This is a genomic window from Planctomycetota bacterium (assembly GCA_035384565.1).
Lineage (GTDB): Bacteria > Planctomycetota > PUPC01 > DSUN01 > DSUN01 > DAOOIT01.
The window spans coordinates 1-57671 of the sequence record DAOOIT010000008.1 but is presented as its reverse complement, the minus strand read 5'-3'; the positions used below and the strand labels follow the sequence as shown (position 1 = coordinate 57671).

General features: G+C 69.0%; 39 protein-coding genes (1 of these 39 running past the window's edge). 21 read left to right on the top strand and 18 right to left on the bottom strand.

Annotation, left to right across the window (positions count from 1 at the left end; translation table 11 throughout):
• Positions 1 to 191, top strand: partial view of a bifunctional diaminohydroxyphosphoribosylaminopyrimidine deaminase/5-amino-6-(5-phosphoribosylamino)uracil reductase RibD gene (ribD, locus tag PLE19_04700; protein ID HPD14222.1) — the final stretch only. 877 nt of this gene lie to the left of the window's left edge; 191 of the gene's 1068 nt are visible here — the last part of the coding sequence; its start codon lies off the left edge, out of view; it ends in the stop codon at positions 189 to 191.
• A 7-nt stretch (positions 192 to 198) separates the two neighbouring features.
• Here ribD and PLE19_04695 read toward each other — a convergent pair whose 3' ends face one another.
• Positions 199 to 930: a hypothetical protein gene (locus tag PLE19_04695; protein HPD14221.1), complete on the bottom strand. Its 732-nt coding sequence runs from the start codon at positions 928 to 930 to the stop codon at positions 199 to 201.
• 127 nt (positions 931 to 1057) lie between these two features.
• On the opposite strand from PLE19_04695, the gene xylB reads away from it, so the two are divergent.
• Together xylB and PLE19_04685 are read left to right on the top strand one after the other, a co-directional pair.
• Positions 1058 to 2566, top strand: coding sequence for a xylulokinase (gene xylB, locus PLE19_04690; GenBank protein HPD14220.1), 1509 nt, complete (start codon positions 1058 to 1060; stop codon positions 2564 to 2566).
• Complete coding sequence (locus PLE19_04685; GenBank protein HPD14219.1) at positions 2563 to 4026, top strand: FGGY-family carbohydrate kinase; 1464 nt, start codon at positions 2563 to 2565, stop codon at positions 4024 to 4026. The genes xylB and PLE19_04685 overlap by 4 nt, the downstream gene beginning before the upstream one ends.
• Positions 4027 to 4074: 48 nt before the next feature.
• On the opposite strand, the gene PLE19_04680 is transcribed toward PLE19_04685, so the two are convergent.
• The 5 genes from PLE19_04680 to PLE19_04660 all read right to left on the bottom strand — a co-directional run bounded on the left by PLE19_04680 (position 4075) and on the right by PLE19_04660 (position 11233).
• A complete protein-coding gene (locus tag PLE19_04680; GenBank protein ID HPD14218.1) occupies positions 4075 to 5415 on the bottom strand; it encodes a S41 family peptidase in 1341 nt (446 codons plus the stop codon).
• Between the two features lie 126 nt (positions 5416 to 5541).
• Positions 5542 to 6645, bottom strand: coding sequence for a hypothetical protein (locus PLE19_04675; GenBank protein ID HPD14217.1), 1104 nt, complete (start codon positions 6643 to 6645; stop codon positions 5542 to 5544).
• Positions 6646 to 6741: 96 nt separating this feature from the next.
• Positions 6742 to 7221, bottom strand: a complete 480-nt coding sequence (gene ilvN / locus PLE19_04670) for an acetolactate synthase small subunit (protein ID HPD14216.1) — start codon at positions 7219 to 7221, stop codon at positions 6742 to 6744.
• A 177-nt stretch (positions 7222 to 7398) separates the two neighbouring features.
• Positions 7399 to 10194, bottom strand: coding sequence for a protein kinase (locus PLE19_04665; protein ID HPD14215.1), 2796 nt, complete (start codon positions 10192 to 10194; stop codon positions 7399 to 7401).
• A gap of 109 nt (positions 10195 to 10303) precedes the next feature.
• The gene (locus tag PLE19_04660) at positions 10304 to 11233 is read right to left on the bottom strand and encodes an anti-sigma factor antagonist (GenBank protein ID HPD14214.1); all 930 of its coding nucleotides are present in this window, start codon (positions 11231 to 11233) and stop codon (positions 10304 to 10306) included.
• A gap of 202 nt (positions 11234 to 11435) precedes the next feature.
• Between PLE19_04660 and PLE19_04655 the strand changes: the two genes are divergently transcribed.
• The 5 genes from PLE19_04655 to PLE19_04635 all read left to right on the top strand — a co-directional run bounded on the left by PLE19_04655 (position 11436) and on the right by PLE19_04635 (position 24390).
• Positions 11436 to 13457 (top strand): PQQ-binding-like beta-propeller repeat protein, encoded by a 2022-nt coding sequence (locus PLE19_04655; GenBank protein ID HPD14213.1) that lies wholly within the window; start codon positions 11436 to 11438, stop codon positions 13455 to 13457.
• The gene (locus tag PLE19_04650; protein ID HPD14212.1) at positions 13454 to 15535 is read left to right on the top strand and encodes a beta-galactosidase; all 2082 of its coding nucleotides are present in this window, start codon (positions 13454 to 13456) and stop codon (positions 15533 to 15535) included. Before PLE19_04655 ends, PLE19_04650 begins: the two co-directional genes overlap by 4 nt.
• Positions 15532 to 18177, top strand: coding sequence for a hypothetical protein (locus PLE19_04645; protein HPD14211.1), 2646 nt, complete (start codon positions 15532 to 15534; stop codon positions 18175 to 18177). Before PLE19_04650 ends, PLE19_04645 begins: the two co-directional genes overlap by 4 nt.
• A complete protein-coding gene (locus tag PLE19_04640) occupies positions 18174 to 22010 on the top strand; it encodes a hypothetical protein (protein HPD14210.1) in 3837 nt (1278 codons plus the stop codon). Before PLE19_04645 ends, PLE19_04640 begins: the two co-directional genes overlap by 4 nt.
• A 184-nt stretch (positions 22011 to 22194) precedes the next feature.
• Entirely contained in the window at positions 22195 to 24390 is a 2196-nt protein-coding gene (locus PLE19_04635) for a hypothetical protein (protein HPD14209.1), read from the top strand.
• Here the strand turns inward: PLE19_04635 and PLE19_04630 are convergent.
• Both PLE19_04630 and PLE19_04625 read right to left on the bottom strand, forming a co-directional pair.
• Positions 24380 to 25867, bottom strand: coding sequence for a protein kinase (locus PLE19_04630; GenBank protein ID HPD14208.1), 1488 nt, complete (start codon positions 25865 to 25867; stop codon positions 24380 to 24382). The genes PLE19_04635 and PLE19_04630 overlap by 11 nt on opposite strands.
• A 125-nt stretch (positions 25868 to 25992) precedes the next feature.
• A complete protein-coding gene (locus PLE19_04625) occupies positions 25993 to 27621 on the bottom strand; it encodes a hypothetical protein (GenBank protein HPD14207.1) in 1629 nt (542 codons plus the stop codon).
• A 199-nt stretch (positions 27622 to 27820) separates the two neighbouring features.
• On the opposite strand from PLE19_04625, the gene PLE19_04620 reads away from it, so the two are divergent.
• The 4 genes from PLE19_04620 (at position 27821) to PLE19_04605 (ending at position 34356) form a co-directional block, all read left to right on the top strand.
• Positions 27821 to 28705, top strand: a complete 885-nt coding sequence (locus PLE19_04620) for a Gfo/Idh/MocA family oxidoreductase (GenBank protein HPD14206.1) — start codon at positions 27821 to 27823, stop codon at positions 28703 to 28705.
• 266 nt (positions 28706 to 28971) lie between these two features.
• A complete protein-coding gene (locus PLE19_04615) occupies positions 28972 to 30102 on the top strand; it encodes a reverse transcriptase family protein (protein ID HPD14205.1) in 1131 nt (376 codons plus the stop codon).
• 12 nt (positions 30103 to 30114) lie between these two features.
• Positions 30115 to 33027, top strand: a complete 2913-nt coding sequence (locus PLE19_04610; protein HPD14204.1) for an NPCBM/NEW2 domain-containing protein — start codon at positions 30115 to 30117, stop codon at positions 33025 to 33027.
• 90 nt (positions 33028 to 33117) lie between these two features.
• Positions 33118 to 34356: an endo-1,4-beta-xylanase gene (locus PLE19_04605; GenBank protein ID HPD14203.1), complete on the top strand. Its 1239-nt coding sequence runs from the start codon at positions 33118 to 33120 to the stop codon at positions 34354 to 34356.
• Positions 34357 to 34545: 189 nt separating this feature from the next.
• Here the strand turns inward: PLE19_04605 and PLE19_04600 are convergent, their stop codons facing one another.
• Positions 34546 to 35775 (bottom strand): amidohydrolase family protein, encoded by a 1230-nt coding sequence (locus tag PLE19_04600; GenBank protein ID HPD14202.1) that lies wholly within the window; start codon positions 35773 to 35775, stop codon positions 34546 to 34548.
• Between the two features lie 170 nt (positions 35776 to 35945).
• Here PLE19_04600 and PLE19_04595 point away from each other — a divergent pair, with 170 nt between their 5' ends.
• From PLE19_04595 to PLE19_04575, 5 genes are all read left to right on the top strand, one after another.
• Positions 35946 to 36839, top strand: a complete 894-nt coding sequence (locus PLE19_04595) for an S-adenosyl-l-methionine hydroxide adenosyltransferase family protein (protein HPD14201.1) — start codon at positions 35946 to 35948, stop codon at positions 36837 to 36839.
• A gap of 25 nt (positions 36840 to 36864) precedes the next feature.
• Entirely contained in the window at positions 36865 to 39222 is a 2358-nt protein-coding gene (locus PLE19_04590; protein ID HPD14200.1) for a glycoside hydrolase, read from the top strand.
• An 84-nt stretch (positions 39223 to 39306) separates the two neighbouring features.
• Complete coding sequence (locus PLE19_04585; GenBank protein HPD14199.1) at positions 39307 to 40119, top strand: substrate-binding domain-containing protein; 813 nt, start codon at positions 39307 to 39309, stop codon at positions 40117 to 40119.
• A 14-nt stretch (positions 40120 to 40133) separates the two neighbouring features.
• Entirely contained in the window at positions 40134 to 40853 is a 720-nt protein-coding gene (locus PLE19_04580) for an ABC transporter permease (GenBank protein HPD14198.1), read from the top strand.
• A complete protein-coding gene (locus PLE19_04575; protein ID HPD14197.1) occupies positions 40841 to 41935 on the top strand; it encodes an ABC transporter ATP-binding protein in 1095 nt (364 codons plus the stop codon). Before PLE19_04580 ends, PLE19_04575 begins: the two co-directional genes overlap by 13 nt.
• On the opposite strand, the gene PLE19_04570 is transcribed toward PLE19_04575, so the two are convergent.
• The 3 genes from PLE19_04570 to PLE19_04560 form a co-directional block, all read right to left on the bottom strand.
• Positions 41919 to 43508, bottom strand: a complete 1590-nt coding sequence (locus PLE19_04570) for a ThuA domain-containing protein (GenBank protein HPD14196.1) — start codon at positions 43506 to 43508, stop codon at positions 41919 to 41921. The genes PLE19_04575 and PLE19_04570 overlap by 17 nt on opposite strands.
• Positions 43509 to 43716: 208 nt before the next feature.
• Positions 43717 to 45372 carry a ThuA domain-containing protein gene (locus tag PLE19_04565; GenBank protein ID HPD14195.1) on the bottom strand — a complete coding sequence of 552 codons (1656 nt, stop codon included), beginning with the start codon at positions 45370 to 45372 and terminating at the stop codon, positions 43717 to 43719.
• A gap of 169 nt (positions 45373 to 45541) precedes the next feature.
• On the bottom strand, positions 45542 to 46462 hold the full coding sequence (locus PLE19_04560) for a hypothetical protein (GenBank protein ID HPD14194.1): 921 nt from the start codon (positions 46460 to 46462) through the stop codon (positions 45542 to 45544).
• Positions 46463 to 46638: 176 nt separating this feature from the next.
• On the opposite strand from PLE19_04560, the gene PLE19_04555 reads away from it, so the two are divergent.
• The gene (locus PLE19_04555; GenBank protein ID HPD14193.1) at positions 46639 to 47643 is read left to right on the top strand and encodes an aldo/keto reductase; all 1005 of its coding nucleotides are present in this window, start codon (positions 46639 to 46641) and stop codon (positions 47641 to 47643) included.
• A gap of 152 nt (positions 47644 to 47795) precedes the next feature.
• The gene (locus tag PLE19_04550) at positions 47796 to 48863 is read left to right on the top strand and encodes a zinc-binding dehydrogenase (GenBank protein ID HPD14192.1); all 1068 of its coding nucleotides are present in this window, start codon (positions 47796 to 47798) and stop codon (positions 48861 to 48863) included.
• Here PLE19_04550 and msrB read toward each other — a convergent pair.
• The gene (msrB, locus tag PLE19_04545) at positions 48835 to 49401 is read right to left on the bottom strand and encodes a peptide-methionine (R)-S-oxide reductase MsrB (GenBank protein HPD14191.1); all 567 of its coding nucleotides are present in this window, start codon (positions 49399 to 49401) and stop codon (positions 48835 to 48837) included. The genes PLE19_04550 and msrB overlap by 29 nt on opposite strands.
• Before the next feature lie 170 nt (positions 49402 to 49571).
• On the opposite strand from msrB, the gene PLE19_04540 reads away from it, so the two are divergent.
• Entirely contained in the window at positions 49572 to 50849 is a 1278-nt protein-coding gene (locus PLE19_04540) for a DegT/DnrJ/EryC1/StrS family aminotransferase (protein ID HPD14190.1), read from the top strand.
• Between the two features lie 12 nt (positions 50850 to 50861).
• Positions 50862 to 51899, top strand: a complete 1038-nt coding sequence (locus PLE19_04535; protein HPD14189.1) for a Gfo/Idh/MocA family oxidoreductase — start codon at positions 50862 to 50864, stop codon at positions 51897 to 51899.
• 6 nt (positions 51900 to 51905) lie between these two features.
• Here the strand turns inward: PLE19_04535 and dprA are convergent, their stop codons facing one another.
• From dprA to PLE19_04510, 5 genes are all read right to left on the bottom strand, one after another.
• On the bottom strand, positions 51906 to 53042 hold the full coding sequence (gene dprA, locus PLE19_04530; protein ID HPD14188.1) for a DNA-processing protein DprA: 1137 nt from the start codon (positions 53040 to 53042) through the stop codon (positions 51906 to 51908).
• A 323-nt stretch (positions 53043 to 53365) separates the two neighbouring features.
• The gene (locus tag PLE19_04525) at positions 53366 to 54175 is read right to left on the bottom strand and encodes a hypothetical protein (protein ID HPD14187.1); all 810 of its coding nucleotides are present in this window, start codon (positions 54173 to 54175) and stop codon (positions 53366 to 53368) included.
• Between the two features lie 14 nt (positions 54176 to 54189).
• Positions 54190 to 54978 carry a hypothetical protein gene (locus PLE19_04520; GenBank protein HPD14186.1) on the bottom strand — a complete coding sequence of 263 codons (789 nt, stop codon included), beginning with the start codon at positions 54976 to 54978 and terminating at the stop codon, positions 54190 to 54192.
• 3 nt (positions 54979 to 54981) lie between these two features.
• The gene (locus PLE19_04515) at positions 54982 to 55668 is read right to left on the bottom strand and encodes a TrkA family potassium uptake protein (protein HPD14185.1); all 687 of its coding nucleotides are present in this window, start codon (positions 55666 to 55668) and stop codon (positions 54982 to 54984) included.
• An 18-nt stretch (positions 55669 to 55686) separates the two neighbouring features.
• A complete protein-coding gene (locus tag PLE19_04510) occupies positions 55687 to 57372 on the bottom strand; it encodes a TrkH family potassium uptake protein (protein ID HPD14184.1) in 1686 nt (561 codons plus the stop codon).
• Between the last annotated feature and the right edge of the window lie 299 nt (positions 57373 to 57671).

The following is a 57671-nucleotide window of genomic DNA, read 5'->3' as shown; positions in this document are numbered from 1 at the left end:
GCGCCGCGGCACTCGCCGCCGGCGTGGTAGACAAGGTGCTCGCCTTCGTGGCCCCCAAGGTGATCGGCGGACGCGACGCCCGCACCCCAGTTGAGGGCGACGGCGTGGTCACCGTCGCACAGGCGCTCGAGGCTCGAGACTGGTCTGTGCGGCGTGTGGGCGATGACGCTCTGATCGAAGCCTGGCTCTGAGGGGCCGCTACTTGAGGCCCTTGAGCATCCTGGGGGGGCCGGGGCGGTCGGGCAGTTCCTCGCGCAGGGCCAGACCGAATCTGAAGATCTCCCTTCGGTGCTCCGGGTAGGCCGCGTCCAGTTGGCGGACGGCGGCCTGCACCTCGTCGGGCCGCGCGAAGTCAGCGAGCGCTGCCACGCGCATGAGGCCATAGACGAAGGCATGGTCGGGCCGCGCCTTCTCGGCCGCGGCCGCCGCCTCGAAGAGCATCACGGCATCCTTCGGCCGCCGGTCGAGGAAACAGCGCCGCGCCGCCTCGGCGCACAGCAGCGCCGCCAGGTCCGGATGCCACATCTTCGGCACCAGCCGGTGAAACGTCTCGGCCAACGGGTCCTCGGGCCGCAAGAGCACCCCCTCGCCGAAGCGCTGGAGCAGCAGACGTTTCAGCGGCGCGCCGCGCCGCAAATGGGCCACGTGGATCGCCAGCCCGACGGGATCCCGAAACTCGTCGCGACGAGGGTCCACGAACTGGACCTGCAACACCCTCTCCTCGGCGAATGCCACGTCGCCCTCGCGCTGCCGCAGGCGGAACAGCCCGCCCTCATACCGCAGGTCGTGGCCCGTGAGGAAATCGTCCGCCAGGCGCACGAGGATGTGCAGCCCTGCGAACGGAGCCGGGGACTCGGCTTCCGGCCTTTCGGGGGGCGGCTCCGCGAGCGTCGCGGCCAGCGCCAGAGTCATCAGCCAGGCAACGTGCACGAGCCCGTCTCCGCGGCCACTGTGACCGCAGCGGATTATATTCCGATGGCCCCCGGGCTTCAAGCCGCTTGATCTTTCGCTTGCCTTGCGATAGCGTAACAGCGGCACGAGCCTCAGGAGGCCCCACATGCCCTTTCTCCTCGGCATTGACCTGGGCACGCAGAGCGTCAAGAGCGCCATCCTCGACGACGAGGGACGCGTTCGTTCGGTCGCCCAGGCGGAGTACCCGATCCTCACGCCGCGTGTCGGCTGGGCCGAACAGGAACCGCAGGCCTGGTGGCGCGCCACGTGTCAGACCACGCAGGAGGCCATCGCCCGCGCCGGTGTTGCCGCGGCCGAGATCGCCGGCGTGGGCCTCTCGGGCCAGATGCACGGCACCGTATGCATTGACCGCGAAGGGCTCCCCATCCGCCCCGCGATCATCTGGGCCGACGGGCGCAGCGGCGCCGAAGTGGCGGAACTGGTGGCCGAGCTGGGACGCGAGCGCCTGGCCCGCCTCACGGGCAATCCCATCGCCACGGGCTTCATGGCCGCCACGGTTCGCTGGCTCCACCGTCACGAGCCCGAGACACTCGAGCGCGCGGCCGCCCTGTTGCTGCCCAAGGACTACATTCGCCTGCGCCTCACCCGCCACGTGGGCACCGACGTCACCGACGCCGCCAGCACGCTGCTCTTCGACGTGGCCGGGCGACGCTGGTCGCCCGAGATGGCCCAAGCCGTGGGCGTGAGCCTCGACCTGCTACCGCGCGTGTGCGAGTCACACGAGGTCTGCGGCACCGTGACGCGGCACGCCTCCCGCGACACGGGCATCCCCCTTCACGCGTGCGTGGTGGCGGGTGGGGGCGACCAGCCCGTGAGCGCCGTGGGCAACGGCGTGATCGAGCCGGGCACGCTCCTGGCCACCATCGGCACCGGCGGCCAGCTCTTCACCCCGCTGGCCCAGCCATCCCATGACCCCGAGCTTCGCACCCACACCTTCTGCCACGCGGCCCCGGGGCGTTGGTTCATCATGGGCGCCATGCTCAGCGCCGGGCTGTGCCTGCGGTGGCTGCGCGACCGCGTTTTCGGAGGCCTGGGCCTCGACTATGCGGCGTTCTCCGAGGCAGCCGCCCAGGCGGAGCCGGGGGCCGAAGGGCTGGTCTTCCTGCCGTACCTCCTGGGCGAGCGCACGCCGCACATGGACCCGCACGCCCGGGGCGTGTTCTTCGGGCTGGCGCTCCGCCACGAGCGCAGCCACCTCGTGCGCGCCGTGATGGAGGGCGTGGCCTTCGCCCTGCGCGACTCGCTCGAGATCTTCCGCTCCATCGGAATCTCGGCCCGGCAGATCATCGCGGCCGGCGGCGGCGCGCAGAGCCTCGTGTGGCAGCAAGTCCTGGCCGATGTCCTGGGCGCATCGCTCGCGCCCGTGCAGACGGCCGAGCCCGCGGCCTGCGGCGCCGCCATCCTGGCCGGGCTGGGCACGGGGGTCTTTCCCAGCCTTCAGGAGGCCACGGCCCGGATCGCCCGCGTGGGCCGCATGGTCGGCCCAATCGCCGAGAACGTGGCCCGCTACGACGAACGCTACGCCTTCTTCCGCTCCTTGTATCCGCTGCTGAGGGATGCCTTTCGGCAATCGCCCGTTGGGGGGCCGCCATGACAGGGGAGCTGTTCATCGGACTCGACGTGGGAACTCAGGGGGCGCGGGCCGTGGCCTGCGCCGCCGACGGCCGAGTGGCGGCCGAGGCCAGCGTGCCCTTCGCCCGCAGGCCGCGCGAGCCGAAGCCCGGCTGGCACGAGCAGCAGCCGGAGGACTGGTGGCGCGCCGCCGTCAAGTGCCTACAAGCCGTCTCGGCGCAGGCCAGCGCCGCCGGGTACGGGCGCGACGCCCTCGGGCGCATCGCGGTCAGCTCCACGTCGGGCACCGTGCTGCTGGCCGACGCCGCGGGCAAGCCGCTGCTACCCGCCATCATGTACAGCGACAGCCGGGCCGCCGACGAGGCCCAGGAGATCAACGAGACCGCCAGGGTCTACACCGAGAAGTTCGGCTCGCGCTTCTCGGCCAGCTTTGCGCTGCCCAAGATTCTCTGGCTCGCGCGCCACCGACCGGGCAAGTTCGCCGCAGCGGCCCGAATCTGCCATGCGGCCGATTTTCTGGTGGGCCGCCTGACCGGCCACTACGATGTCAGCGACACCTCGAATGTGCTCAAGACGGGCTACGACGTAGCCGACGGCCGGTGGCCCGCCTTCTTCGCCGACCTGGGGGTGCCGCTGGGCAAGCTGCCCCGTGTGGTGCGGCCCGGGGAGCCGATCGCGCGGCTGACCACCCAGGCCGCCGACAAGACCGGGCTATCGCGCCTGGCCATCGCCGTGGCGGGAGCAACCGATGGCACGGCCGGCTTCCTGGCCTCGGGCGCCTGCGACGTGGGCCAGTGGTGCTCGACCCTGGGCACCACGCTCGTGCTGCGCGGCGTCAGCCGCACCCTGCTGCGCGACCCCCTTGGGCGCGTCTACTCCCACGCACACCCCGAAGGGCATTGGCTGCCGGGCGCGGCCTCGAACGTCGGCGGCGAATGCCTCGAGGCGAGGTTCAAGGGCAGCCGACTCGCCGCTCTCGACGCGAAGGTGAGCGCTCACCTGCCGAACCCGCTCCTCCTCTATCCGCTCGCGCGACGCGGCGAGCGCTTCCCCTTCGTGGACCCCGACGCCCGGGGCTTCGTGCAGGGCAAGGCGCGCAGCAAGGCGGAGCTTTATGCCGCGCATCTCGAGGCCGTGGCCTTCGTCGAGCGATGGGGCTATGACATCCTGGCCGGGCTGGGTGCGCCGGTCTGCGACCCCCTCTTCGCCTCAGGGGGTGCCGTGGCGAGCGGCGTCTGGCTCCAACTCCGTGCCGACGTGCTCGGCCGCCCGTTGCGGGTCGCCGCGGATGCCCATTCGGCCAAGGGGGCGGCCCTTCTCGCGGCAGCCTCGGCGATGGGTTCCCTCAGTGAGGCGGTTCGGCGCATGGTCTGGTTCGAGCGGAGCTTCACGCCGCGGCCGGACTTGCGAGCGTACCTCGATGACAAGTACGGGCGCTTTCGGGCGGCCTGTGCCGCGCAGTATTCGGGGGCGGGCGCGTAGTGCCCGAGGCCGCGGTGCGGGCGTCCAGCCGGCGGGTGACGAGCGGGTCTATGGGGCGGAGGCTGCCGGGACGGGAGGCTCGTGCGGCGCTTCGCCCAGTTGCTCGCGCAGGAGCTTCACGGCGGCGTCGAGTTGCGGGTCTGGTAGCCTGGCTCCCGGCTCGAGGGTCTTGCGAAGTTTCTCGCGCTCGTCGGGAGGCAGGGGCTGGACGACGAGGTCGGGCTCCAGCCCGGTGCCCTCGATAGAGCGCCCCTTGGGGAGGATGTACTTGCCTGTGCTCAGGAGGATACCCGAGCCGTCGCCGAGGGGGAAGCGCTTGCTGACGGCCCCCTTGCCGTAGGTTCTGGTGCCGACGAGTTTCGCACGGCCGCGATCCTGGAGGCAGCCGGCGAGCACTTCGGCGGCGCTGGCGCTGAAGGCGTTCACCAGCACCACGAATGGCAGGTTCTCGGCCGTGCCGCCGGGGGTGGCGTGGTAGGTTCGGTTCTCGTCGGGGTTGCGGTTCTGGGTGGAAACGATGACGCCGTCGGCGAGGAAGAGGTCGGCGATGCGCACGGCCTCGTCGAGGAAGCCGCCGTCGTTGTTGCGCAGGTCGAAGACGAAGCCGCGTGCGCCCTTGGCGCGCAGGCCGGCCAGGCCGTCGGCCACCCTTTCGCTCGCGCCGTCGGGGAAGTCGCCCAGGCTCAGGTAGCCGATGGCGGGCTCGAGGAGGCGCGACTCGATGACCGGCCGCGTGACCTCGCCTCGCACCATCGTGACCTCGAACTCCTCGCCGTTCTTGGCCTTGGGCGCGTCCTTGAGGTCGGGCAGCTTGCGCGGCCTGCGGATGCCGAGGGTGACCTTGCTGCCCCTCTCCCCGCGGAGGATGTTGGAGGTGCGGTTGAGGTTCTTGACGGTGCTGAAGTCGCGCTTGACCGGCTCCCGGAGGCCGTTGGGGTCGTGCTCGATGGCGTAAAGGATGATGTCGCCCGCGCGCAGGCCGGCCCGGGCGGCGGGCGAGTCGTCGAAGACCTGGTTGATGACGAGCCTCTCGTCCTTTGTCAGACCGATGACAACGCCGAGGCCGGCATACTTGTCGGTCTCGTTCTCCTGAAGCCGGCGATGCACGGGCGGCGAGAGATAGGCGCTGTGGCGGTCCCGGAGGCCCTCGATCATTCCTTCGACGGCGCTGTGGACGAGCTCGGAGGCTGGGCGCGGCTCGACGTACTCCTCCAGGCATACGTCCAGCGCCCGGCCGAAGACGGCCAGGGCGCGATAGCGCCCCGAGACCCACGAACGGATCGGGCCCTGGAATGCATGGAGCGCGATCAGGAGGAGCAGCACGACGGTGAGGAAGGGCAGATGCTGCGGGGGGGGAGGGGAGGCAGGCGTCTTGCTTGGCTCGGCCATCGCGGCGAATCCCCTCGAACTCACGGAGCCACCAGGGCCTGGGCGGCGGGTACAGGAGAACTTGCGATGCAGCGCACCGTCCAGTCTTCGACCTGCGATCGGGCATCCGCAACCGGGAGCCCCTGCTCAACTCGCCAGCAGGGTGAGGAGCAGGTTCGCGCTCTGCCCTTTCTTGTCCTTCTCGATGATCTCCTCGAAGCCGTCGAGGGGCGTGAGGGATTCGAGGACGACGATGGCTTCGGCCCTGGTGATGCGGACCTCGGCATCGGTGCCGAGAAGCTTGCGCAGTGCGACCTGGACCGTGGCCTTGGCGAGCTGGGCTTCGAGCCTCTCGGCGGCCTTGGCATCGCGCGCGGCCAGGCGGATGGTGAGCTCGATGTTCCTGCCGGCGGCCGTCGCGGCGAAGAAGGCGGCCTGAAGCCCTTCGCCGGCCTCGGCGAGGAGGTCCTTGAGCTTCGAGGCGACGATCTTGGCCCCCGGCTTTTCGAGGCGGTAGAGGAAGGCTCGGCGCGCCAGCGCGGGCGAGAAGGCGGCGGCGAAGGCCGGGTCGTCGAGCGCCCGTCCCCGCACGCCGGCGCGGCCCTTCAGGAACCGCCGCACGCCCCACCGGTCGCCGAAGCAGACCACGCTCGAGCCGGCGGCGGCGAAGGCATAGTCCACGCCCTCCTGGTTGCAGAAGGCGTAGGTGTGGCCCTCGACCTCGGCCTGCTGGATGAGCAGGCGCACGGGGGCCTGGCGGTTGCGGTTGATCTCCTTCTCTCGCGCCTCGATGGCTTCCTCAAAGGAGTCGCGGAGGCGCTCGGGCCGGAAGCGCCCCAGGAGGATCGTGCTGTCGTCGGTGTCTATGATGGTAGCCACGTCGCGCTGGAGGCTGATGCCCAGCTTCTCCTCCTTGCTTTCGATGGCGGCCAGCAGGGGGTGGCTGGCCGCGGCGAGCATCTGGTAGAGCGGGCTGTTGAGGAAGCGGCGAACGTCCACCACCTGGGCGAGGGTCTGGCCCTTGGGCACGAGTTCGAGCGGGGCGCGCTGGGGCGACACCAGGAGGATGACCAGCACGATGAGCACCACGAGCGCGCCGCCCGCCCAGAGCGCGAGCTTCTGGTGGCGGGGGCTGAGCCCTGCCGCGGCGGGCCGCGCCTGTGGCCTTGGGGGGGACTGGAGCGGCGGCGGGCCGGCCTCGGCCTCGCTGGCGAAGTGCGCCGTGCGCTGTCGCTGCCCCGGAATGGCCACCAACGGCCCGGATCTGTGGCGGCATCTGCCCGGAGAAAGCATCCTCGCCTCCTGTGAGGTCCCCGCCTCACTCTCGCTGCGCGGCCGCGGTGGCGGTCAGCGAACGCCGCGAGCCAGGGCCACGCGCCCCGTACGGCAGAGCTCCTTGATGCCGAACGGCCGCACGAGGGCGACGAAAGCTTCGATCTTCTTCTCGGGGCCGGAGAGCTCGACCATGAGTTCCGTCGGGCTCACGTCCACCACCCTGCCGCGGAAGAGCGTGACCAGCTCGATGATCTCGCCGCGGCGGCCCGACGGGGCGTTGATCTTGATCAGCATCAGGTCGCGCTCGACGTAGTCGCGCCCGGAGAAGTCCTGCACCTTGAGCACGGTGATGACCTTGCGGAGCTGCTTGACGACCTGTTCGAGAATCTGCTCGTCACCTTCGACGACGATGGTCATGCGCGAGACGGCGGGGTCCTCGGTCTCCCCCACGGTCAGGCTGTCAATGTTGAAGCCGCGTCCGGCGAACAGGCCGGAAATATGTGCCAGCACGCCCGTCTCGTTCTGCACGAGCGCCGAGATGATGTGTTTCACGCTGAGCGTCTCCGTGGTGCAACTCGCCGCCTGCGCAGGGCCAAGGACCCAGCGCCTCGCTGGCGCAGGCCGGCTGTTGCGCGCCTGGCTCTGCACCATCACTATCCTAGCGCGAAGCCCTCCCCCTGTCAAAACACGTGAGAGGCTGCGTGTCCGCAGGCGCACGCCGTGCGCGCGTCACGGGGCCGGGGCGGTCGTGGGCAACGTGAGGTCGGGCGGGGGCAGGGTCCCCTTGCCTCCGCAGTCGGGGCAGGTGATGTTCTTGGCGCCTTTGCAGCGGGCGCAGGGCGTGGTGGTGGCGAGGGTGCCCGTCCCCTTGCACTTGGAGCATTCGAGGTGGCCGTCGCCCTTGCATTTCGAGCACCTGACCCGCCCGTTTCCGCCGCACTCGTTGCAGGGCAGGCCAAGGGGCCCTCTGCCCGTGCCATTGCAATTTGCGCATCGCAAGAAGCCGGTTCCGTGGCAGAAGCCGCACCGGCCGCCGCCCTTGCCGCCGCATTGATCGCAGTCCTGGCGTTCCACGCGGGCGATGCCCTTGCCGTCGCAGTCGGGGCAGGAGATGCTCTTGGCGCCTTTGCAGGTCGCGCAGTCCCTGGGCGAGAAACGGTCGAGGAGAGCGGTCTCGCGGGCCACGTCGGCGCCGCCGGCGCGCGCGGCGGCGAGACGTTTGCGGGCGCCCTCATAGTCGCGCTCGGCGAGGAGGAAGAGGGCAAGCTTGGCCTCCGTCTGCGCACCCGCGGCGCCGTAGCCTCGCAGGGCGAACTCGAGGACGTCGGCAGGACGAAGGTCGCTGAGGCGGCGGGCGATGGTGAGGCGCTCACTGACCTTCATGACGAGCTTCTCCTCGTCCGCTTCCACGACATCGCCGCCGATGCCTCCGAGGCGGATCTTCTCCCCTGGCTTGAGCTTGCGGAGGCCGATGCCTGCGGTGGTCCAGACCTCGGTGACGGTGCGGACCAGGTGCTGTAGGTCCTTGACCTCTTCGCGCACCGAGGCCAGCGCCGGGTTGACGGCGGCAGCATCCACCTGGGTGCGGGCTTCGCGGAACTGGTGGGCCGCCAACTGGTCGAGGATGGTTCTGGCCTCTTTCACATAGGTTGCCCTGGCCGCGCGCCGGGCCTCGACCAGACGCTTGCTGTGCACCTCGTCAATCGCGGTGAGGGCCTCCTTGGCTCGGGAGGCGATCTGGAGCACCACGCAGGAGGCGAAGGCGCCGTAGAGGGCCTTGGCCTCGTCGAGCTGGCCCTTCTCGATCAGGTCTTTGCCCTGGGCGTCGCGGGCGTCGAAGAGGGCGAGGGCGCGCTCGCGCCACTGGGCCTGGAGCTCGAGGAGCCGCGCGGCTGCGGCGCGGGTGCGCAGGGAGGCGGGGAAGGCGTCCAGCAGGGCGAGGGCCTCGTTGATCTTGCCCTCCTCCAGCAGGGCGGTGCCGCGGGGGATGCGGTCCTGGAGGTCGGCAGAGGCGGCCTTGTCCGCCTGCTCCTGCACGCGCTGGAGGCGTGTCTCGGTCTGCTCCAGGAGGTCCAGGCCCTCGCGCGGCAGCTCGGCGCGCCGCGCGGGCGGAAACTCGTCGAGGATGTTCTGAAGCTTTGAGGCCAGCCCGAGGAGGTCGCGCGGGTTCTGCTCTTCGAACTTGCCGGCGAGTTCGACCGCCCGGAGGAGGTCGCGCAGGAGCCGGTCCGCCGCCGCGCGCCGGCTCGTGTCCACGGCAGGCGTCCCGGTGGCCGGCGGCGGGGACACCACGAGGCTGCTGTTGCTCTCCTGTGCGCTGCCCTGGCCGCCGGGGGGCCTGCGGCGCTGCGAGCGCAGGACGACGAAGGCGAGTGCGATGAGGACGAGCAAGACTCCGGCCACGGCCATGTGGGTGGCGGTGTGCGAGGCGTGCCGCCTGGGCGCCACGTGTTTGTGGGCGATCGGCTTGGGCGCCGGGGGACGCGGTGCCGCGGCCGCGCTTTCGAGGGCCGCGACGACCTCGGCCGGCGTGGCGTAACGCTGGGCGGGGTTCTTGGCGGTCATCTTCTCGACCACGCGTGCCGTGGCGGCGGAGACGTCGGGCCGCAAGCTGCGGATGGGGGGCAGCGGCTCGGCCACGACGGCGGCGGCGATGGCCATTGGGTTGGCGCCCTTGAACGGCAGCTCGCCCGTGAGCATCTGGAAGAGGGTGACGCCCAGGGAGAAGATGTCGGCGCGGCAGTCAATGCCGGGCTCGGAGCGGATCTGTTCGGGCGCCACGTAGGCGGGGGTGCCGAGGAAGCGCTCGTCGTCGGTGCCGTCGGGCGCGCCCTGGCCGATGGCCTTGGCCAGGCCGAAATCGGTCACGCGCACGCGGCCGTCGGGCGTGACGAGGATGTTGTCGGGCTTGATGTCGCGGTGGATCAGGCCCTTCTGGTGGGCGTGGTCGAGGGCGCGGGCCACATCGGTCGCGATCTGGAGGGCGCGGGCCTCCGGCAGCGGCCCCTCCCGAGCGATCAGCTTCGCCAGCGTGTCGCCCTCGGCGTACTCCATGGCAAAGTAGTAGAAGCCCTGGCTCTCGCCCACGTCTATCGCCGACACGATGTTGGGGTGGCTCAGGCGTCCGGCCGACCGGGCCTCGCGGAGGAAGGCTGCGACGAAGTCGGCGTTGCGCGCCAGCCGGGGCGAGAGGACCTTGAGGGCGACGAGCCGGCCGAGCTCCTTCTGGCGCGCCTTGAAGACGCTGCCCATGCCGCCCTGGCCGATCTTCTCGAGGAGCTCGAAGCTGCCCAGCTCGCGCGGCACTTTGGTGGCGACCTTGCTTGCCGCGATGGCCTGGTGAACGAGGGCGACTTGGCGCTCGTCGAGCAGCCCGCGCTTGAGGAGGACGTCGGGCGCGGCGGCCGAGCCGCCCAGGGCCTCGATCTCGCGGAGCGTGGCCAGGGCCTGGCCCGCCTGGTCCTCGGTCAGGTAGCCGCTGGCGACGGCGAACCGAATGAACTCCTCGTCCCGCGCGCTCGGCATCGGGCCGCCTCACTTCGTACTCAAGGGATGCGCGTGAGCAACACCGCCATGGCCCAATCTCAACTATACGAGCCGGCTGGCGGGAAATCAACCGGGGCCTGGACGGACCCTAGCTGCCGCTCCGCTTGGTCATCTTCAGGTAGTTGCCTCGGGCGGGACGCGGGCGGTGCTCGAACTCGGTCATGTAGTCCACCGCCGTGGGGAAGGCGGCGCGGCTGAGCGTCTTGCCGTGGTCGGCTAGGCGGATGGCCACGGCATCCTTGTGGCACAGCACGAGCATCTGGATGGTGCCGTCGCTGTTGCCCTCGTAGGCCTTCTGATGAATGACCGTGCAGACCTCGGCGATGGCGGTCTCGAGGCGCGCCCGCTCGATGTCCGTGTAGCCGCTCCAGGCGGGCAGGCTGGCGATGAGCCGCTGCACGGCCTCGAGCACGCGCGGCTGGCACGGCACGGTGAGTTCCAGGGGGGCGCCGGTGCGCGGCCGGCCTGGGATGGCCTGCGCAGCCGGTGTCACGCCGTAGACGGCCCCGCAGTGCGGGCAGCGGAAGCGGCCGGCCTGCGCGAACTCCAGCGTCACGCCGCACGTCGAGCAGTCCGACCGCAGCGGGAAGGTGCCGGGGGCCGAGGGCGCCGCCTCTGCCGCCGGCCGCTTCTCGGGCGCCGGCGCCGCGGCGCGTTCCTGCGGACGGGTCAAGTGCTGCCGCGCTTCCTCCAGGGTGTTGAAGATGGGGAGCACGCTGTTCACGCCCACCATCTCGATGATCACCAGCACGCGATGCTGGGGGTTCACGAGGACCAGCTCGCCGCCCGCGTCGCGGAACTGGTCGAACTGGATCACCAGGTCGCCAATGGCGGTGGAGTTGGCGTAGGTCACGCGCTCCATGTCCAGGACACATCGCGTGTTGCCTTCGCTGATGACCGACTTGAGCTTGCTCAGGAAGGCGTCGCGCGTCGGCTGGTCGAGCGCCCCGTCCAGACGCACGACCACGCCCTTCTCCACGCCCTGAAGGGGTTCGACCTGAATATCCAGCGTGCTCATCAATGCACTCCCTGGGGTTCGGCTGCGCGCCCCGCGCCCGAAAAACGCCGTCGGCCATATTACATCCGGACTTCGGGGGTGTCAAGCGGCGTTCCCTGCGGATCGCAACGCTTGCCTCAGTGGGCGCGTTCGGGTATCATGCCGTGCCGTTGGCCGTGGCGGCGGGTGTCGTTTCCGCAGCGTTTCGAGTGATGGGGCTGCCTTGCTGCGACTCTGTGCTCTGGTTGGGCTCCTCGTGGCAGTGTGGGCCTGCCCCGCAGTCGCCGGCGAATGGCCCGGCTGGCGTGGCCTGGAGCGCGAGGGCCGCGCGGAGCCAGGCAACTATCCCACCCAGTGGTCCGCTGAGAAGTGCATCCGCTGGAAGACGCCCATCCGTGGCAAGGGCCACTCCTCGCCCATCGTCGTTGGCGACTCCGTGCTCGTTGCCTCCGCCTATGCTGCCGCCGAGGGCGAAGCGCTCAGGGTTGTTCGGCTTTGCATCTGGTGGGGCATCTCTGCTGTCGTTCTCGCCTGGAGCGTGCCATTCGCCTTTGCGGCGTTCCTGCGGCGCCCAGGGCCTACGATACGCCAGGTCGCAGGCGCCGCTCTCTGTTGCGTCGCTGCGGGCGCCTTCGCCAGGTGCGCCACCGCAGCCTTCTTCGACTTCGGCGCTGGCGAACCCTCCACGGACGCACGTATGGAGAGCTGGTTGTTGACCGCCAACATGGTCTCGCTCTCCTTGATTCTGAGCAGCTTCGCGCTGGCCGCCCGGGACAAGATGCGGCTGGGGCTTGTTTTCGTCGCTCTGGTGTTCTCCTCGTTCGTCATCCTGGGTCGTCCGATGCCCGAGTACTTCGATCTGCGCACGCCCGGCCGCTATGGGTCGGCGACGCTTCACGCCGCCGCAATCCCACTGGGCATCGCAGCGGGGCTGCTGCTCTTGGTGCTCTTGGAAGGCCAGTCCAAGCCCCAAACGCAGCAGCGGCAAGGGCGGGCGGGGTCCTTGCAGATCATCCTGGGAATCATGGTTGTCGCCGGGACGGTTACCGGGGGCGTCATGCTGGCCCGGATGCTGCCGCCTGCTACGATCGTCACCATTTGCGGCGTGGCGTGGTTTGTGCTCAGCCTGTTGGGCTGTGGCCTCCCCAGCATCTACCCACGCGGGCGGTGGCTCGCCGCGCTACTGGTTCTCGCAGGTGCCCTGGGGTTCAGCACCCGCAACTACCTCGGCGTGAGCAAGGAACTGGCCAGGGCCGTCATCTGTCTCGACCGCGAAACGGGCGCCGTCAAGTGGACCCGCGAGGGACTTCACGGGCCTCAGCCGCCCATGAGCTACCGCAACTCGCCGGCCACGCCCACCCCCGTCAGCGACGGTGAACGAGCGATCGCCTGGTTCGGCTCCGCCGGCGCCATGTGCACCGATCTGTCGGGGAAGATGCTCTGGACAAGCCGAGACGTGCCGTTCGACGACGTGCACGGTGTCGGCGCGTCGCCGCTGCTCTGCGATGGCTTGCTTGTCATCCCCGGCACGCAACCTGATGCGCCCTACGTCGCCGCACTGGACGCCGCGACGGGCAGGCGCGTGTGGACAGCGGGCCTTCGCCCCTGGCCGGGCGGCGAAGGCCAGGCCCGAACGCCAGCGGTCGCCACGGTTGAGGGCAGGAAGCTCCTGCTTGTCTGGGCGTGGGACGGGGTGGGCAAAGAGGACCTCCTCCGCGCCCTGGACATCAAGTCGGGCCAGGAGGTGTGGCGCCACCCGGTTGCCACCCACAGCGAGCAAGTCGCCAGCGCGGTCTCCGATGGCGACACCGTGTTCCTCGCGACCGCTCGTCGGGTGCAGGCCCTGAGCCTCTCGAAGCTGGGCGGCGGCCAGGAACCGACCGTGTGGGCGACGGAACTGAGGTGTCGGGGCCAACTCGTGGCCTCGCCCGTGCTTTCCAACGGCCTGCTCTTCGTCGTCTCAGCCCACCGCGACGCCCACTGTCTCGACGCGAGGACGGGGGAACTGCTCTGGAGCCGGCAGCTCAACGGCCGGGGCTGCATGGCCTCGCCCATCGCGGCCGGCGGCGCGGTCTACTTCCCCGACGTCTCGGGCAAGACCACCGTGGTCGCCGCGGAGCGGGCCTTCCGCAAGCTCACGGAGAACGAGCTTGGCGAGGCGATCTGGGCCTCACCGGCCCCCGTGGCCGGTCGCCTCTACGTGCGTACGACGGGCCACCTGTGGTGCATCGAGGAGAAACCGTGACCAGACCGCCCAAACCCTTCAACCTCTTTGCTGCCGAAGTACAGTACTGGCGGCTCGATCCGCAGTGCTGGCGCAGGGTGCTCGAGGCCGCCGCCGATGCGGGGCTGCCCGGCATCTCGAGCTACGTGCCCTGGGAAGTGCATGAGGTGGAGAAGGGCCACTTCGACCTCGACGGCTCGACGGATCCGCGCCGCAACCTGATCGGCTACCTGGGGCTGGTGAAGGAGGTCGGGCTCAAGCTCGCCTATCGCCCCGGCCCCTTCGTGTGCAACGAGATGGCCTGGGGCGGCCACCCCCGCCGCATCGTGACAGGCGACGTGGGGATGATGGTCTGGCAGGCCGACAACGCGCCCGCGCCCGGTTACATGCTCCAGGCCAAAGAGGGCTGGCAGCCGTCCTATCTGCACCCCGCCTACCTCGACGAGGTGCGCATCTGGTTCGCCGCGGTGGATGCTGTTGCCCGCGACTTCACCGCGGCGAAACGCGGCCCCATCGCCACCTGCAACCTCGATAACGAGGTGAGCTACATCGTCCGCGACAGCTTCTTCGGCGCCGACTATAATCCCTGCGTCGTCGGGCGCGGCGGACTCTATCACCAGTGGCTCGCAAGAACCTACGGCTCCCCCGACAGGCTGCCCTACAAGCAGCGCGTGGCCTCCTTCGAGGACGTCGAGCCGCCGCGAAAGCTGGAGGGCGTCGAAGCCAATCTCCGCTGGTACTTCGACTGGGTGGCCTTCAAGGAATGGCTGATGGCCGAGTACCTGAAGACCCTGCGGGCGATGCACGAGGAGTGCGGCCTGCGCGGTGTGAGCTACTACACCAACATCAACCCCCACCGCCCCGAGGGTGTGCCGACGAACTTCGCCCGCTTCGCCGAGGGCACCGGCGGCCTGGTGGGCTACGACTTCTACCGCAACCCCTGGCTGAGCTACTCCGGCTACTCCTCGATGGCCCGTGTGCTCAAGCTGATGAACGCCACGCTCCCCGTCACCTGGTCGGCCGAGTTCATGGGCGGCTGGTGGTTCGTCAACCTCCAGGGCAACCGCGTGCCGCGCAACCACACCGAGTTCATGAGCCTGGCCGCGATGGCCAACGGCTGCCAGGCGATCAGTTGGTTCATGTTCCACGACCGCTACTCGTGGGGCGACGCGCCCGTGAGCCACATGGGCCACCGCCGCGAGAACCACGAGGCCCTCCGCAACGTCGTCGCCGTCGCGCGCGGCCTCAAGAAGTGGAACTCGCTGAAGCCCGTGAGCGATTTCGCCATCGCCTACTATCGCCCCTACATGTGGCACAGCCACCTGGGCGACCCGATGCCGTGCGCCGACAACGACCTGCACGTGGGCGAGCCCGTGCTCTGGGGCGAGAAGGCGGGCGCCGCCGTCGCCGAATACGAGGGCCTCTTCCGCCTCGCGGGCCAGGCCGGCTACCACGCCGCGGCCGTGGACATTTCGGACGCCGCCGAAAAGCTCGCCGAGCACAAGCTCGTCTGGCTCGCCGCTGAGCCATTCATCGAGGAGAGCGCTGTCAAGCTCCTGGCCGCCTACGTCCGCAAGGGCGGAGTCCTCGTCGTCAGCCACACTTGGCCGCGTGTCAACCTGGCGGGCCAGCCGCTCGACTTCCTCGGCCTCGGCGGCCCGCCCGCCAGACCCCGCAGGCTCGGCAAAGGCAAGGTTATCTGGTGGGGCGGCTCTGCCGCCGCCGAGCCGGGCAAGGAAGATCCTCAGGTCGTCGCCCAGGTGAAAGCATTGGTGGCTGAACTGATCGGCCAGCCTGTTGTCGCGGCCTCGTGCCCGCCCGTCACCACCATGCACTCCAGCGAGGGGCGGCGCACGGCCGGCGAGGCGGAACCGCACAACCTCGTCGAGGCCGTCCTCCATCGGACCCCCGGAGCGAAGGTGCTCTACCTCCTCAACCACCACGACCGCGCGGTGAATGCCGCTGTCGCGTTCCGCCGCATGCGCTCCGCCCGCCTCGTCGAGATCGGAGGCGCAGGCGAAGTGTATCGCGTGTCGGCCGGCGTGTCGGTGATTGACATTGACCGCAAGAGCGCCCGAGTGTTCAGGATCACACAATGAAACGCCTCCTCCTGCTGCTCCCGGTTGCGTTCGTGGCCAGTTGCCTGCCTCGCCCGCCCGCGGCGAAGCCGCAGGGGCCGCCGCCGCTGCCCATCCTCGGGCCGACGGCGCTGATGGCCGACCCGGGCGACGGCAAGGCGTTCCTGCGGTGGAATCCCCAGATCGAGGACAAGCGGGTCGTCGGCTGGCGGGTGCGAGGGCCTCAAGGCGATGGCCCCGTTCTCACAGAGCCAGCTTGCGTCATGGCAGGACTGACCAACGGCCAGACGTACCGCTTCACCGTTGTAGGCGTGCTGAATGACGGCCGCCTCACGCCGCCGAGCAATGAGGTCACCGTCACGCCCCGAGCCGTCGGCACGGCCAAGCTCTCCGACCTGCGGGCGTGGTCGTGGGACGCCCGCACGGGCAACCTGTCGAAAGCCGACCGCAGCGATTCACTCTCCTTCGGCGACCACAAGGACGTGCCGCTCCTCGCCCACCCGGTCCGCGTCACCTTCCCCGACGGCCAGGAACTGGTCTACGACCGCTTCCGCCCGGTGGACTGGAAGACGCGGGACGGCGAGCATCTGCTCTACCCGCGGCACTTTGGGAACGGCCTCGACATCGGGCGCTTCGACAATCGCGGCCTCGCCCTCATCATCCCGCCCCAGGGGGCCAGGCAGGTGGAGCCGAGCGAGGACGTCGCCCACTCGCCCGCGCGGCCCGTCAACCCCGACTACCGCGATGCCCAAGCCGGCACCGCCCACCCTCACATCACCGACCCGATGACGCTGCCGCTCGAGCGCTACCACCACGACGCCCAACCGCGCTGGTTCCCGCCGCAGGCCGAGGGCGACCGCGTGACGTTCCACTACTGGCAGCCGCTCACGATGATGGGCTATCGAGCCTGGGTCTTCGTGCGCGTGTGGGAGACCTGGTGGCCGATCGAGCGCGACCGCCACGGCACCCGCTACCACGGTCTCGCCCGCCTTATCGAGGTCGAGGTGCCCAGCGCCTGGAAGCATGGCTACCAGGTGATGCTCAACAACGGCTTCGGCCCGGGCGGCTCCCGCAAGGGAGTCACGAGCTACAACACCGGCTTCCGCGAGCCGGGCCGCGAGATCGTGGACTTCTCGGGCGACCGTAACCGCGTGGTCTACTTCCAGGGTCCCAAGCCGCCCCGCCGCGCCGGCGGGTATCATCCGAGCCAGGACTGCCTTCAGGCCCAGCCGCTCATCTTCTACGACTGGCCGGCCGGCTCGCTCACCATCACGGCCCGCAGCCTCTACTACCACGCCTCGCAGAACTCCGCCAGCTATCCCGAGCAGGGCGCCGACGGCGTGTGGCCGAGTCTCGCCTGGGACCTCGGCCAGGCGGGCCAGCGGGTCGCCGTGGACACCGTCGAGTACCTCTACACCGCCGACAAGACCCAGCCGCTGCCGCAGCGCTACCTCAACGCCCGGTGTGAAACCCTCGCCGCCGTCTCCGAGCGGATGGGCGTGCAGGACACGCTGGCCGCGACCAATGTCACCGGCACCCACTGGGGCGCGAAGGGCGACGGCGGCCCCGCCCCCCACGCCGAAAAATGGGCCAAGGCCCTGCAAGGCTCCCCGTGCGACGGCTTCTTCAACTACCACGAGTTCTGGCACGCCGTGCCGATCACCGTGGACGACGCCTATCGTCTCGACGAGACCCACGACTGCAATCCCCAGATCAAGGCCATGTGCGACAAGCTGCGCGCCGCGGGGCTCAACCCCGGCTTCTGGTTCCGCCCCGAATTCGTCAAGACCGCTGTGCCTACCGCGCTCAGCGACCGCATCCCCACGGCCCGCGCCTACTACGGCTACGACTGCTGCCGCTATCCCGACGTGCCCACCCTCCTCGCCGAGCGCGGCATCCCCCTCTTCCGCGAAAACACGCACTGGGTCCGCCGCCAGCGCGACGGCTCGTGGCCCGTCAACACCCCCTACCAGTGGACGCCCATGAGCTTGGCCACGGGCTGGTGGGACCGCATCATGTGGCCGACGCTCGCCATGAGCCGCAGGCTGGGCTTCGGGTGGCTCCTCATGGACGGCGGCTTCGGCGGCCTGTCGGGTGTGGACTACGCGCCCATGCTCAACGGCGAGGCCGACAGCGCTGTGCCGTGCCAGCCTTTCTGGTGGCGGATGTTCCGCACCATGCACCACATCGGCATGAAGAACTTCGGCGAGTGCACCCTCGGCTGGAAGGCCGGTTTCACCAATCTCGTCGGCGAGGGCGATGAGCATTTCCTCTGGATGTTCAGCTTCTCCAGCATCTGGGGCGCCCCGCCCAAGACCGCCGAAGCTGTCCACAAGGTCTACCAGCTCTACAACGGCCTCCCCATGCCGAACCCCTGGGAGAAAGAGGCGGCCGAGATCGCGCCCGTGCGCCGCTTCGCCCGCGACTTCTACCGCCAGCACCGACCGCCCGATTGGATCGAGCTGCGCGACCTCCGCCAGGGCGAACCTGTGGCGCTCAAGGCCAAACCCAAGGACTCTCCCGTCGCCGGCGGCGCCACCCGCATTGACGACAAGGACCTTCCCGCCGAAACCGTCCGCCCCTGGACCTGGTCCGACGCCATCTGGCACTACGCCGACGGCACGTCGGTTGCCTACCCTGCCTATGAGAGGATTGGGAAATGAGCAGCGCTGTGGGGCACGCGGCGATGGCTTGCCTGAGCCTGGCGATTGTGGCGGCCAGCGGGGCCGAACTGGTGACGAGCAACTTCGAGTCGGCCGGCATCAGCCGCTTCCTGGCCGATTGGGACAAGCCGGCCCCCGGGGCGCGCACTGTGGACGCCGCGAACCGGGCCGTGTTGCTGCGCTTCCCAGGCGCGGCGGAGAAACTTTGGGCCGAGGCCGCCAAAGGCCAGAAGATCGCCAAGGCCGAGGTTGTCCTCACCTACGAGGGCTACGAACTCAGCCCCAAGGGCTACATCTGCCGCTACGGACTCGGCGAGAAGAAGTGGAAGGAGAACCCGCCCCAGTGGCACATCGTGGCCTGGCCGCTCCGCCTGCCCTGGAAGGCCGACGCCAAGACGGGGCCGACCTTCAATGCCTTCGCGGCCGGCGGCGGCTACTGGACGAAGTACGGTGCGGGCGACGCGCGGAGGGACCGCTTCCCGACCCGCCTCGGCCCCGCCGAGCTTTCCACCCAGTGCCCCGAGGGACGGCTCGACGTGACGAGCGTGCTCAACGACCCCGCCTACGGCAAGAGCCTGGGCGAACGCCTCCGCCTCATCGAGCAGTGCGGCTTGCTCCTCAAGAAGCTCGAAACCCACGACTTCCGCTACGACGAGTGGTGGAGCGCCTACGAGTGGGCCAACCCCACCGGCGGCCACGGCCTGACGTTCAAGGACGCCCGCCTCGTCGTGACATTCGCCCCAGGCGACAAGCCCGAAGGCACACTCCCCAAGGCCACGGACACGATGTTCCTGGCCTGGGACAGCTATGTTCGGGACACGAAGCCCACCGCCATGCTGCCCTCGCCCGAACAGCTCCAGGCGATGGCGGCTAAGCACGCCTTCACGAGACCGGCCTGGATGCCCGACTGGCAGTGGCAGCGCGTGAGCGACCTGGCCACCCACCCGGGCGACCGCATCGGTGCCTGGCGCCAGAAGCTCCTCTCCGGCGACCCCGCCGACTACGCGAAGGTCGTCGCCGAACTCCTCTCCATCCCGCCCCGCTTCTGGCAGGGATGGGGCATCCAGGACGACCTGCTCCTCTGGTATCTCTACCGCGACATGCTGCCCGAGCCCGTGCTGGACAGCATCCGCGAGTACTGGGACGCCTGGCTCATGCCCGACATCCCGACCGACCAGTTCTTCCACGCCCAGAGCCAGAAGAACGACGATTACTGGAAGGCGACGAAGGACTGGCGTGGCCGCAAGAGCTTCTTCCGCGACGGCTACAACTACGTCATCTCGACAATGAACTTCAACCACACGGCCGCGATGGGCGCACTCCTCGGCGGCCACATCATCGGCTCCGAGCGGGCGATGGCCGACGGACGCCACGGCCTCGAACACCTCCCACTCCGCCTCTGGGCCTGGTACGACGGCACGACCCAGGAGTCCATTGACCACTACTACTTCTCGATCACACTCAGCGGCCAGAAGATGTTCGCCGACTTCGGGCCGACCCATCTCGATCGCCTGATGGGCCAGAGCATCCTCGCCAAGTCCGTCGAAGAACTCACCTCGTCGTGGCACCCGAACCTGCGGCGCTTCATCAACACCTCGGGCCGCACCGGGCTCTCGTTCCTCTGGGCCACGCAGGGCGGGCTCGAGCACATCATCCATACCCTCTCCCGCAGAGGAGCGATGCACGACGCCGACAACAAGGACCTCTTCGGCATGCCCCGGTTCAATCTTGATGCGCCCGCAGGCCGCATTGCACTCCAGACCATCAACGGCCCCTGGGCGCCAGAGTGGGCGGCGAACATGGTGGACGAGAAGCCGCTGCCCTACGAGATGACCGTGACGCAGAAGGACTGGGGGCACTTCGCCCAGACGCCCCTCTGGAAGCGCTGCTACCTCGGCAAGCACTATGGCCTGGCGAGCACCGACGTCGGCCGCTTCGGCTCCGTGCCCGTCATGGCCCAGTGGCAGCGCACGAAGACGCCCGTCGAGAAGCTCCAAGAGGTCGGCACCCTCCTCGTCCGCTACGGGATGAACACCACGAAGCTCCTCACCCAGGGCGGCGGCGTCGTGCCAATGCAGGGCGGCAGCCTGGTTACGCTTCAGCACAAGAGCAAGATGGTCCTCCTCAGCAGCCCGCTCTGCCGCCTGGGCGAGAAGGACAAGGAGCCGCCCGAGGTGAAGAGCCTCCAGACCACTATCGCCCTCTTCACCTTCGAGCCGCCGCCAACCTGGGAGTTCTACGTTGACGGCGAGCGGATCAAGAGGCTGCCCGTGGCTGTGAAGGCCGGGCAGCGAATCGCGTTGAAGGACGGCGTGAGCTGGGTCGGCCTCATCCCGCTGCCCTCGACCGATCTCGGCCGCGACGCCGAGGTCGTCATCAGCGCCGATGGCGTCGAGGAGGAGCTTCAGGGCGGCGGCAAGGCCAAGCCCACGCTCCTCATTCAGCAGTACAACTACAGGTCAGCCACGCCGCTCGCCAAGTCGGGCAAGTCGTGGGAGGAGATTGACCAGGCCTACGGCGGTTTCATCATCGAGGTGAGCGACGAGACCGAACAGAGCTTCCGCTCGTTCCAGCGCCACCTGCGCCGAATCGAGACGAAGACCCGCTGGGATGCCGAGAAGAAGACCCTGCACGTCCTCCACAAGAGCGGCAGCGACACTTTCGAGTTCGGCTACCGCCCCGAATACCAGGTCTTCTTCGACAAGGGCGTGCCCACCGACCAGTGCTTCCCCTACCGCGTCGTGAACGGCAAGTGGCCCTATCTGGTGAAGGGCCTCGACCGCGACAGCACCCTCACCCAGCAGGGCACGACGGGGCGGCTGGAGAAGAACGGCGCCGTGCTCACCTGCGAGCCGGGCCGCATGGCCTACCTCCAGACCGAGCCGCTCAGCGGCACCTACGCCGGCCTCAACCCGCTTCCCTCGCCCACCCTCTGGTCGCTCAGCGTCCCCGGCGGCATGACCATCACGGCGGATGGCCGCGTGAGCATGCTCCGCGTCATCGCCCAACCGAAGCAGAACAAGCTGACTGTGGACTACGCGGTGAAGGGTGACCAGAACACGCCCGACATGGCGACGGCGCTGCTCGTCTTCGGCCCGCGCTCGGCCCCTAGCGTCGAGCTGAACGGCAAGCCTGCGGCTGGCACGGGCTTCCAGCCCGTGGGCGGCAAGCGGGCATTCGTAATCCCGTTGGCTGACGGCCCTGTGCCCAATGGCCTGGAGGAGCGCCTCCGCCGCGCCCGGGAGGCGCTCGGCGCAGCCGCGAAGGAGGGCCGCGGTTTTTTTCTCCATGACTGGCACGTCGCCGGCCCCTTCGCCGTGAAGGACGACGAGCGGCTCTGGGCCGGCGTGAAGGCCACATGGTCACCCGAGCAGGGAGTTGACCTCAAGGCGACGTACGCGGGCATGAACCGCGTGGACGGCAAAGAGGTCGAGGTGCCCATCCGCTGGCAGCGGGCGCTCAAGCCCGGCCAGCCGCCGATGGGACCGGGGCCGGTCAGCCTGGCGGAACTGATGGCGCCCACCCGCGGCGCGTGCGCGTTCGCCTACACCAGGATCGTCTCGGACCGCGATCGCGAGGTCACGCTCTACACGGGGAGCGACCAGTGCCTCGCCGTCTGGCTCAACGGCCAGAAGGTCCTCGAACGCAACCTCTACCGCGCTGCCGAGCCCGACCAGGATAAGACGAAGGTCGCGCTCAAGAAGGGCGAGAACACCGTCCTCCTCCGCAGTATCGGCGGTTGGGAGGGTTGGTCCTTCTACTTCCGCCTCGGCGACGACTATGGGTTCCCCATCACCGAGGGGCTCACGTTCGGACTGGGCAACGCCCAGTAGGACGGTGTTAGGTGTTGGTTGTCAGCTGTTGGGGTACGGAGGAGAGAGCTTCCTGCTTGCGTCTTCCTCTTACCCCCAACACCTAACACCACTCAAGCACACGGAATGACCCCAAGCTAGGAGACGCCTGATTCCCCGACACACACCCGTCTACAGCGTCGTCCCCTTCCGCGGCAAGCCGGTGGTGATGCGCGCCGGCAAGCCCATTCCAGCGTTCTGCTACAACTACTGCGGGGCGATGGAGTGGAAGGGCGCACGCGAGATCATCTCCAAGTTCGCCGCCAACGGCTGCAAGGTCTTCATGGTGCCCGTCCGCGGCGGGGTGGAGAACGACTACTGGACGACGCCGTTCTGGACGGATGACGGCGTGTTCCCCGACGTGACGCCGGAGGAGGCCGAGCACTATGTTGGCGAGATGGTTCACGAGGTGCTCAGGGCCGCGCCCGACGCGCTGCTCTGGATTCGCTTCGGCAGCAGCCCGCCCAAGCGCTGGCGCGAGAAGCACCCAGGCGACCTGCTGCTGAACAGCTTCGGCAAGGTCTACGACGAGGCATCGCTCGCCTCCGACAGCTACAACGAGCAGCTCGGCCGCTTCATCGAGAACACCGTTCGCTTCTGCGAGCGCCAGCCCTGGGGCGAGCGGGTGATCGGCTACCTGGTCTATCCCCTCGGCGAGGGCACGACCCAGCTCACCTGCGACGGCTATCTCTTCGACCGCAGCCCCGCGATGCAGGCCGGCTTCCGCGCCTTTCTCCGCCGAAATGGCCGCCCCGAAGCCGATGTGCCCGACGACCGCGACTTCCACGAGCGCGGCAAGACCCGCTACGGCGAGGTCTCGACCGATGGTAAGAAGCTCGAGCGAATCCCCCGCCGCCTCCACTGGCCCGAGCCACAGGAGACCGCGGTCGAGCGCGACTACTGTCTCTACATGCGCGAGCTGACCGGGCGCAACTTCCGCACCATCCTCTCCGCCGTCAAGCGCGCGGCACCGAACAAGCTGGCGGGCATTGACGCCTTCAAGCAGACCCTCCTCGGCTGGCCCCTCGTCGCACGATGGGTCGGCGACTATCAGACCCACGGCGGCGCCATGCACCCCGTGAGCGGCGCGTTCGCCATGGCCGAGCTCCTCGACCTCCCCGAGCTCGACGTGGTGGTGACACCGCACGACTACCTGCATCGCGGCATGGGCTTTGGCTACGAGGGCGAGGGCATCGGCGACTCCGTCGTCGCCCATGGCAAGCTCTTCTTCGTGGAAGAAGACCAGCGCACCTTCAGCCTCTCAGAGGAGGGCCGCTGGAACTATCTCAAAGACATGAAAGAGGCGAAGGCGGGGCTGTGGCGCAACCTCGGCTCCTCGCTCTCCCGCGGCTACAACACCTATCCGATGGACGTCTGTGGCCCGAGCTTTTTCATGGACGACGGCATCCAGGATGTCCTCGTTGCCCGCCGCGTCGTCCATGAAGCCGCGGTCAACTGGCCTCGCCGCGAAGTGCCCTGCATCGTGATGGTGGTGGACGACTCAAGCGTCATCCACGAAGACTTCACCATCGGCTACCAGTACCTCGCCGTCATCCACCAGCGGCTCTACGGGCTGTCGAGGTGCGGCGTGCCGTTCCGCCTGCATCTGTTCGAGGACCTCGCCCGCGATGACTTCCCCTCCTGCCACAAGGTCTTCCTCTTCCCGAATTTGTTCCACGTGACACACGACCGCCTGAAGTTGCTGCGCGAGAAGGTCTTCCGCAAAGGCAACGTCTGCATCTTCGGCCCCGCCAGCGGCATCACCGATGGCCGCCGCCTCTCCGCCGAGTCCGCGATCGAGCTGACTGGCATCCCCCTGGAACTCGTTCGCAAGGAATCGCCCCGCTTCGTCACCATTGACCGCTTCGACCATCCCATTACAGAGGGCTTCGCGTCGCGCTTGGACTACGGCGATTCGCTCCCCTATGGCCCACTCCTCGTGCCCCGGGAGGACCCCGAGGTGAGACGCCTCGGCGGCATCCAGTGGCCCACGGCCCGCGACGGGGCCGGTCTGGTCATCCGTGAGATGGGGGGCTGGACGTCGGTATTCACCTGCGCTGTGCCGCTCCCCGCGCCGCTGCTCCGCGAACTGGCCCGCTACAGCGGCACGCACATCTACAGCGAATCGGACGACGACCTCGTCTTCGCCGACTCGTGCACGCTCGCCGTTCACTCCGTCCGCCCCGGCCGGCGGGCGATCAAGCTCCCGAAGCCTTCAACCGTCTGGGACCTCATTGCCCGGCGGAAGCTCGGCGAGGGCTTGGGGGAGATCAGGATCGCGGTGAATCCGCCCCAGACCCGGCTGTACCACCTCGGGCGCAGCAACCCGTTCGGCTCGGGGCGTGGAGCGACTAAGGATTGACCCGGCGGAGTCTGACGGCCCGCAGGTTCATCAGGGGGGCGCCGGGGCTCTTCTTCCTGCCCGCCTTGACCAGGACGGTGACGTCGCCTGCCTTCTCGATGGTCACGGCGCCGGGGTTGTCGGTCTCGAACGTGCCCCAGTTGGCCGTGCGGCGCACCGTGCCGCGCAGCTCCTGCCCCGCGACCGAGACGACGTATTCGTTCCCCGCCGCTGCGTCCTCGGCGGCGAAGAGAATCTCGACCTGATAGGTGCCCGGCCTCTTGATCGTCACCTGCCACTTCACCAGAGAGTCCTGCGGGTTCCAGAAGCCGATGCAGTCGCGATCGGCCCGGGCCTCGTAATGGGGCTGGTCCTGATTCCCGCTACGCACGACGCCCTCGATCGTGCCGTCAATGGCGTGGCAGGTGAAGGCATCGTCGCCGTCGGTCAGGCCGCGGCCCTTGCGCTCCTTGCGCTCGCGCTCGATGGCCTCCAGGCGCTCCTCGAGGCTGGGGGGGCGTGACTTGGGCGCAACCGACGTCTTGGGTGGGGGAGGAGGCTCGGGTTCCCGCTTGGGCGGGGCGACCGGCGCGGGCTCGGGCCTCGGCGGCTCGGGCGGTGGCGGCGGCATGGGCGCCGGCAGCGCCTCGAGCGGATTCACGCGCACCGCTGGCAGCGGCTTCTCTGCGCTGCGCAGGATCAGCAGCACCGCGACGAGCAGCAGGAACGCGGCGGCCGCCGCTCCGTAGATGGCGGGCTTGGACTGCCAGACGGGCGGCTTGCGGGCCGCCCGGCGGGCAGACGCCTCATCCTCAACCGGCTCGGTCCTCGGTGGTGCGGCGCCGGGCCTCAGCCGCTGGGTGCGCGGGCGGCGCTCGGCCTCGGGGGGCAGAGCCGCTGGCGCGACCGTGCGGGCCGCCTGGCGCTTCTGAACCAGGCGCTCGATCCGCTCGAGGGCGTCGAGCAGTTCGGAGGCGCTGGGGTAGCGCTCGTCGGGGTTGCGCCGCAGGAGCCTCTGCATCAGCACGTTGAGCACAACCGGAGTGCCCGGCAGGCGGCCGGTGAGTGGCGGCGCCTCCTGGCGGATGTAGCGGAGCGCGCGGGCCTCGGGGTCCGCGGCGTCGAAGGGCGGGCCGCCCGTCATCGCGTGGTAGAAAGTCGCGCCCAGCAGGAAGAGATCGGTGCGCGCGTCGAGGGGCAGGCCGTGGGCCGCCTCGGGTGGGTAGTAGAGCGGCGAGGCGAGGCGCTCGGTGGCGGGGGTATCGGGCTGGCGGGCCTCGCCGAAACGCCGCGCAAGGGCCGACTCGGCCAGCAGCACGCGGCCGTCGCTGGCCACCAGCAGAGTGTCGGGCCGCAAGTCGCCGTGCAGGATGCCGGCGGCGTGCGCGTCGGCCAGCGTGCGCGCGGCCTCCCGCATCAACGCGATCGCGCGGTCGCTGGGAAGCGCCCCCTCCCGCGCGAGCAGCGCCGCCAGGGTTTCGTAGGAAACATCGTCCATGCGCAAACGGGGCTCGAAGCCGTGGGGACGGGCGCGCGGCCGGGTGGCAATATGGTAGAGGGGTGCGGGAGACCTGTCAAGCGCCCGTGGCTGGGCGGCCGTGGCGTGGCAGGGGAGGGGAGGGGCTACTTGCCGGCGGGGTCGGCTCGCAGTTCCTCGACCTTCCCGCCGTCGCGCGTGCGGAAGCGCAAGCAGAAGCCCCACTCGCCGTTGCCCTGGCCGATCTTGACCATCAGGTCGTTCCAGCCCTGCTTGAGCTTCACGTCCAGCTTGTCCTCGTCGGGCCGGACGGCGCGGTCGCGGCGGTTCGAGTGGACGATCCGGCCGTTGAGCCAGATCTTGATCGAGTCGTCGCTGCCGGCCCAGATCTGCACGTCGCGCTCCAGGGCCGAATAGACCCGCGTGCGCAGGTAGATGGCGGCACGCTCGCTGGCCACCTGGGCGATCTCGGTGATCTGGCGGAAGTTGAAGAGCCAGGGCCGACCGGCGTCGGTGCCCTTGGGCATGGGCGCCCAAGTGGGCGTCTCCCCCGGCTTCTCGGGCGGGAACTCGTTGTCGAAGGGGCCGCACTTCTCCGCGCAGGCGGGATCGTGGTAGGGGCCGGCATACTCCCAGTTGACCACGTAGTCCTCGTAGTCCACGACTTCGATGCCCTTGGTTCGCTTGAGGAACTCCTCATAGGTCTCGGTGCCGGCCGCTGCGCCCTGGACTGCTTTCCAGCGCCTCGGGGTCACCTCGGGCGGATCCTGGGGCTTGGGCGGTGTGTACTCCTCGCGAGGGGGCGCGGGCGTGCTCGTCTTTGGTTTGGGCTTGGGCTTGGGAGGCTCGACGACGGGCTTGGGCGGCTCCTTGCGTGCCGTGGCCGCCGGCGTGCTCGGGGGCGCGACTGCGGAGGCGGTGCTCAGGGCCGCCGGAGGCTTCGTGGCCTGAGGCTTGCTGCCGCCGCGCGACAGCAGCGCGACGAGGACGACCAGGGCCAGGGCCGCTGCGGCTCCGCCGTAGAGGATGGGCTTGGACTGCCAGAGCGGCGCCTTCGCGGCGGCGCGGCGGGTGGTGGGATGCCGCTCGGCCTGGGCTTCGGCAGCGGCCGTGCCCTGCCGGGCGCGCGGGCGCTTGCCGTGCCGCGGCGTGTCGGTGGACGCCGCACCGGCCGAAGCCGGCGCGCGCCGCGCCTCCTGGCGCTTCTGGAGCATGCGCTCGGTGCGCTCGACGGCGTCGAGCAGGTCGGCCGCGCTCTGGTAACGCTCGTCGGGGTTGCGCCGCAGGAGTTTCTGCATCAGCACGTTGAGCAGCACGGGCGTGCCGGGCACGCGCTCCTCGAGCGGGGGCACGTCGTGGCGAATGTACTGGAGTGCGCGAGCCTCCGGGTCTTCCCCATCGAACGGGGGGGCGCCCGTCATGGCGTGATAGAAGGTGGCCCCGAGGAGGAAGAGGTCGGTGCGGGCGTCGAGCGGCAGGCCCTGAGCCGCCTCGGGCGGGTAGTAGAGCGGCGAGGCGATCCGCTCGGTGGCGGGGGTGTCGGGCTGGCGAGGCTCGCCCAGCCGGCGCGAGAGAGCCGATTCGGCCAGCAGCACGCGGCCGTCGCCGGCCACGAGCAGTGTCCCTGGGCGAAGATCGCAATGCAGGATGGCCGCGGCGTGGGCGTCCGAGAGCGTGCGCGTGGCCTCGCGCAAGAGCGGCAGCGCACGGTCGCCCGACAGCGCACCCTCGCGCTCCAGCAGCGCGGCCAGGGTCTCGAACTCCACGTTTGCCATGCCCCGCCTCGAGGACGTTGCGCATGCCGCCCCGGGTGCGGCGCCATTGGAACTCTCCTATGCTAGATCGCCCGCACGGGTGTGTCAAGCCGAATTCCGGGGGAACCGCGTTGGGCCAGCCGCGCTTGACACGCGGCCCACGCCGATCTAACCTGTGCGCACGAAGGAGCTTGCCCCGCGTTCCTTGAGGAGATACGACGTGATTCGCATCGGCATCGTGGGGTCCGACAATTCGCACGCCATCGCGCTGTCGCAACTGTGCAACCTGAACGACACGCCCGAGCAGAAGGCCATCCGCGGGGCGAAGGTGGTTGCGCTCTTCGGCCTCGTGCCGGAGCGCAATGAGGAGGTGGCTGCCGCGGGCCGGATCCCCACGATCGTGAGGAAGCCGACCGACATGATCGGCATGGTAGATGCCGTCTTCGTGGTCTTCCGCCACGGCGGGCTGCATCTCCGCTACGTCAAGCCGTTCCTCCAGGCGCGCATTCCCGCGTTCGTAGATAAGCCGCTCGCCTGCTCGGCCGCCGATGCGAAACGGATTCTGGCGCTCGCCAATCGCAACAGGGTGCTCTTGACCTCGTACTCGACCATTCGCTGGGCGAAGGGGACGCAGGAACTGATTGGCAAGTGCGCCGAGCTGGGCGGCGTCCGCAGCGGCGTCTTCGGTTGCCCCTCGGACCCCACGAGCGAGTACGGCGGCATCCATTTCTACGCCATCCACGCGGTCGAGACGATGCAGCAGGTCATGGGCACGGGGGTCACGGAAGTCGCGGCGCGTCAGAGCGGCAAGAACACCGTCGCCGCCGTGTCCTACGGCGACGGGCGGACGGCTACGCTGCACCTGCTGGCGGACTCGAAGCACGGCTTCTATGCCACGGCCTTCTGCAAGGAGGGCGTGGCCGGCGGGGCGCTGGACATCTCGGACTGCTATAGCGCCGGCCTCACGCGCATCCTGCGGATGCTCCGTACCGGCAAGCGTCCCCTCACCGACCAGCAGATGCTCGAACCCATCCGAGTCCTCGACGCCATCGTCAACTCTGCCGCCACCGGCGAGACCGTCCGTCTGGGCAAGGTGAAGGCTTGACAGCTCTGCATCTGCTTCTGTACTCTATCTACTGTGCACTGCCCAGTGCTCTCTGAAACACAGACCCCGGGGCGGGGAGCGCGGCTTTAGCCGACACGAAAGTGTCGCTGCGGTGTTACGCCGCGGACGTGCCTTGGCTCGCTTCACGCCCGCTGGAGATGAGGGAATTCCGCGAATTCCCGTCATCTCCAGCACAGGAGAGCGATGTAAAGCCCTCCCCGCCCCGGCTCTTGACTTCCGGTCGCCGATTTCCGATTGCCGCTCGAATGAACATCCTCTGGGTCGTCTTCGGCGTCATCGCTCTGTGGGTTCTGCTCCGCTTCCTGGCGGGGCTTGCCTCGCCGCGGCGCTACGGCGATGGGCCAGGTGCGGAGGTCCCCCGGGGGCGCCAGCGGCTACGCGCCACGGCGGCCCATCGCCCGCAACTGCTCGCGGAGAACGGCCTGCCGAACCTTGCCAGCCGCGATGACCTGGCCCAGGCGCTCGGCATCCCTCGCGGCGCCCTCGACTGGCTCACGTTCCCCGACGCGGCGAAAGAGCCGCCCCACTACTCCGCCTTCGCCGTGCCCAAGCGCTCGGGCGGCTACCGCGTGCTCTACGCGCCCAAGCCCAGGCTCAAGGCCGCGCAGCAGTGGATTCGCCGCGAGATTCTGGCGAAGACCCACGCCAGCGAGAGCGCCCACGGCTTCGTCGAGACCCGCTCGATCCTCACCAACGCCGCGCCCCACGCGGGCAGGGACATCGTGCTCACGCTCGACCTGGACAACTTCTTCCCGTCCGTCACCTATCGGCGCGTGCGCGGCATCTTCCAGTCGCTCGGCTACGGCGAGGAGATGGCGATTCCGCTGGCGCTGCTGTGCACGGTGAGGCCGGCGGAGAAGGTACGCGAGTTCGTCGGCGGCCAGCGGCACCGCATGCTCCCCCAGGGCGCGCCCACCAGCCCCGCCCTGGCCAACCTCGCCTGTCGCCACCTGGACGCCCGGCTGGACGGCTTGGCCGCGAAGTTCGGTTGCGTTTACACCCGCTATGCCGACGACCTGACCTTCAGCGGCGACGAGGCATTCGCGCGCTCCCTCAAGCGCTTCCTCCCCCTGGTTCACCAGATCGTCAGCAACGAGGGCTTCAAGCTCAAGAAGGGCAAGACCCACTACGCCCGCCGCGGCGCACGCCAGGAGGTCACGGGCCTCGTCGTCAACGACGGCCCGCGCGTGCCGCGGGCCTATCGGCGGAGGCTCCGCGCCATTCTCCACAACGCCCGCAAGACCGGCCTGGAGGCCCAGAACCGCGGCAAGCACCCCCACTTCGCCCACGCCCTCCGCGGCCGCATCGAGTTCATTCGCTCCACCCACCCCCAACTGGCCAGCCAACTGCTCGCCGAACTGAAGGCCCTTGGATGAAGGGGCTCTGAGATGAAGCCACTCGCATGGCACTGCGTCCTCGCGGTGCTGGCTGCCGGCGCCGCAGCGGCCGGCGAGCCGGCGGACGCGAAGCGCAGCGTCGAGGACCTTGTGCTCGGCAACGATCACCTCAAGCTCTGCTTCCGCTCTGAAGGCGGGCAACCGCGTCTGTTCCGGATCGAGAACATCCTCGCAGGGAATCGCGCGCTCCCCGTCAAGGCGGACGATATCTGCGTGGCCAGCGAGGGGCGGGCGCCACTTCGCCTGGCAGACTTCGCCTACAAACGACTCGATAGCAAGCGCCAGGGCGTTGAGACGCGGCATTCACTCGTCTACGAGAACCAGGGGGAGGGCATCCAGCTACAGGTCGTCTACTCCATTGGCACGGCGCCCTTCCTCCGCCGACATATCGAGCTTTCTGCACCCCACGCGCTCCCGATCCGCCAGGTAGATGCGTGGAGCATCGGCGTCGAAGGGAAGGCATCCAGTCAGGGCTTTGGGCAACCGGTGCTGCTCGAAGATACGTTCTGGGGCCTCGAGTTCCCGGGCGGCCACAACAGCTTCGCCAATGGCACGGTGAAGCTCACGCACTACCCCGGCCGCACGGCCGACCGCTTCGTGAGCAAGACCGCCGTCCTCGGCGTCGCCGAGCCAGGCCGCGTGGCGCAACGCTTCCAGGACTACATCGCCTCCATCCAGGCCACACCGAAGGAGCAAAGGCTCTTCGTGAACTACAACACCTGGTGGACGCTGATGCCGCCGACCGAGAAGAATTGCGTGGAGCTGATCAGGCTCTTCAAGGAGAAACTCTTCGACCCCCACGGCGAGTCGTTCGACACCTTCACGATCGACGACGGCTGGGACAAGAAGGAGACGCTCTGGGACATCGTGCCCGAGCGATTCCCCAACGGCTTCGGGCCACTCGTCGAGCCGCTGAAGGCGATGAAGGCGAACCTCGGCCTCTGGCTCTCGCCATCGTCGGGCTACAGCCACGCGCCCCACCTGGCCAAGCTCGGCTACGAGCACAACTCCAATCCCTGGTACTGCTGCCAGAGCGGCGCGAAGTACCGCCGCGACATCGCCGCGCGCGTCACCGCCCTCGCCAAGCAGTACGACCTGGCCTTCTACAAGTTCGACGGCTTCTGCCCGAGCTGCGAGGCGAAGGACCACGGCCACCTGCCCGGCCCCTACGCCCAGGAGGCCAACATTGACGCCTTCATCGAGCTGATGACCGCGGCGAAGCAAGCCAAGCCGGGCATCTTCCTCGACCCCACCTGCGGCATGTGGCTCAGCCCCTGGTGGCTCCTCTACTGCGATTCCATCTGGGGGAACGTGTCGGGTGACTACCCCGACGTAATCGTCCCCGCGCCCATCGTCCGCGACAGCGCGACAACGACCCGCGACGCCGTCTTCCGCCAGCGGGTCCGCGAGCACCCAGGCTATCCGCCCTCCGCCATCGAGCATCTCGGCATCATCGTCATCACGCCCGAGAAGTGGGAGGACAACGCCATCGCGGTCGTCGGCCGCGGATGCCGGCTCCTCACCCTCTACATCAACCCCAAGTTCTTCACCTCCCCCTCTCGTCCCGCCGCTCCGCGGGGGGACGCGGAGCCCGGCCGCACCGCGGCCGCTGGCAGGGACGATTGGGCCTTCCTCGCCTCGGTGCTCAAGTGGACCCGCCACAACGCGGCCACGCTCGGGCACACGGCCCTAATCGGCGGCGACCCCTTTAAGCGCGAGTGGTACGGCTACGCCCACTTCGCCGCCAACCGCGGCATCATCTGTTTGAGGAACCCGTTCATAGAGCCACAGAAGGTTCGCCTCAAGCTCGACGAATCGGTTGGCTGGCCTCGCGAGGCGGTCGCCGGCCCGCTTGTGGCGGCCACAGTCTACCCCCGCCACGAGGTGCTGAAGACGGGGCTGTCGCATGGCAGCGCCCTCGACCTCACGCTTCAGGGCTATGAGACGCTGCTCATCCAGCTCACGCAAGCCCCGCCATTCGCTGCGGCCGGCGAAGGTCCGCAGGCGCCTGCCTGCAAGGTCGAGGGCACCGGCCTGGCCCTTCAGGCGGAGGAAATCGCGGGCAAGTGCATAGCGGTGGTGCCCGATGGGGCAAAGGCCACGATGCACCTCCTCGCCGACCCGCGTGGCGGCGTGGGCGTCGTCGAGTGCGCTGCGCTTGTCCGTGACAAGTCCGTGCCTGTCCGTGTGGTTCGCTCGGGGGCCGACCAAGCCCACTCGAAACACTCCTGGACCTGGTTCGAGTTCGACCTGCCCGCGGGCAAGAGCGATGTGGCGGTCACCATCAAGGCCGCTAACGGCGGGGGTCTTGGCCGCTGCGAAGCGGGCTGGTGGCTCTGGGCCGAGCACCCGCTGGCAAAGGGCGAGTCGCCGAAGCCGCGCGAGCCGCTCCCGCTGCCGATTGGCCAGAACAGCCAGCGCGAGATCATCACGATCCAGGCGGCAAAGGTCTTCACGGCGCCGCGCGTGTGGCCGAAGGCCGATGCGCCGACCGCCTGGCTCGACGAGCTTCCGCCCGACGATGTGACGCTCGGCTGGGGCAAGCTCCAGACCAATCAGAGCGTGTGGGAGAAGCCGATGATCATCGCGGGCCGCAAGTTCGCCCGCGGCCTCGGCACCCATGCCGAGAGCCGCATCGTCTACTATCTGACCGGGGGAAGATTCAGGTCCTTCCGCTGCCTCGTCGGCCGCGACGAGCACGCCCAGGAGGGCACCATCGTCTTCCAGGTGAAACTCGACGGCAAGAAGCTCTTCGACAGCGGCCCGATGACCAAGGCATCCGCCGCCAAACAGGTCGAGGTGGACGTCTCGCGTGGCACGACGCTTGAGCTTCTGACCCTCGACGGCGGCGACGGCATCAGCGGCGACCACGGCGACTGGGCCGAGGCGCAGTTGCTTCGATAAAGCCATACCGCGTGCAGGTATGCACGCCCTACCTCTGTCCCTCCCGAAGGTTTCAGCACCTTCGGGAGGGTAAACGCAAGGAACCAGCCGATGAACCGGGACGAAATCCTCAAGGGGGCCGAGGCGCGCATTCAGGAGCACCGGACGGCGGAGGCGTCGCTGCGCTTTGTGGACGCGGCGGGCGAGGCGCTGGCGGGCGTGGAGGCCGAGGTGTGGCTCGCCCGCCACGAGTTCAAGCTCGGCGCCAACGCCTTCCGCATCGGGGCCATCGAGGACGCGGCGCTCCAGCGCGCCTACTACGAGCGCTTCGCCGGACTGCTCAACTACGCCACCCTGCCCTTCTACTGGGGCGGCTACGAGCCGCAGCAAGGCGCGACCCAGGAAGCCCGCCTCGACGTGATGGCGGCCTGGTGCCGCGACAATCACATCACCCCCAAAGGCCACCCGCTCGTCTGGCACGAGGTCTTCCCCAAGTGGGCCGAGGCCCTGCCCGACGCCGACGTGCTGAAGCGCCAGGAAGAGCGCGTCAGGCATATCGTCTCGCACTTCCAGGGGCGGATTGACCTCTGGGACGTGGTGAACGAGGCGACCGTGAGCGCGCGCTTCGACAACGCGGTGGGCCGCTGGATGAAGGCCCGCGGCGCCGCCGCCTGCGTGGCCGACGCCCTCCGCTGGGCCGATGCCGCGAACCCCAAGGCTACGCTGCTGTACAACGACTTCAACGTCTCGCCCGACTTCGAGAAGCTGATGCAGGCGCTCCTCGACGCGAAGGCCCCTGTCAAGACGATTGGCATCCAGAGCCACATGCACAAGGGCGTCTGGCCCATCGAGCGCCTCTGGAGCGTGTGCGACACCTACGCCCGCTTCGGCCTTCCGCTCCACTTCACCGAGGCCACCGTTCTCTCGGGCGAGCTCAAGAAAGATGATGACTGGCACAAGCGCCGCGACGACTGGCACTCGACGCCCGATGGCGAGAAGGCCCAACTGGAGTACGGCCAGCAATTCTACGCCGTCCTCTTCAGCCACCCCGCCGTCGAGGCGATCACGTGGTGGGACTTCTCGGACAACGGCAGTTGGCAGGGCGCCCCCGCAGGCCTGGTGCGCAAGGACATGTCGCCCAAGCCGCTCTATGATTGGCTGATGGAGGCGTTCCACAGGCGGTGGGCGACGAAGGCCCGAGTCACGGCAGGCGCGTCAGGTGCCGCCACGCTCCGCTGCTTCTTCGGCGAGCACGAGGTCCGCGCCAAGCTCCCGTCCGGCGCCGGGCTGAAGGGCCGCTTCACCCTCGCCCGCCGCGGCGAGCGCGCGGTGGAAGTCGCGCTCGGCTGAGTTCGGAAGCGGGGGAGGAAGCCCTTCTTCGCAGGAAGGGCTTCCTCCCCCCACCCCCCTCCTTCCCAAGAACTCCCACGCAGGTTCCGGGCCGTGCGCGACTGTCGCCGCACACCCCGACAGCTACGCTTGGGAGTCCTTGAAGGGGATGTGGGGGGAACTTCCTGCGGGAAGTTCCCCCCGCGCTCTTCATGCCTTCAGGCGATAAAGGGCTTTGGGGTTCTCGACGAACCACTGGCGGGCCAGGGCGAGGGCCTGGGCGGCGGTCATCTGGCCGTCGGCGATGCGGCGGGCCAGCACGCGGGCCACGTCCTCGCGGGCCATGACCAGGTGGCCGTAAACCTTTTCGACGGGCACCCCATAGTCGCCGCCGAAGGCCAGCAGCTTGTTCATCGGGATCAGGTCAATCGCCTCGTCCAGGGCGTCCATGGCGAACTTCTGCGAGATGATGTGGGTCCAGCAGAAGTTCAGCCACACGTTGGGGAAGCCTTTGCCCAGCATCAGGGCCTCGCGCACCCAGGGATAGCCCACGTGGTAGATGTCGAACCGCGCCCGCGGGTGGCGCTGGAGGATGGGGATCATGTGCAGCGGGTCGAGCAGGCGGAAGTCGCCCCAGTAGCCCGTGTGCACGCAGACGACCAGGTCGTTGTCGGCGGCGGCGGAGATAGCCTGGTCCACGACGTAGTCGCGCAGCGGATTGGGCACGGGCAGGCGGCTGACGGCGCCGCTCCGCAGACTTTCGAAGGCGCTCAGGGCCTCCTCGCGCTTTGGGTCCTTGTAGGGATTCGACATCATCTTGAGCCCCACGGCGCCCTCGGCTTTCACGCGGACGACGTAGCGGCGGACCGCGTCGAGCGTGTCGTCGAGCGAGCGGACGGCGGCGTTGGGCTCGAAGGGCGGACGGCTCAGGGCCTGCCACGTCTCCATCTCGTAGGCCAGCGGCATCACGGGCGTGAGGAGCGGCGTGCCCCCGAGGTCGGTCGAGCCGCACTGGGTGAGACAGGTGCGGATGTTGCAGGCCTGGCGCAGCACGCGGTCGTAGAGGCCGGGCGTGTTGGCCTGCTGCATCGCCTCGGAGATGGCCTCGAATGTCCTCGCATTGATGTCGTCGGCGCCGTAGAACCGCTGGGCCGCAAGCAACGCGGCGCGGGCGTACGAGCCCCAGCGAATCTGCTCCCAGAACGGCTCGAAGACCGCCCAGCGACGGGCCAGCGGGATGTCGCGGTTAAACAGGCTCTGGTACTGTGCGTCGCTCATCCCCGCCACCGCCAGGTCGCCCCGCGTGTAGTGAGCGAACAGCGTGAAGACGTCCACCTGCGCCGCCACGCGGTTTCGCTCGGGGCCGAGGTGCTCGTGACAGTCAATGATCTCGAACTCCGCCATGTCTCGCAGCAGGGCTTGGGCCGTCTCGCTCAGCATTCGTGGGTCTCCTGGCTTCGATAGCATGGGCGCCTGCCGACCGATGCCCACAGTATAGCATCCACGTCCCCGTCAAGCGATCCGTTCTTCGGCATTGACGGTGCGCCGCGGCCCCGCTAGAATGCCATGTAGACGACGTCGGCGCGACTGGAGCCGAAAGGGGAACCGCGATGGGCGCGATGGGCCGGTGGGTGTGGGGGCTGCTGGCGATAGTGATGGCCTCGTGCGCGGGGCCGCCGATGGGGCTCGAGCCGACCCGGTCGGGCCTGCTGGTGCTGCTGACCGACTTCGGCGAGCGCGACCACTACGTGGCCGCAGCCAAAGGCGCCGCCTATCGCGTGAACCCCGCCGTGCGCATCGAGTCGATCACGCACGAGATCGCGCCGTTCGACGTCTGGGAGGGCGCTGTGACCCTGGCCCTCGCGGCCAAGGAGTTCCCGCCGGGCACTGTGTTCGTGGCCGTGGTGGATCCCGGCGTGGGCACGAAGCGGCGGGCCATCGCCATTCGCACCGAGGCAGGGCACTTCTACGTCGCGCCCGACAACGGGCTGCTCACGTTCGTGATCCGCCGCGATGGCCTGGCCGACGCACGCGATATCTCGGACTTCCAGCCCCTTGGCCACCGCCCGTCGCGCACCTTCCAGGGCCGCGACCTGTTCGTGCCCTCGGGGGCGCTGCTGGCCGGCGGCGCCTCGCTCGGCTCGATGGGCCTGAGGCTCAAGCAGGCCGAGCTGGTGATGCTGCCCGTCGTGGACCCCACGCTCGATGCCGGCCGCCTCAGGGGCTCCGTGCTGCGCGTGGACCGCTACGGCAATGTAGTGACCAACCTCACGGCCGAACTGATCGCCCAAGCCGGCCTTAAGCGGGGCGACAAGCTGGCGGCCAAAGTCGGCGAGGCCACTGTCGAGGCCGTCTTCGCCTCCACCTATGGCGACGTGCCCCAGGGCCGAGCCCTCGCTCTCATTGACAGCATCGGCCACCTCGAGCTGGCCGTCAACCTGGGCGACCTCGCCCAACGCCTCCAGGCGCGGCCAGGGCTGCCCGTCGAAGTGTGGAAGCCGTAGTCCCCCTCCATCGAGGCCAACGCACATGTCGCGCCGCGCACTGCTCGTGCTTCTGCTCGTGGGATCGGCGCCCGGCTCCGCGGGCGAGAACCTGGCCGTCAACGGCGATTTCGAGGCCGGCCTGGCCGGCTGGCACCCATTGTGGACCCGCGAGCCGAAGGCCGGCAAGACGACGCTCGACGCCGAGACCCGCCACGGCGGCAAGCAGGCTGTCCGTGTGGAGCACACGGGCGCGCAGGACTGGAGCCTCGCCCACGAACGCGTGCTCAACGTCGAGCCCGGGCAGATCTACGAACTCAAGGGCTGGACGCGCCTGCAAGGGGAGGGGAGGGTTGAACTCAGCGTCATCCTCCGCGACGCGAAGGGTCGCGTGATGGACTGGTCGTTTGGCGCCGCCGCGGCGCGGGTAGGGGCCGACTGGCGCCTCGCCCGCTCGCGCTTCATCATCCCGCCCGTCGCGGCCACAATCCAGTTGCGCCTCATCGGCCACGGGCCGGCCACCGTGTGGCTCGACGACGCCTCGCTCACCCTGGAGGGCACGATGGACGCACTCCGCGCGAAGGACCTACCCGCTACGCTCAAAGCATCGAGCGCCGCGCTCGAGGTCACGCTCCACACGGCCGACGCCCGTCTGTCGGCCGCCGACCGCCGCACGGGCCAGGTCTGGGACCAGCGCCCGAAGACCGGCGGCCTCGTCGTGCGCGACGCCAAGGCCGTCGCAGGCGGCTTCGACCTGCGTCTCCTCGACCCCGCCAGCCTGCTGGAGATCGCAGCAACGGTCCGCCTCGACCCCAGCCGCTCCGAGCTCGTGCTCACGCTCAAGGGCAAAGGCGAAATGGCGGGCACCCTCGCCTTCCCGCCTCCCTTCGCCACGGCCAAGGGGCAGCTCCTCATCCTCCCGGTCAACGAGGGGATCAGCTACCCCGCCGACGATGCCACGCTGCCGCCGATGCACTACCACCTCTACGGCGGCCACGGCCTGTGCATGCCCTGGTACGGCCAGACCGATGGCGAGCGCGGCCTGATGGCCATCGTCGAGACGGCCGACGACGCGGCGGTACGCCTCCCGCGGCTCGACGGCCTGCTCCACCTCGCGCCCGAGTGGCAACCGCAGAAAGGCCAGTTCGGCCCGCCGCGCGTCATCCGCTACGTCTTCTTCGACCAGGGCGGCTACGTGGCCATGGCTAAACGCTACCGCGACCACGCAAAGCAAACGGGCCTCCTCAAGACCCTCGACGAGAAGCGCAAGGCCAACCCCAACGTGGACCTCCTCATCGGCGCGGCGAACGTATGGTGTTGGGAAAAGGACGCGCCGGCCATCGCCCGCGAGCTTCAGGCCGCCGGCATCCGCCGCATCCTGTGGTCCAACGGCCGCCCGCCCGACCAGCTCAAGGCCCTCAACGAAATGTCCGGCGTCCTCACCAGCCGCTACGACATCTACCAGGACACGATGGACCCCGCCCAGTTCCCCAAGCTCCGCTGGGTCCACGGCGACTGGACGAGCGAGGCCTGGGCCAACGGCGACCTGATGCGCGGCCCCGGCGGCGAGTGGCTCAAGGGCTGGGAGGTCGAGGCCAAGGATGGCGGGATGATCCCCTGCGGCGTCCTGTGCGACCTCCGCGCCCCCGATTACGCGCGGAAGCGCATCCCCGCCGAGCTGAAGACTCACCCCTACCGCTGCCGCTTCATTGACACCACCACCGCCAGCCCCTGGCGCGAGTGCTATGATCCCAAGCACCCCTGCACCCGCACCGAGAGCAAGCGCGCGAAAATGGAACTCCTCCGCGTCGTGAGCGAAGAGTGCGGCCTCGTCTGCGGCAGCGAGACGGGTCACGACGCCGCCGTGCCGTTCGTCCATTACTTCGAGGGCATGCTCAGCCTCGGCCCCTATCGCGTGCCCGACTCAGGCCGCGCGATGCAGAAGCTCTGGGACAGCGTGCCCGAGCCGGTGGCCAAGTTCCAGACCGGCCACTTCTACCGACTGCCGCTCTGGGAACTCGTCTACCACGACTGCGTCGTGGCCCAGTGGTACTGGGGCGACTACAACAACAAACTTCCCAGCCTGTGGGACCGCCGGGACCTCTGGAACGCCCTCTACGGCACACCCCCGATGTTCATGTTCGACCGCAAGCTTTGGGAGGCGAGCCGCGACCGCTTCGTCCGAAGCTACAAGACCATCGAGCCGACGGCCCGTGCCACGGGCTACAGCGAAATGCTGTCCCACAGATGGCTCACCCCCGACCACGCCGTACAGGAGACTCGTTTCGCCAACGGAGTGGTCGTCACGGCCAACTTCGGCGACAAGCCATTTGTCTTGGCCAATGGCACGATGCTTGCCCCGCTGGCTCTCCACGCCGCGGGAGTGGCGTCCGAGCCGCAATGAAGTGGCCTGTGCTTGACCCCGCGCAAGGCAGCGGCGATACTGTGGGCGGCGTTTGGCAGACGACAAATGACGAGAAGAGTAGACGTGAGGCCACAGGGCGCGTTGGTGCTCCATTGTGCCCTGCTGCTTGCGGCGTGCGGCCAGGGGGAGAAGAAGCCCATAGTCCTCGCCACGACGACGAGCACCCAGGACAGCGGCCTGCTCGATGTGCTGGTCCCAGAGTTCGAGAAGGCCAGCCGCTATAGGGTCAAGGTCATCGCGGTCGGCACGGGCGAAGCGCTGAAGATGGGCGAGCGAGGCGACGCGGATGTCCTCCTGGTCCACGCCCCCAAGTCCGAGGAGGACTACATGAAGCAGGGCTTCGGCGGGCAACGGAAGGCGGTGATGCACAACGACTTCGTGCTCCTGGGGCCGGCCTCCGACCCCGCGGGCGCCAAGGGGGGCGCGATTGCCAACGCGTTCGCCAAGATCGCCGAGGCGAAGGTGACCTTTGTGTCCCGCGCCGATCGCTCCGGCACGCATAGGAAGGAGCAGGAGCTTTGGGCGGCGGCGAAGCTGACGCCCGCGGGCCAGTGGTACGTCGAGGCGGGGCAGGGCATGGGCGAGTGCCTGAAGATCGCCAGCGAAAAGAAGGCATACATCCTCTCCGACCGGGGGACGTATCTCGCCCTCAAACCGACGCTGGCCCTGGCCACCCTCGTCGAGGGCGACGCGAAACTCTTCAACCCCTACCACGTGATCACGGTCAACGCGCAGAAGCACCCGAAGGCAAACTCCCAGGGGGCGCAGGCGTTCGTGGAGTTCCTCACGGGGGCCGCCGCGCAGGGGATCATCCGGGAGTTCGGCAGGGCGCGGTACGGCCAGCCCCTCTTCGCGCCGGATGCGGCGACCCACTGAATGAGAGGGCGGGCATGGACTTCCTGTTTCGCGGCTTAGCGAAGGCGATTGAGCTCCTGGTCAGTCTGGACCGCGAGGTGGTGCAGATTGCCTGGCTCACCGTCTGCGTGTCCGGGGCCTCGACGCTCATCGCGCTGGCGCTGGGGATGCCGCTGGGCGTTCTCCTCGCGCTGCGGGCCTTCTTCGGGCGTCGCCTGCTCATGGCGCTGGTGAATACGGGCATGGGGCTGCCTCCCGTGGTGGTGGGGCTATTCGTGGCCATCCTCCTGTGGCGGAGCGGCCCGCTGGGCGGGCTGAACCTCATCTACACTCCCACGGCGATGGTGATCGCACAGGTGATCATCGCGTTGCCGATCGTGGCGGGGGTGTCTATGGCGGCCCTTCAGCAGGTGGACCCGATGGTGGCGCTCCAGGCCCGCGCCCTGGGCGCGTCGAGGTGGCAGGCGCTGTGGGCGGTGCTCCAGGAGGCCCGCCTGCCGCTGCTGGCGGCGATCATGGCCGCCTTCGGCAGCGTCGTCTCCGAGGTCGGGGCCGTGCTGATGGTCGGCGGCAACCTCAAGGGCGACACCCGAGTGCTCACGACTGCCATCGTCCTCGAAACCCGCATGGGCCGCCTCGAAATGGCCATCGCCCTGGCCATTCTCCTCCTCGTCCTGAGCTTCGCCATGAACCTCGTGCTGACCCGCATTCAGCAGAAAGGCACGGGAGGAGCGCCGTTCCGATGCTGGAGGTGAGGAACATCGAGCAACGCTATGGGGGGCGGCGGGTCCTGGGCGTGCCCTTCTTCCGCGTCGGCCGGGGCGAGCGGCTCGTGCTGCTGGGCCCGAACGGCTCGGGCAAGAGCACGCTCCTGCGGCTGCTGTCGCTCGTCGAGATGCCGACCCAGGGAGAGGTGTGGCACGATGGGACGCGGGTGGACGCGGGGAACAGCCTGGCGATTCGGCGGCGCTTCGCCCTGCTCCTCCAGAAGCCGGTCTTCTTCCGTGGCACCGTGCTCAGCAATGTCACGTATGGCCTGCGGCTGCGCGGGCTTCCCAGCGAGGAGATCAAGGGGCGGCTGGATAAGGCGGCAGCCCTGTTCGCCATCGGGGCGCTCCTCTCGCGGCGGGTGGACCAGCTCTCGGGCGGCGAGGCCCAACGGGTCAACCTGGCGCGAGCCTTCATCATCCAACCCGAGATTCTGTTCCTCGATGAGCCTTTCTCCGCCCTCGACGCGCCTACGCGGGAGGAACTCCTCCTCGAGCTCCGCCGCATCGTGATGGAGACCGGGCAGACGACGGTGCTCGTGACCCATCACCGCGAGGAGGCGGCGTTCTTCGGCACGCGCCTGGCGGTGATGCTCGGCGGAGCCATCTGCCAGGAGGGGGCGGTGGAGGAGGTCTTCTCCATGCCCGCCACCGACGCCGTGGCGCGTCTCGTCGGCGTCGAGACCGTCCTTGCGGGCAAGGTGACGACCAACGATGGCGAGCTCCTGGCCGTCTCGGTCGGCAGCCAGACCTTCTTCGTTCCCGGCGACGGAGAGCCAGGGGAAGACGTCCTCGTCTGCGTGAGGCCTGAGGACGTCTTCGTCTCCAGGTACAAGCCCGAGGGGAGCGTGCGCAATTGGTTCGAAGGCACAATCAGCGATCTGCGACCCTATGGGAGGACGCTGGGCCTCACGCTAGAGTGCGGGTTCCGATTGAGAGCGCTCGTCACCCCCTCAGCGTTCCGGGAGCTATCCCTTGCGCTGGGGGCGCAGGCGTGGGCAGGAGTGAAGGCCACATCCATCCATCTGATCCGTCGGGGCGGTCGTTCCTCCATTACTTCGCAACTGTGAAGGCCACCGCCTCGCCCTTGGGACCGACGATCTGGAGGCAGCCGCTCCAATCGCCGCCGCCCTGGATCACCTTCATCAGCACCTTGTTGGCGCCGGCCTTGAGGGTGGCCTTGAACTTGTCCGAGCCTGGCTGGCAGGCGCGGCTGGTGTTCACGCCGCCGAGGCGGGTGCCGTTGAGCCAGAGGACGAAGCCGTCGTCGCTGCCAAGCCTCAGCTCGGCCTCGGTCTCCTTCGCGACCGTGACCTCGGCGTACATGTAGCCGATGCACTGATTGCCGTTGCCCAGGGCCTGGTTGAGGTTCACGATGCCGTCGTCGTCGCTCAGGGCCTTCTTCCAGGCGTAGTCCTTGCCGTCGAAGGCGAAGCCCTTGTCCAGGTTCACCTCAGTCTCAGGCGGCGCGCCCTTGTCGAAGAGCTCGTTCCTGGGGTTCGGGATGGGGCCGGCGACTGCCCAGCGGGCGACGAATCCGGGCGGGACGCTGACAGGGAGGTCTGTGACGCCGAGCTTGCCGAGCTGGGCGCGGACGGCTTTGCGCACGTCGCGGCTGTCGGTGAGGGCGAGGGCCTTCTTGAGGACTTCGATCTGCCGGTCCTTCGACACCTCGCTCGGCTCGGCGAGGATGCCCTGAACGGCGGCGGCCGCGGCGGCGGCGACCTTCTGGTTGACGTCGAACTGGGCGACGGCCAGGTCGAGGGCCTCTTTGTGGGGGCACCAGGAGAGGATGCCCAGGGCTTCGATGCGCTCGTCGTCGCTCTTGGCGGCCTTGAGCGCAGCGACGGCCTTGGCGGCCAGCGCCGCGGTGTCCAGCTCCTTGCTCGGTGTCGTGTCCACGTCCAGGTCGCCGATGGCCCACTGCATGGCGAGCTTGATGTGCTCTTGGAACGTCTTGTCCTCGAACACGTTGGCGCCGTGGCCGTGGGCGTTGTAGAAGACGCGGCCCTTGCCCCAGGGGCGAATCCAGCAGATCGCGTAGTCGCGGTCCTTGCGGCCGCCGCGGGTCACGTCCACGCTCGAGTTATCTATGCTCATCAGGATGCGGACGTCGGAGCGCTTGTAGTTTCGGAACTGGTAGATTTCGTCGGCTATCTCGAAGGGGCCTTTGCCGAAGGGCTTCATCAGCGGGTGGTCGGGGTCCTCGATCTTCGTGCGGACCTTCTGGCTCCAGGGGTGGCCGGCGAACCAGCCGTTGAGCATCTGGCCATACTCGGGCCAGTCGTAGAAGCAGTCGGTCGAGGAGTGGAAGCCCATGAAGCCGGCCCCGGCCTTGATGTGGTCCATGAACGCCTTCTGCCACTCGGGCTCCTTGAACAGCGTGCCGGTGGTGTTGTTGAAGACGATCAGGTTCCACTTCCTGATGTTCTCGGGGCTGAGGAGTGTGACGTCCTCGCTCACGACAGCGTTGTAGCCGAGGCTTTCGGCGATGGTCTTCATGATCGGGCTGCCCTTGTCAATGGCATCCCCGTGCCGGAAGCCTTTCGTGAGGCCGAAGAGAAGGACGTTCTTCTTCTCGGCGGCGGCACGGGGCGCCGCGATGCCCAGGAGGACTCCCGCAAGAACACAGGTGGCGGCCATTCGCTTCACGGCAATGCTCCTTCCTCTGCGATCGGACTACTGCGTTGGTTGAGTGCGCTAGCCGTCCGGAGTGCGGCGCGAAGCGCCGCTTAGGATGTGCCAGCGCGCGGCCTCGCGGGCTTACCCCGTTTCCTTGGGTCGCGCCGGGGCGGACCCAAAGCGGCGCTTCGCGCCGCACTCCAGAGGTTGACGCCCACATCTGAGCGTGCTACTTCTCCCTCACCGCGAACGCGATCTTCTCGTTCTTCGGCCCCACGATCTGGGCGGCAAGGCCCCAGTCGCCCTTGGTCTGGCTCACCTTGACGAGGAGCTTGTTGGCGCCCGGCTTGAGGACGGCCTTGTACTTGAACTCGCCGGGCCGCAGACCCTTGGTGCCGATCTGCTCGCCGAGCTTCTCGCCGTTGAGCCAGGCGGTGAAGTGCTCGCGGGCGCCGAGGAGAACCTGCACGGGCGTGTCCTTCTCGACGGTGATCTCCGCATAGGCGTAGCCGCCCACGGCGTCGGCCTTCGAGACCAGGTCGCGCAGCTTCACGATGCCGTCGTCGTCGCAGGTGACTCGTTTCCAGGCGATGGGCTTGCCATCGGCCTCGAAGCCTTTCTCGATGTCCACGCCGCTCTCGGGCGGATACGCCTTGGCCAGGAGCTCGCTGTCCTTGTTGGGCAGCGGGCCGGCGACGAACCAGTGGGTGACGAAGCCCGGCGGCGCGTAGAGGGGCAGGTCGGCCACGCCGAGCTGCGTGAGTTGCGCCTTGATGGCCTTGCGGAGGTCCCGCTTGTTCCCGCAGGCGTCGAGGGCCTTGCGGAGGGCCTCGACCTTCTGGTCCTTGGGCAGGTCGGGGAGCGCGGCGGCGTTGGCCTGAACCGTGTCGGCGGCAAACTCGGCCACCTTGCCCTGCGGCTCCAGGAGGGCGAGGGCCAGCGGCAGCGCCTCTTGGCTGGGGGCCGCGGCGGCAAGGTCGAGGGCGTCAATCCGCTCCTCATCGGTCTTGGCCGCCTTGAGCCGCTCGACGGCCCTCGCCGCCACGACCTTGGGGTCCTCCACCTTGCTGGGCTCGACCGGCACCTCGAGGTCGCCAATGGCCCATTGCATGGCGAGCTTCAGGTGCTCCTGGAACTCGGGCATCTTGAAGACGTTGCCCGCGTGGCCGTGGGCCTGGTACATCACGCGGCCCTTGCCGAAGCGGCTGATCCAGCAGGTCGCGTAGTCGCGGTCCTTGCGGTTGCCGCGATAGGCTTCGACGCTCGGGCGGTAGATGCTCATCAGGATGCGGGCGCGGGAGCGGTCGTAGTTGCGGAACTGGTAGATTTCGTCGGAGACCTCCCACGGCCCCTTGCCGAAGGGCTTCATCAGCGGATGGTCTGGCTCCTCGATGGTGACCCGGACCTTCCCGCTCCAGGGGTGGCCGGCGAACCAGCCGTTGACCATCTCGTTGTACTCTGGAGAGTCGTAGAGCGAGTCGCCGGCTCCGTGGAAGCCGATCCACCCGGCCCCGTCCCTGACTCGCTCGATGAGGGCCTTGCGGCGCTCGGGGTGCGGGATGGTCTGGTAGACGGGCTTCTTCTTGCCCTCCTTGCCCACCTCCTCGCGCACGAGCTTCCGTTCGGCGGTGGGGTCGCCAGTGGTGTTGTTGAAGAGGAGGAGGTTCCACTGCTTGATCGCTTCGGGGTTGAGGACGGCGGGGTCCTCGGTCACGACGGGTTCGTAGCCGAGGCCCTTGGCGATCTGTTCGAGGATGGGGCCGCCTTCCTTGATGGCGCTGTCGTGGCGGAAGCCCATCGCGTTGCCGAAGATGAGCACCTTCTTGGCCGCCGCATCGGCCGCCGAGGCAGCCGCGAGCCCCGCCAGCGCCAGAGCCGCCGCCATTCTCTTCACCGCGCATCTCCTTTGGAACGAAGGGGGTCTAGGCCTGTCCGAAGAAGCCGTCACACGGTGATCATAATACTATGGAAGGGCAGGGGAGTTCAAACAGCAGGGGCAGGCGCGAGGGCCTGCCCCTGGGGGAACGGCAGAGGACGCGGCGCAGTGCCGCGGGTCACGGGGTCTTCTTTTTCTTCTTGCCCAGGATGCCTTCGAGCGCGCCGCCGACGCCTTTGCCCACCTCGCCGACGGCCTTGGTGGCGCCCTCGGCGGCCCCAGTCACCGACTTCGTGGCCGCTTCCGCCGCCGCGCTGGCGCTCTTGACGGCCTGGCCGGCAGCCTCTCCCGCGAACTTCACGCTGCCGCCGATGAGCTTCTGGGCCGAGGCCAGCGGGTCGCCGAAGCTCTTCAGCAGGTCGTCGGGCACGATGCCGTGGGCGTTCTGGAAGGCCGACGTGCTCATGCCCACCAGCACCTGGCGGAAGATGTCCACCAGCCGCGGCAGCGTGCCGTCGCTGTTCCGCACCTCCTTGAGCTCGATGTCGGGCAGCACGAGGTCGGCCGTCTTGCCCATGAGCAGGTGGAAGCGCACCTTGGTCTTCGTCACGCGAATGAGGTCTACGCGGAAGCGCTTGCCCTCGCCTTTGTCGGCCTTGGGCTCTTCCTTCTTGGCCGGGGCCGGCTCGTCGGACTTCATCGAGGCGAGCAGGTCGCCGAGGTTGCTCTTGGGCGGGAGGCCGGGCTTCAGCTCGATGGTGAGTTCGGGCTCCTCGATGAGGATCTCGCGCACCACCACCTCGTCGCTGAGCAGCGACCCGATGTCGCAGGCCACCTTGCCGCCGCCGAGGGCCATCAGGCGGTCGGTCTGGTAGCCCTGGGGATTGGCGATCTTCAGGCCGCGGATGCCTACGGTGCCGCTGAGCCAGCCGATCGAGGCCGACTTGAGGGTGGTCTCCACGCCCAGGGCCGAGGTGCCGCCAATCTCCACGCCCTTGCGCGCGGCCGCGTCGCCCCAGAGCCAGATGGCGACTACGACGGCGACAAGCAGCACCACCACGCCCACCGCGCCACGCACCAGCCACTTCTTCAGTTTCATCCGGCCTCTCCTGACCAAAGGGCACGACACTGCCAGAACGCCGCTGAATCTCGCGCCATCGCCGCGCAATGCTAGCACAAGCGGCGCGCCAATGCAATCGGCGGTTGACAGGCAACGTGGGAGTGCGTAATCTCTCCCCGACAACGTGTTCCGACCTCCTCTTCAGGGAGACGCCAATGAAGACCAGGGTGCTGGGCCGCACGGGGCTGAGCGTGACCGAACTGTCGCTCGGCGGGCTGTTCCTCTCGAAGTTCGGGGGCGAGTTCGAGCAGTCGCGCGCCGCGGCGCTCCGGGCCTTCGAGCTGGGCGTGAACTACGTGGACACGGCGCCGACCTACGGCAACAGCGAAGAGGTGCTCGGGCGCATCCTGGCCGATGTGAAGGCGCCCCTGATCGTCTCGACCAAGCTCGGCGGCCGCCCCCAGCCGTTCAAGCCGCAGGACAAGGCGTGCCTCCGCCAATCGGTCGAGGAGAGCCTGCGCCTGCTCGGCCGCGGGCGCATTGACATCCTCTTCGTCCACGAGCCCGACCGGCCCGGCCAGTACGACTGGTGGACCCGCTCGCCGATGTGGGAGGCGGGCGCGCCCGTGGAAGGCCCCGTGCTCGACCTCCTCGACGAACTGAAGGCCGAAGGCGTCGTCCGCTTCACCGGCATCGGCGGCACGACGACCCGGCAGCTCGCCTGCCTGGCCGCCACGGGGCGGTTCGACGTCGTGCTCACGGCCTTCAACTACAGCCTGCTCTGGCGCGAGGCCGAGCACGAGGTGCTGCCCGCGGCCAAGGCCAATCGCATGGGCGTGGTCATCGGCTCCCCGCTCCAGCAGGGCGCCCTCGCCCGCCGCTTCGACGACGAGGTGAACGGCGGCGCGCCGTGGCTCAGCCTGCCGCGCCGCAACCAGCTCAAGGCCCTCTACGCGCTGCTGGACGAGACCGGCCTGCCCCTGGTCGAGTGCGCGATTCGCTTCGTGCTCTCGAACCCCGACATCTCGTGCACCCTCATGGGCGCCCGCTCGCAGGCCGAGGTCGAGCAGAACGTGGCCTATGCCGCCAAGGGGCCGCTGCCGGCCGACGTGCTGAAGCGACTCGACGCCATCGCGGCCATGGTGCCCTTCCGCCCCTGCGAGGAGCGGCCCACCCTGTGCTTCGGCTGGAAGGGCTACAAGGGCCCCGGGCCGCTGTAGGCGCGCGAGGCCGAAAGCATGGACACGATGGACGCAATGGACTCGAGGAGCACAGGCAAGCCTCTCCCACGACGCGTCCATATTGTTCATAGTGTCCATGTTGTCCGCCCTGCTCCGCGCCTGGCGTCGCTGGTCCGTCGCAGGAGAAACCCATGAAAGCCGCCCTTGTCGAAGGCCCCAATCGCCTGGCCGTGCGCGACATCCCCGAGCCGGCGCCGGGCGACTACCAGGCGCTCTGCGAACTGCTCTACGGCGCCACCTGCTCGGGCACCGACTCGCATATCATCGAGGGCAACTTCCCCTGGATCTCGCCCTATCCCACGGTGCTCGGCCACGAGAGCGTGGGGCGGGTGGTGAAGCTCGGGCCGAAGGTGCGGCACCTGAAGCCAGGCGACCTGATTCCCCGCGTGGGCACCACGCCGGTCGGCGGGGCCAGCGTCACCTGGGGAGGCTTCGCCGAGTTTGGCATCGCCACCGACTTCCGCGCCGCGCAGGAGGACGGGGCGCCGCCTTCGGTCTGGGGCGGCTGTCGCATGCAGCGCGTGCTGCCGCCCGGCACCGACCCCGCCGCGGCCACGATGTTCATCACCTGGCGCGAAACGCTCAGCTACGCCAACCGCATGGGCATTGTGGGCGGCACGTCCCCGTCCCGTGAATCGCGGGGCACAGAGGCCCCGCCCACAGGGAGCTTGCTGGTGATCGGCTCGGGCGGCAACGCCTTGGCCTACATCGCCCACGCGCGGAACGCCGGATGCCCCGTGCGCGTGATGATCGGCTCGCCTGTGCGCCAGGCCATCGCCCTGAGAGCGGGGGCCACGGCCTTCCTGAGCTACAAGGCCGGCGACGTGCGGAAGGCGGCGCTGAATCTATGCCCCGACGGCTTCGACCTCGTGATTGACGCCGTGGGCAAGGTGGGGCTGGCCGACCTCGGCCTGTCGCTGCTGCGGCCCGGCGGCACGATCGGCATCTACGGCATTGACGACTACGGCAGGTGCACGCTCGACCCCGGGCGGTCGCGCGGCACGTTCACCTTCTTCAACGGCGGCTACGACGAGGCCGAGACTCACGACCAGGTGGCTGCTCTGTTCCAGGCGGGCAGGCTCGACGCTTCGGTGTGGCTCGACCTCGAGCACCCGTTCGCCCTCGGCGACATTGGCGAGGCGTTCGAGGCCGTGCGGCAGCGGCGGGTGGTCAAGGCTCTGGTGCGGCTTCGGGCTTAGCGGCCGCCTTGGGCTTCTCCGCCTCGAACTCCAGCGCCGCCGAGTTCACGCAGTAGCGCAGGCCGGTGGGCCGGGGGCCGTCATCGAACACGTGCCCCAGGTGGCCGCCGCAACGGGCGCAGGTGATCTCGGTGCGCACCATGCCGTGGCTCGTGTCCACGGTCTCGACGATGGCCTTCGGATCCGCTGCCTTCCAATAGGCGGGCCAGCCGCAGCCGGAATCGTACTTCGCTTCCGAGGTGAACAGCACCGCGCCGCAGCCGGCGCAGCGGTAGACGCCTTTCCCGTTGAACTTGTCGTACTTGCCGCTGAAGGCCCGCTCGGTGCCCTTCTCGCGCAGGATGTGGTATTGCTCGGGCGTGAGCAGCTTGCGCCACTCGTCGTCTGTCTTCGCCACCTTGGCCATGGGCTTCTCCCTCGGCCCCTCGCCGCGTTGCGGGGGCTTGTTCGGGTGGGCGGTCTCGCCCGCCCGGCAGGCCTCGAGCGCCGCGAGACCCAGCAGGGCGAGCGCCAGGGGGCAGGCTCTTGTCAGCGCCATCGCGTGCATCTCCTTCGCTTACGCCCTCTATTCTCAGCTTAGATCGGGCGGCGTCGGGCCGCAAGAGGAACTCGGTGCGCGCCGCGCCGCGTGCGACTTGACGCGCGGCGGGCCGGGCGCTAGGCTGCTGCGGGGGAGTCGCCCAACGCCTAGCCCGAGGAGGCCCCGCCATGGCCGAGAAACTGGCAATCGAGGGCGGAAAGCCCGCCTGCACCGCCTCGTGGGCCGGCTGGCCCTGCTTCACCGAGGCCGCCATCCGCGACGCGGCCGGCGCGCTGCGCTCCGGCAAGGTGAACTACTGGACAGGCCCGCGCGGCATGGAGTTCGAGGAGAAGTTCGCGGCCTGGTGCGGCGCGCGGTTCGCCATCTCGACCTCCAGCGGCACGAGTGCCCTGCACGTGGCCCTGGCCGGCCTGGGCATCGGCCCCGGCGACGAGGTGATCTGCACGCCCTACTCGTTCATCGCCTCGTCCTTCTGCGCCTGCCAGGCGGGCGCCGTGCCCGTGTTTGTGGATGTCAAACGCGACGACCACACGATGGACCCCAAGGCCGTGGAGGCCGCCATCACGCCCCGCACGCGCGCCATCATCCCCGTTCACCTCTACGGCAACGTGTGCGACATAGACGGCCTGCTGCGCGTGGCCCGCCGCCACAAGCTGTTCGTGGTCGAGGACTGTGCGCAGGCCCACGGCGCCACGTGGAAGGGCCGCAAGGTGGGCACGTTCGGCCACGCCAACGCCTTCAGCTTCTGCCAGAGCAAGACCTTCACCACGGGCGGCGAGGGCGGCATGGTGACCACCGACGACGAGGCCGTGGCCTGGGAGTGCCGCTCGTTCCGCGACCACGGCTACGATGTGCAGCAGCGCCTGCGCCTGCTGGAGCTCGAGGCCAAGCTGCCCTACATCCACAACCGCGTGGGCTTCAACTTCCGCCTCACCGAGGTGCAGAGCATCCTCGGCCTCCACGCCCTGCGGCGGCTCGACGGCTGGAACCTCCGGCGCCGCCGCCAGTTCGGCGCCTACCTCAACCGCGAGTTCTCGAGGCTCCCCGAAGTCGTCTCCGTGCCGCCGCACGGCGACGGCGTACGCGAGAACGGCTTCTGGGTGTATCCCCTGGTGCTGGACATCGAGAAGCTGCGGTGCACCATCCGCGAGTTCGTGGCGGCCCTGGGCGCCGAGGGCGTGCCCTGCGGCCCCGTCTTCTGGCCCCAGAGCTACAAGGAGCGGGCCTATCAGGAACGGCGTGGCTTCGGGCGACTCAACTACCCCTTCGGCGACCCGAACGCCGACCCGAGGGCGGTGGACTACTCGCGCGTCCATTGCCCCAACGCCGCGTGGCTGGAAGAGCGCACCCTCGTCCTCTTCGTCCTCCATCCCGTCTACACAGTGCAGCACCAGCGGCAGGTGGTGAAGGCGGTGGTGAAATGCCTGGCCGCGTTCCGGAAGTAAGGAGGTGGACCAATGGCAGTCGGCTGGGGCGTGATTGGGGCGGGGGGGATTGCGTCGCGGCGGACGATTCCCGAGGGCATCCTGCCCGCACGCGGTGCGCGGCTGGCCGCGGTGATGGATGTGGACGCGGCCCGAGCCCAGGCCGCCTCCGAGCGCTTCGGCGGCGTGCCGTGGTTCACCGAGATCGAGCCGCTGCTGGCGCGGGGCGACGTGGAGGCGGTCTACATCGCCACGCCCACCATCGCCCACGCGCCGCAGGCGCTGGCGGCCATCGCGGCGGGCAAACACGTGCTCGTCGAGAAGCCGCTGGCGATGACCGTGGCCCAGGGCCGGCGCCTCGCGGCCGCCGCGAAGCGGAAAGGCATCCTCGTCGGCACAGGCTTCATGATGCGCCACCACGGCGCGCACGTGAAGATCAGGCAGCTCATCGAGAGCGGCGCCATCGGCAAGCCCGTGATGGGCCGCGCCCAACTGAGCTGCTGGTACCCGCCCATCGCCGGCGCGTGGCGGCAGGACCCCGCCCTCGGCGGCGGCGGCTCGTTCGCCGACATGGGCAATCACTGCTTCGACCTGCTGGAGATGTTCCTCGGCCGCGTCGCCGAGGTCCACGCCTTCCTCGGCAACGTCGTTCACGACTACCAGAGCGAGGACACGGCGCTCGTGACGTTCCGCTTCGCCTCGGGCGCGCTGGGCGTGGTGGACAACCTGTTCAACGTGCCCGACGAGGCGTCGCGGAACGTGCTCGAGATCTACGGCTCGACGGGCGGCATCCGGTGCGAAGGCACGATTGGCCAGACGCCCGGAGGCACGGTCCGCCTCGTGAGCGTGAAGACGGGCGGCTACGATGCCCGGCAGCAGCGCGCGGCCGCGAAGGAGCGGGCCATCCCCTTCCGCCAGGTGAACACCTATCGGGCCGAGATCGAGGACTTCACGCGCGCCGTCCGCACGGGCGGCCGCCCCGCTGTGCCGCTCGAGGACGGGCTGTGGAACCTGCGGGTCGTCGAGGCCGCCTATCGCTCGGCCTGCACGGGGCGGGTGGTGCGGCTGTGACGGCGCCTAGCCGGGCTGCTCGGCCTGGCGGACGAAGTGCTTGCCGGGAAGCTGGGTGACGAGGCGCTTGAGTTCCAGGAGCATCAGCAGGCTGGCCACCTGCGGCGCGGGAAGGCCGGCGGCGTCGGCGATGGCGTCTATGTGCGTCGGGTCGTCGCCGATGGCCTTGTAGACGGCGAGTTGGTCGGCGGCGAGGGCGAGCGGCTCCTCCCTGGCGCGGGGACGCGGAGGCGCGAGGGCCTTGCCCACGTCGCCCAGTTCCTCCAGAATATCCTCGCACGTTTCGGCGAGTTTCGCGCCCTGCTTGATGAGCAGGTGGCAGCCGCGGCTGCGCTTGTCGGTGACGCGGCCGGGCAGGGCGAAGACCTCGCGGCCCTGGGCGAGCGCCCAGTCGGCGGTGCTCAGGGCGCCGCTCTGGAGGGCCGCCTCGACCACGAGCACGCCCAGCGACAGGCCGCTCACGATGCGGTTGCGGCGGGGGAAGTTGAAGTCGCGTGGCCTCGTGTGAATGGGGAACTCGCTGACGACGGCGCCGTGCTGGACGATTTCGTCGGCCAGGGCGGCGTTCTCGGCGGGATAGAGGCGTGCGATGCCGCCGCCGAGGACGGCGAGGGTGCGGCCGCCGGCGTCGAGGGCGGCGCGGTGGGCCGCGGTGTCAATGCCCTGGGCCAAGCCGCTCACGATGGTGAGGCCGCGGGCGGCCAGTTCGGCGGCCAGGCGCCCGGCCTGCGTGACGCCGTAGTGGGTGGGGAAGCGCGAGCCGACGACGGCCAGGGCCACGGCGTCGGCTTTCTCCATCGCGCCCTGCACGTAAAGCACCAAGGGCGGCTCGGGCGTGCGGCGCAGGATGGCCGGGTAGTCGGGGCTGATGAAGGGCACGATGGCGATGCCGCGCTCGTCGGCCTGGCGGAGTTCCTCGTCGGGGTCGTCGCTGCGGAGCAGGCGTGCGGCTTCGGCGGCCAGCTTCGGCCCCAGGCCCCCCCGGTGCTGGAGTTCGCTGGCCGATGCCTGGCGGAGGGCCTCGTGGCCGCCGAGGGCGGAGGCGAGACGCTCATAGTCCTCGACGGTGAGGCGCAGGGTCATGTTCAGCGCCACGAGGTCACGCAGCAGGCCCGAGGCTGGATCACATATTCCAGATTCCAAGTCACAGATTCCAGAGCAGAAGGGGGCCGCGAATCACGCGAATCGTCGCGAATGAGGAGAGGACGCAAGCTCTCTCGTCCCGACGGTCCTCCGTCGGAATCCCATGTCTTGGACGCTCCTGCGTCCGCCCATTCCCTACCTCACCCGCGCCAGACAAGAGGGACGCCGGAGCGTCCAAGACCGTGCTTCCCCACGCGGGAGCGTGGGGACCAGGGAAAAGGATCGCGAATCATGCGGCTCATCGCGAATCGGAGGGAAGAGCCAACTCCGGAGCGAGATGCTGGGTCTGCCTGCCGATTCGCGCAGATTCGCGGGATTCGCGGTCACTCCTTCCGCTGTTCGAGGGCTTCGCAGAAGATCTCGATGTCCTCGCGTATCTCGTTCGGCCGGTCCTTGGGGAAGAAGCCGATGCAGGTGATGTCGGTGGGCTTGAGGTGTCGGACGGCGTAGGGGATGGCCTCGCGGGGGTTGTTGCGGCCCGCGGCCATGATCTTGTAGGCCACGCAGGGGCGGCGAAGCTCGCGGAGCATGGCGGCCGCGGCCTCGCGGTCCTCGGGGCGGTAGCGCTCGGCGTCGGGGTCGGCCACGTCAATCTTGCCGCGGCGGCCGGTGAGGTTGTAGAAGCAGACCATGTGGAAGTCGAAGTCGAGGCCGAGGGCCTGGGCGTCGCGGTGGCTCTTGGGCTGGTGGCCGGCGATGCCGCTGGGGCCGCCGAGCTTCCGAAGGAGGGCGAGGGCCTCGCGCAGGTCGTCCAGCTTGCCCGCCTCCTGGAGCGCGTCGGTGACGCCGCCCTGGATGTAGATGCCGGTGGCGCCGCCGCCCTTGGCGGCGCGGATGTTCTCGAGCAGGTTGCGGTGCTCGGGCGCGTGCTGGGCGAACCACTGGATCCTGCCGCCCTCGTTCCAGTACTCGCGCAGCAGGCGGATGATGTGGTTGTCGGCCCGCATGAAGGCGGTGTTGATGCCCGCCTCCTCGCACTGGAAGAGGGTCTCCTTGATGCGGGCGACCGTGTAGTAGTTCTTCATCGCCTGGTCGAGCGCGCCGTCCTGGTGGCCGATGCCGCTGAAGGGGTTGCCGCCGACGGCGATGCGGCTGACCTGGACGCCACAGAAATCCACCTTCGGGAGTTGCATCGGCTCTCCTCTGCTTAGGGCACGGGGCTGGGCGCGGGGGCCTTCCGAGCGGGGTCTTCGGGCTTGGGGGGCACGGCGGCGTTGGGCTTCGGGGCGCTGAGGAAGCCCAGGATGTAGAGGACCATCCCCTCGTCGCTCTGGACCGCGAACAATCGCACGGCCAGCTCGCGGGCGGCCTGGCGCACGGGGAGGTGCAGCGTGAGCACCGCTTCGGCGCGGGCCCGCTCGCCCCGCGCGGCGAGGCCGTAGAGCGCCGCGAACTCGCGGTTGGCCGGCATCAGGAGCAGCGCCAGGAGCGAGAAGCGGTCCACGTTGACCCCGAAGAGCTGGCGGGCGGCCCGGCTGAGGTGCATCAGGTCCTCCTCGAGGTCCGCCACGAAGAAGGGCAGGCCGGCCTCCTGGAGGATGCTGCTGAGCAGGCGGGTGAGAGCGGCCACCTTGTCGGCGCGGCGCGAGTCGAACTCCAGCATCCGCATCAGAGCCTTCTCGAACCCGAGGGCCTTGCCGAGCGCCGGATCGCGGCGGGCGATGTCGAGGGCCATCTCGTAGTCGCCCTCGAAGAGGCGGTTGCGCAGCTCGCGGAGGGCGCGGTAGAAGCGGCGGGCGAGCAGCGCGAGGAGGATGAGGCTCGCCACCGCCAGGGCCACGACGGCGCTCAGGAGCGCTCCGCCGACCGCCGTGTCGGACTGGTAGATTCCGAGCGGGGCCAGGATCAGCAGGAGGGCCGCCATGGGCCACAGAAGCAGGAGGAACCAGAGGCGCGGCCGGCTCAGGAGGCGGCGCCGAACGTCCAGAAGAGTCACGGCTCATCCCTTCAAGAGGGCCTGAATGTCGGCGTTCTCGCCCGCGAGGATCAGCAGATCGCCCTCCTCGAAGGCCTCGTTGGGCTTGGGCACCACGCTGATCTCCTCGCGCAGCGTGCGGCGGCCGCGCTCGTCCACGTCCGGCGCGCGCTTCTTGACCGCGACGACGTTGACATTGTGGCGCTGGCGGAGCTGCATCTCCTCGATCGTCTTGCCGACGAGGTACGGCGGCACGTCCACCTCCACGAGGCTGTGCCCGGTGGCGAGGGTGAAGAATCGGTGGACGTCGCCGATGGCGAGCGTGGTGGCGATGGCCTCGCCCATCTCGCGCTCGATGTTGATGATCTTGTTGACTCCGATGGCGCGCAGGATGCGCTCCTGGATGGCGGTGCTGGCGCGCGCGAAGATGCGCGGCACGCCGAGCTGCTTGAGGAGCGCCGAGGTGAGGATATTGGCCTCGATGTTCGTGCCCATCGTCACGATGGCCAACTGCACCTGGTCGAGGCCCACGGCCCGCAGCGCGCGCTCGTCCGTCGAGTCGAGCTCCACGGCCATGGCGACTTGGTCCTTGATGTCCTCGACCCGCTCGGCCGAGGTATCGAAGGCCATCACCTCGGCGCCCTGATTGGTGAGGGCCTCCGCGAGCGTCCGCCCGAACTGCCCGAGGCCGAACACGGCAACGCGTGGCATAGCGCCTCTCCTCTGGCTTCAGCCCACCATCATGTGGGTCTGGGGGTACGTATAGCGCGCGGGGCGGCCCTCGCCGAGCAGCGAGAACATGAGCGTGAGCGGCCCCACGCGCCCCGCGAACATCAGCACGATGATGATCAGCTTGCCCGGCATCGAGAGGGCCGCGGTGATCCCGGTCGAGAGGCCCACCGTGCCGAAGGCCGAGATCGCCTCGAAGAGCACGCGCTCGAAGGGGAGCTCCGGCTCCGCCGCTGTCAGCGCGATCGTCGCCGCGATCAGCAGCAGGATCGTGAGGGTCACCAGCGCGATGGAGCGCCGGATGGTCGAACGCGGCACGGTGCGCCGGAACAGCTCGACCTGGGGCCGGCGCCGGAAGGCCGAGCGCATGGCCTGGAAGAGAATGGCCGCCGTGGTGGTCTTGATGCCGCCCCCCGTGGAGCCGGGCGATGCCCCGATGTACATCAGAGCCATCAGCACCACCAGCGCCGGCGCCCTCACCGAGCCGATGTCCACCGTGTTGAACCCCGCGGTCCTGGCCGTGACCGACTGGAAGTAGCTGGCGAGCACGCGTTCGCCGGGGCGCAGGTCCTTCAGGGTCGCCGGCAGCTCGAGCACGTAGAAGAGCGCGGCGCCCGCCACGATGAGGATGGCCGAGGTGGTGAGCACCACGCGCGTTTGGGTGCGCAGGCCCGGCGAGCGGCCCTCGCCCAGGCGGCGACGGCGGCCCAGGACCAGCAGGTCGCGCATCACGGGAAAGCCCAGCCCCCCGAGGATGATCAGGGACGTGAGCACGAGGTTCACGCCCACGTGGCTGCGATAGGCCTCGAAGCTGCGCCCATAGAGCGAGAAGCCGGCGTTGCAGAAGGCCGAGATGGAGTGGAAGATCGCCGAGTAGGCGCAGCGCGCCGTGTAGCCCTCGCTGGCGCCGAACCAGCAGAACAGGGCCCCGGCCCCCACCGCCTCGATGGCCAGCGTGGAGACGGTGATGAAGCGCACCAGGTGCACGGCCTCGCGCGCGCTCTGCTGGTCGAGCATGTCGCGCATGGCCCGGCCTGGCATGGCCGCCAGCGCGCGCCCCAGCACGAGCACCATCGAGACCGAAAATGTCATGATACCCAGCCCCCCGAGCTGGATCAACCACAGGATCACCAGTTGCCCGAACAGCGTGAAGTCACACCCCGTGTCCTTCACGACCAGCCCCGTCACACACACGGCCGACGTGGAGGTGAACAACGCGTCCAGCAGCCCGATGCTGGCGCCCGTGGCGCTCGCGATCGGCAGGGCGAGCACCGCGGCGCCGAGGAGGATGGCGCCCGCGAAGCTGCCCACGAGCAGCGGCGCCGGGTGCGCCCACAGACGGCTGAGAAGGCGCCGCGCCGCCGGCCGCCGCAGCGTCCACGCCAGGGCGGCCAGACCCTGACGCACCAGGAACCACGGCCAGGTCGCCTGCTCGTCGCCCAGCGCCTGCAACAGGGCGGCGAGGACGAAGAAGTCGAACCACCTGGCCCCCAGGGCCTCCAGCCGCGCCCGCGCCAGCGCGATCCGAAGGGCCACCTCGGCCACGAACACCACGAGCACCACCACATCCAGCCCGCGGAGCCACTCGTGCCCTTCCCGCGTCATCGGCGCCGCGGCCCAGACGGCCAGGGCCACCCCGATCCCCAGGGTCACCACAAGCGCCACGCCGTCCAGAGCGAGCCGCACGGCTCGCACGCCTCGGGCACGGGCCTCGTCGTTGGGAGGGGGACTCATGGTGTTGACCCGCCGGGCGACACCGCACCCGGCTCCTAAGCGGCCAGGGGGGCAGACCGCAACCAGCCTATACAAAGATTATAACGAAAGCGCCAGGCCATGCAACAGGCCAGATGCCCCTGGGTGTGGGCCGGAATTGCAGGGAGGGTGGCTTTCTCTGGAGCCTGAAGGGCTCGCATGGGATAGCCCAGGGCAGCGCCCTCATCTTCTCCCACACGTGAGGGCCTTGCAGCCCGCGAACGCGGGCGACC

Bases quoted from the DNA above. Each gene is read 5' to 3' on its own strand.
- xylB (HPD14220.1), top strand. From the start codon at position 1,058: ATGCCCTTTCTCCTCGGCATTGACCTGGGCACGCAGAGCGTCAAGAGC.
- PLE19_04685 (HPD14219.1), top strand. From the start codon at position 2,563: ATGACAGGGGAGCTGTTCATCGGACTCGACGTGGGAACTCAGGGGGCG.
- PLE19_04680 (HPD14218.1), bottom strand. From the start codon at position 5,415: ATGGCCGAGCCAAGCAAGACGCCTGCCTCCCCTCCCCCCCCGCAGCAT.
- PLE19_04665 (HPD14215.1), bottom strand. From the start codon at position 10,194: ATGCCGAGCGCGCGGGACGAGGAGTTCATTCGGTTCGCCGTCGCCAGC.
- PLE19_04660 (HPD14214.1), bottom strand. From the start codon at position 11,233: ATGAGCACGCTGGATATTCAGGTCGAACCCCTTCAGGGCGTGGAGAAG.
- PLE19_04645 (HPD14211.1), top strand. From the start codon at position 15,532: ATGAAACGCCTCCTCCTGCTGCTCCCGGTTGCGTTCGTGGCCAGTTGC.
- PLE19_04640 (HPD14210.1), top strand. From the start codon at position 18,174: ATGAGCAGCGCTGTGGGGCACGCGGCGATGGCTTGCCTGAGCCTGGCG.
- PLE19_04630 (HPD14208.1), bottom strand. From the start codon at position 25,867: ATGGACGATGTTTCCTACGAAACCCTGGCGGCGCTGCTCGCGCGGGAG.
- PLE19_04625 (HPD14207.1), bottom strand. From the start codon at position 27,621: ATGGCAAACGTGGAGTTCGAGACCCTGGCCGCGCTGCTGGAGCGCGAG.
- PLE19_04615 (HPD14205.1), top strand. From the start codon at position 28,972: ATGAACATCCTCTGGGTCGTCTTCGGCGTCATCGCTCTGTGGGTTCTG.
- PLE19_04610 (HPD14204.1), top strand. From the start codon at position 30,115: ATGAAGCCACTCGCATGGCACTGCGTCCTCGCGGTGCTGGCTGCCGGC.
- PLE19_04605 (HPD14203.1), top strand. From the start codon at position 33,118: ATGAACCGGGACGAAATCCTCAAGGGGGCCGAGGCGCGCATTCAGGAG.
- PLE19_04600 (HPD14202.1), bottom strand. From the start codon at position 35,775: ATGCTGAGCGAGACGGCCCAAGCCCTGCTGCGAGACATGGCGGAGTTC.
- PLE19_04595 (HPD14201.1), top strand. From the start codon at position 35,946: ATGGGCGCGATGGGCCGGTGGGTGTGGGGGCTGCTGGCGATAGTGATG.
- PLE19_04590 (HPD14200.1), top strand. From the start codon at position 36,865: ATGTCGCGCCGCGCACTGCTCGTGCTTCTGCTCGTGGGATCGGCGCCC.
- PLE19_04580 (HPD14198.1), top strand. From the start codon at position 40,134: ATGGACTTCCTGTTTCGCGGCTTAGCGAAGGCGATTGAGCTCCTGGTC.
- PLE19_04575 (HPD14197.1), top strand. From the start codon at position 40,841: ATGCTGGAGGTGAGGAACATCGAGCAACGCTATGGGGGGCGGCGGGTC.
- PLE19_04570 (HPD14196.1), bottom strand. From the start codon at position 43,508: ATGGCCGCCACCTGTGTTCTTGCGGGAGTCCTCCTGGGCATCGCGGCG.
- PLE19_04565 (HPD14195.1), bottom strand. From the start codon at position 45,372: ATGGCGGCGGCTCTGGCGCTGGCGGGGCTCGCGGCTGCCTCGGCGGCC.
- PLE19_04560 (HPD14194.1), bottom strand. From the start codon at position 46,462: ATGAAACTGAAGAAGTGGCTGGTGCGTGGCGCGGTGGGCGTGGTGGTG.
- PLE19_04555 (HPD14193.1), top strand. From the start codon at position 46,639: ATGAAGACCAGGGTGCTGGGCCGCACGGGGCTGAGCGTGACCGAACTG.
- PLE19_04550 (HPD14192.1), top strand. From the start codon at position 47,796: ATGAAAGCCGCCCTTGTCGAAGGCCCCAATCGCCTGGCCGTGCGCGAC.
- msrB (HPD14191.1), bottom strand. From the start codon at position 49,401: ATGGCGCTGACAAGAGCCTGCCCCCTGGCGCTCGCCCTGCTGGGTCTC.
- PLE19_04540 (HPD14190.1), top strand. From the start codon at position 49,572: ATGGCCGAGAAACTGGCAATCGAGGGCGGAAAGCCCGCCTGCACCGCC.
- PLE19_04535 (HPD14189.1), top strand. From the start codon at position 50,862: ATGGCAGTCGGCTGGGGCGTGATTGGGGCGGGGGGGATTGCGTCGCGG.
- PLE19_04525 (HPD14187.1), bottom strand. From the start codon at position 54,175: ATGCAACTCCCGAAGGTGGATTTCTGTGGCGTCCAGGTCAGCCGCATC.
- PLE19_04515 (HPD14185.1), bottom strand. From the start codon at position 55,668: ATGCCACGCGTTGCCGTGTTCGGCCTCGGGCAGTTCGGGCGGACGCTC.